Source organism: Ruegeria sp. C2, assembly GCF_056537765.1.
Genome location: NZ_JBQFRZ010000001.1, coordinates 1 through 55,792, shown reverse-complemented (window position 1 = coordinate 55,792; position 55,792 = coordinate 1). Strand labels below are relative to the sequence as shown.

Sequence of the window (55,792 nt, the reverse complement as noted above, 5' to 3'; positions counted from 1 at the left end):
ATTGCCCCTCTCGTTATTCGTCTCGGGGCAAAGCTTTACGCGCGGCCGTAGGCCTCTGCAATGGCGACTTGCATCGCGTCTTCGGGATCGCGATTACCCCATGTCACCAGTTGGATCGCAGGATAATAGCGCTCGGCGCTTAGCACAGCTGCGTTGATCATAGTATCAATCTGCTCGGGGCTGGCCATCTGCCCCCCGGCCAGTACCAGACCATAGCGATAAACCATCAGCTTCTGATTGGCCCAATAGGTAAACGCCCCGGCCCAGCATTGGTCATTCATCTTGTTCAACAGCTCATAAAGCTGAGATTCCCGCTCGGATGGCGGATCCATTTCGAATGAACACACCATGCGCAGTGTTTCGTCGTAATTCGACCAGGCCAATGTGATTGAATATGTGCGCCACTGTCCTTCGACAGCCATTGCAATCTGATCATCCCCGATCCGGTCAAAATCCCAGTCGTGATGTTCTGCAAGATGTTCAACAATGTCGATCGGATGAAGGTCTTCTTCGAGATACTGCTCAGAAAGGGCCATAATGCCACCTCACTAATCTCTAGCAATTTGGGGCTGGCAGCGCCCCAGCGCTAGTTGCCTGCTCTACAAGCCGGGCTTCCCCAGTCTGTCTGTACTAAATATGGTGCGACGCGAGCGAAGTTCTGGCAACCCTATTTATTGGGGATAACAGCAATAAGTTGTGGACAGCCTGCAACGCCGATCAAAATATTGGCGTTCAATGCAGCTTTATCTTGATTAAGCCCCACAAAGCGGCAAAATACACAACACCGCACAATCCAAATCAGGATTGCGCGGCGGATGTCTTTGCCCAAAATTCTAATTTTTTTTAGGACCTTACTTGTCCAACTTCGCCTCAAGCGCGGCGATACGCTGTTCCAGCGCGGCGTTTTCCTCGCGTGCTTTCTGTGCCATGGCACGCACGGCATCGAATTCTTCGCGGGTAACAAAGTCGCGGTCGGCCAGCCACCGATCCATCATCGACTTCATCGCATTTTCCGCCTCTTCCCGCGCGCCCTGCGCCACGCCCATGGCGTTGGTCATCAGTTGAGACATATCGTCCAGAATCTTGTTGCGGGTTTGCATGGGCTTTCTCCGATTTCACGATTGCCCTCTATATGGGTAAAGAATGGCCCGGGCTCAAGGTTGACTTGCCCTGCAATCCCCGGGCAATGAGACGCACATGCAGGCTGTTCTGAATTTCCCCGATCTCTCCCCCGAGCTGTTCTCGATCTCGCTGTTCGGAATGGAGTTCGCGCTGCGCTGGTATGCGTTGGCCTATATCGTCGGCATCCTGATCGCCTGGCGTATGGCTTTGATGGCATTGCGCAGACCAGATCTTTGGCCTGGGCAGACCCCTCCGATGAAACCCGAACAACTTGAGGATCTGGTCACCTGGATCATCGTCGGCGTGATTTTAGGCGGGCGCCTCGGGTTCGTGCTGTTTTATCAACCCACCTATTACCTGTCGCATCCGCTTGAGATTCTGATGGTCTGGCAAGGCGGTATGGCCTTTCACGGCGGGCTGTTAGGTGTGATCATCGCCACATACCTCTATGGCAAACGACACCGGCTGCCTCTCCTGTCGCTCGCTGATCTGGTGGCCTACACAGTGCCCCCCGGCCTTTTGCTTGGACGATTGGCCAACTTTACCAATGCTGAGCTTTGGGGTCGCCCAAGTAGTGTACCCTGGGCCGTGATCTTCCCCGGCCCCGCAGCGCAGAACTGCCCCGACGTGGTCGGGCTCTGCGCCCGCCACCCGTCGCAACTTTACGAAGCAGCGCTTGAGGGCGCGCTGCTGGGTGTCGTTCTGATCTGGCTGGCCTATCGGCGTGGGGCGTTTCAGAGACCTGGCTCTATTATGGGGGTCTTCCTCACCGGCTACGGCGCATCGCGATTCTTAGTCGAGTTCTTTCGCCAGCCTGATGCCCAGTTCGTCTCGCCCGGGAATCCGCTGGGACTGGCATGGCATGTGGCTGGTTATGGCCTAACCATGGGTCAGCTTCTGTGCGTGCCGATGATTGCACTCGGTCTGTGGTTCGCACTTCGCGCACGGCGCGTGTCATGAGCCTGAAAGATCATTTACTGGCACGCATCGAAAACGATGGTCCAATGACCATCGCTGATTACATGACTGAATGCCTGCTGCACCCGGTTCACGGCTACTACAGTACCAAAGACCCGTTTGGTGCACGCGGCGATTTCATCACCGCACCGGAAATCAGCCAGATGTTCGGAGAGATGATCGGCCTCTCGCTGGCACAATGCTGGTTGGATCAGGGCTGCCCTGATCGCTTTGTCCTGGCCGAACTCGGTCCAGGGCGCGGCACGCTGATGGCAGATATTCTGCGTGCAACGAGTCAGGTCTCTGGCTTTCACGATGCAGCGCAGATCACATTGCTTGAGGCCTCGCCCACCCTGCGCAAGATTCAGTCCACAACCCTTGACGCTTTTGCGCCCAAATGGATCGACACCGTCAACGACCTTCCGAATCTACCGATATTTCTGGTCGCCAATGAGTTCTTTGACGCTCTGCCGATCCGTCAGTTCCTACGCGATGGCGATGGCTGGCGCGAGCGGTTGATCGGCAATGCAAATGGCGCGTTGACTTTCGGCCTCGGACCTCAATCGCCTCAATCAGCGCTGAACGACCGGCTGATCGACACGCAGGATGGGGATCTGGTCGAATTCTGCAGTACCTCCGCCCCGATCCTCAGCGTCATCGCCGAACAGATCGCCCGCAATGGGGGGGCTGCTTTGATCATTGACTATGGTGATTGGCATTCGCTGGGCGATACCTTGCAGGCGGTGCAAAATCATAAAACCACTGACGTCCTCAAGGCCCCGGGCCAGGCAGATCTGACAGCACATGTGGATTTCGAACCGCTGGCCCAAACAGCCCGCACCGCCGGATGTGCGCATACGAAGCTGACGCCCCAAGGTGTGTTTCTCGAACGGCTCGGGATCACTGCGCGGGCGCAGGCCCTTGCCGCACCACTCGGCGGGCCTCAGCTTGAGGCGTTGATTGCTGCACATCGACGGTTGACGCATCCCGATGAAATGGGAAACCTGTTCAAGGTGCTGGGCCTCTATCCACCAAATGCCGCACCACCACCGGGACTGGAAAAATGACGCTGGAAATACTGACTTCGGACATTCTGTCCCCTATTCGGCACGGGTTCTTCAGCCGCCGTGGCGGCGCGTCTTCAGGTGTATTTTCAGGTCTGAATTGTGGCACCGGGTCGTCAGATCTGGCTGAGGTGGTCGCCCTGAATCGCAAACGCGTCGCCGATGCAATGGAGGTGGCACCCGAGGCAATGATCGGCGTGCATCAAGTTCACTCTCCCACCGTAGTGACTGTCGACGAACCGTTTGAGGGCAACAGACCCAAAGCGGATGCCGTCGTTACCGCAACGCCAGGTCTTGCCCTGACAATCCTGACGGCCGATTGCCAACCGGTTCTGTTTGCTGATCCCGACGCGCATGTAATTGGCGCAGCGCATGCCGGATGGCGCGGCGCATTGGACGGCGTGCTCGAGGCGACACTGGATGCGATGGAAGCATTGGGGGCGCAACGAAAAAACATTACCGCGGTGATCGGCCCGACCATCTCGCAGCGCGCCTATGAAGTGGGACCAGAGTTCCTCGACGATTTCATGAGCGACTCGCCCGACAACACGCGTTTCTTTGCAAATGGCAAGGGCGACCGGATGCATTTCGACCTTCCCGCATTCGGGCTGCACCGGCTGCGTCAGGCAGGAATCGGACAGGCAGAATGGACCCGTCATTGCACATATTCCGACCCTGACCGGTTTTATTCCTATCGCAGGTCGACCCATGCCAATGAGGCCGACTACGGCCGCCTGATTTCTGCGATCAGATTGTAGTTCCGCACCCAAATAAGGCAGAGCTGCCCAGATTTCGCCACATTTGTTGTGTTTATCTAAGTCAGAATCGTCTCAAATTTTCGCCAATGCTCAGACGGTTACCTAATTTTAGGGCAACCAACGGCTGGCAATACAATAAAAGAGGTAATTGGAACCTTCATTTTGTCCTCAATTCATCCCGGTACAGCCTTATGGGTGCCGCAAATCAGCGTCACATTAGGTTCACAAACGGAAACAGGGGCGGTTTGCTCCATCGAAGCAGGACAAAGATATGAAAACGAAATCACGCTTTCTCAATGCCGTCTTCGCGGCGGTCAGAGACCAGGAACCGGAAATGCCCTGGAAGCGGGTTTCAAGTCACTCTGTCAGAGTCGCGCGCCGTCTGGCCGCACGTCGCTGACACGAGAGCACCCCACGAGGCCAGCTGCCGGCCTCATAGGGCAAAGCGCGTATCGGATGTAGCTCCGGTCCGGTGTGCGCGGTCGCAGATGGGTTTGCGGCCATGTTTCGGAGTGTGTCTGCAGCAGGCAATTGTCGCCTGCGGTTAACGAGTTTGTCTGGGGGGTCATGAACTTGGCCAAAATACTGCTATTTTCTCTCGCGGCGCGGTGCCTTTGCGGCGTCCAACCTGCGTTTGCCCATTTCAAAAAAGACAAAGAACAAGGTCGCCTTGCGGGACTGCACGGGGGTTCATCCCGCCAGGGCGAATTTTAGAGGGGACGGAATATACATGAGTATTCCAAATTCACTGGCCCGTGCGGCCAGAAACGCGGTCGATACATCTGCGCTGCTGCGCGATACGCCGCGCACGACAACAACACCAAAGGCGCAGCTGCGGCGCTATGAAGTAAGCACTCTGCTGAAAAATGGGGATATTTCGCAGACGCGCCACATTGCGCCGGCCCTGCCGATGTTCGAAGACGCATTCTGCGCCTTCACCCGCGGTTCGCTGGTGGAGACATCGCAAGGGCCCATGGCAATCGAAGATCTGCTGCCCGGCGACGAAGTGTTGAATCAGGATGGAGCACCCGAGACCGTTCTTTGGAAAGGATCGGTTACGCTGATCCCTGGGCGTGAGGACTCACGAGGTCGGACGCGCCCGTTGACCCGTATCATGGCTGACACTTTCGGTATGCAGAAACCAATGTCGGGTGTCATCGCCGGACCGGCGGCTCGGCTACTTGGAACACCCGCACATCTGCGTCATCTGAACGGCGGTCAGCAGATGCTGACACCGGTGCACGAGTTTCAGGACGGAATGGGTGTCATCGAAACATTACCGCCCACTCCAGTGGAACTGTTTCACATTTGTGTGGCGCGCCATTCAGTTATTCGCGTGGACGGTTTGCAATTCGAGACCTATCATCCGGGCGTAAATGCCGTGCGAATGATCAGTCACTCTTTGCGTTCGATCTATCTGAATCTATTCTCTCATATCGAATCGCTGAGTGATTTCGGCCCGTTGCTGTTGCCACGTGCCGGAGATGGTGAGATTGACGCTCTCACTGCTTAAAATGTTAACGATTACTGCAAATGTGGGGGCATCATGCAGCTATTACTAAGTTGGGTATTTTACATGACTGTGGCGGCGCTTTTGCCGCCCTGCACTGCGGATCAAAACACAGTCAGAATCAGGCCGTCCGGTTCATCCGGTCTTCCAGCACGTCAAATGGTACGCCTGGCTCGTCTTTTGCGCCTCGGATAACAAGCGAGGTTTTAACGCTGGCCACGTTCGGCGTGGTCAGCAGCTCGCCCGTCAGGAACTGCTGAAAACTGCTGAGATCGGGTGAGACGCATTTCAGGATGAAATCCACCTCGCCATTCAACATGTGGCATTCGCGGACCAGTGGCCAATCCCGGCATCTGTTCTCGAAGGCGCTGAGTTCGGATTCGGCTTGGCTTTCCAGCCCCACCATGGCGAAAACCTGTACCTCAAACCCCAGCTCGCGGGCGTTGACCTCGGCGTGGTAACCACGAATAAAACCGGAATCCTCCAGCGTCCGCACGCGGCGCAAACAGGGTGGAGCCGAAATGCCGACCCGTTTTGCAAGCTCGACATTGGTCATTCGGCCGTCGGCCTGCAGTTCTGCCAGAATCTTGCGATCGATTTCATCCAGCCGAGTCGTGACCATCGAATACTCCTGAAGTTTTCAGTTGTTATAGCAGCAGGCGTGGCAGGCGCAATTATATTTCACAGCCGCGCAATTTTCTTTATTTCACATGTAGGTTTAACCGCGACCAGACTAGTGAAACGCAATTCCGATATGCAGCAGGAAGGGGCTTTAAGCGCGGCCTCACGGTCGCTATATCGATCCGCACCGGACAAAATGTCCGTCGAGGCAAATTGAGTGGGGATACCATGGCCGAAACACGACACACCAGGGTTCTGATCATCGGATCGGGACCGGCCGGATACACTGCGGGCGTTTACGCCAGCCGCGCCATGCTGGAACCGATTCTGGTGCAAGGGATTGAGCCGGGCGGACAGCTGACCACCACGACCGAGGTCGAAAACTGGCCCGGCGACACCGAGGTTCAGGGCCCCGATCTGATGGTTCGAATGCAGGACCACGCCAAGGCAATGGGGTGTGAGGTTATCGGCGACATCATCAATGATCTGGACCTCAGCAAGCGCCCCTTCACCGCCAAAGGTGACAGCGGCACGATCTACACGGCCGATGCGGTGATTCTGGCCACCGGTGCGCGTGCAAAATGGCTGGGCCTGCCGTCGGAAGAGAAGTTCAAGGGCTTTGGTGTCTCGGCCTGCGCCACCTGTGACGGATTCTTCTACCGCGGGCAGGAAATCGTCGTGATCGGCGGCGGCAACACGGCAGTCGAAGAAGCCCTGTTCCTGACCAACTTCGCAAGCAAGGTCACGCTGATCCACCGTCGCGATGAGCTTCGGGCCGAGAAAATTCTGCAGGACCGGCTGTTCAAGAACGAGAAGATCGAGCCGCTCTGGTTCCATGAACTTGACGAAGTTATCGGCACCGATGCGCCACTGGGCGTGGAAGGTGTGCGGGTCAAGAACGTCAAAACCGGCGAGATCACTGAGATCCCGTGTAAAGGCGTCTTCGTCGCCATCGGTCACGCGCCAGCCAATGAGCTAGTCAAGGACACGCTGGAGACCCACATGGGCGGCTATGTGGTTACCAAACCGGGAACGACGCAAACCTCTGTTCCGGGTGTCTTCGCCGCCGGGGACCTGACCGACCACGTATACCGTCAGGCCGTTACCAGCGCCGGCATGGGTTGCATGGCCGCGCTGGATGCCGAGCGGTTTCTGGCAGAGAACGACTGATATGATCGCAGAATTCTCTGGTCCGGTCTGGAGAATTCTGTTCCGTTCTCAATCCGGCGCTTCACTTGCCCCTGCCCGCGCGCCGGAAGGCCGGTTCCATCATTCCGGCCAGTTCGCACTCTACGCCTCACTCAGCGCTGCGGGGGCGGGTATCGCGATTCGGCGCTATGTGTCTTCAGACGAGCCTCCGCGTGTTATTCAACGACTTGAAGTTTCGGGCGCGCGATTGATGGATTTCCGCGGGCGCCCCGAGGTCTCGGTGGTTTGGCAAGATATCAGGGGTCTTGGTCAGCGTTCTCCAACATGGCAATATTCCGATCTGGCGCGGGCCCAAGGGGCCGATGGGCTGTTTTACAGCTCACGCTCGCGCCCGGATCTCAGTCATCTGGTGCTGTTCGACGCACGCCCCGATCTGATCACTGCGCGTGGCGATCCCCAAACTTGGTGCCCGCAGTGATGAGCGGCCTTGTCTTGACCGCTGCGCAACGGCGTATCAGGATCACACGAGGCAAAGCGAAAGACAGGTGAGCTTTTGGAGAATGCTCTTTGGCGCGGCGGGTGGATAAGCCGGCTCAGGATCGCAAGCGGTCTGGTGCTATTTGTCTTTGCGTTTTTCCACTTCCTCAATATCGGCCTTGGTCTGTTCGACACCGACCTGCTGCACGGGATGCAGGATGGTCGAAAGGCCGTATCCCGGCATGATTTTGTCAGCCTGCTTCTATACGTATCACTGTTAATTCACGCAGGTCTGGCACTGAGCTCGATCGCACAGCGTCGCACATTACGGATGCCATTCAGCGTCGCACTTCAGGTGGTTCTGGGTCTACTGATCCCGCTACAGCTGATCGCCCATCTGGTGCATACGCGCTACGCCCACGAGATTTATGGGGTGAATGATGAAATGGGCTATATCATCGCCCTGATGTGGCCCAGCAGCGCAATCTGGATGCAAAGCCTGCTGCTGCTGCTGGTCTGGGTGCATGGCTGTATCGGCTTGCATATGTGGCTGCGCATGACAGCTTGGTGGCGCAAGCTGGTGCCCTATCTAATCGGTGTCGCTGTGTTCGTCCCGGGCTTTGCCCTAGCTGGCGTGCTGACCGAGGGCCGTCGCATCTGGGCCGATTTCGCTGATCCGGACCTGCGCGAGCAATATATCGAGCACTATAACTGGCCCTCGCCCGAGGCGTTTCAGGATATGTTCATCGTCAAGAACAACACCCTGACCGCATTCTGGACGGCGCTCGCCCTGACAGGCTTAATCTATCTGGGGCGTAAGCTTTGGCGGCGGCGGCATTCGGTTCGCATCCGGTATGTGAACGGCCCCGAAGTGGTCTCTGAAAAAGGCATGACTCTGCTTGAGATGTCCCACGCTAACGGTATCCCGCATACCGCGCTTTGCGGCGGCAAAGGTCGTTGCACCACTTGCCGCGTGATCGTGGAACAGGGAGGCGACAGTTTGCCCCCACTCACAGACATCGAGGCACGCAGCCTGAAAGCCGTTGGCGCGTCCGAAGGAACCAGGCTTGCCTGCCAGATGCGCCCGACCGATCCGATGACCGTGTTCCGCGTTTTCCGGCCAGATGGCGCGCGTCACCGGGGGCACGCAAGTCAAGGACAGGAAAGGCAACTGGCTGTGCTTTTTCTGGACATGCGCGGGTTCACGGCGCGCACCACTGGGCAACTCCCCTATGACATCGTTTTCCTGCTGAATCGTTTTTTTGATGCTATCGTTCCGTCGATCACGGCTCAGGGCGGCGTAGTCGATAAATACATGGGCGATGGATTGCTGGCCCTATTCGAAACAACGGACGCCAAAAGCTCAGCCCGTGCAGGGCTGGAAGCGGCCGCTGATATCGGACGCGCGCTGGAACGATTCAACCAGCAACTTGAGGCAGAAGGCAGCCAACCTGTTCGCATCGGCATGGGCCTGCATCTGGGTGACCTTGTGTTGGGAGAAATCGGAGCCGCCAAAGATGCGCCACGCACCATCATTGGCGATGCTGTCAACGTTGCCAGCCGTTTGGAAAGCGAAACCAAAGCCTTGGGTGTCGAACTTCTGGTCTCACACGACGTGCTTCTCGCTGCAGGTATGCAATGCGATCCCCATAATCTTCGCGACTTCCGGTTGCGAGGTGTCAATGCACCAGTCACCGCCCTGCCCATCGATCACGCCTCTGCGCTCGAACGACAGATTACACCACAAGAACAGATCTCCTGAAAATGCTGCCTATATCGTCAGCACGCAGGATATCTGCCGCGATTTATTCTACAAACTGGAACGAGGTTCCATTCGCTGAAAAAACCGCACATATCTTCCTTTGTTTTTGCGCGCCTCTGGACTTCGCCTTCGCTGCGGGGCAAATGCCCGTACAAACACCTCTGAACAACATGCAAAACAAACCGCTGACACGAGTTTTCTGATGACCATGCTAGCCAATTTGGCCCCTATCCCCGAACTGTATGTCTCATACGAGTCCGCGCAGAAACTGAAGGTCGAAGCTGCTGACCTGACCAGCTGGGATCTGAGCCCACGCCAGATCTGCGATCTAGAACTGCTGATGAATGGCGGCTTCAACCCGCTTAAAGGTTTCTTGTCTCAGGCCGATTATGACAACGTCGTCGAGAACATGCGCCTGGCCGATGGCACGCTCTGGCCGATGCCGATCACGCTGGATGTCAGCGAAGACTTTGCTGAAAAGATCGAGTTGGGTCAGGACATCGCCCTTCGCGATCAGGAAGGCGTCATCTTGGGCACCATGACGGTGACCGATCGCTGGACACCTGACAAGTCGCGCGAAGCCGAGAAGGTTTTTGGTGCGGATGACGATACGCACCCTGCCGTGAACTACCTGCACAATGTGGCAGGCAAGGTCTATCTGGGCGGTCCGGTGACCGGTATCCAGCAGCCTGTTCACTATGATTTCCGCGGACGTCGCGACACCCCCAACGAGCTGCGCGCCTATTTCCGCAAACTGGGCTGGCGTCGTATCGTGGCCTTTCAGACCCGCAACCCGTTGCACCGCGCGCATCAGGAACTGACTTTCCGCGCCGCAAAAGAAGCGCAGGCCAACCTGTTGATCCACCCGGTGGTCGGCATGACCAAACCAGGTGACGTCGACCACTTCACCCGCGTGCGTTGTTATGAGGCGGTATTGGACAAATATCCAGCCTCGACGACCTCGATGAGCCTGCTGAACCTCGCCATGCGCATGGCTGGCCCACGCGAGGCCGTCTGGCATGGTCTGATCCGCGCCAACCACGGCTGCACCCACTTCATCGTGGGCCGCGACCACGCGGGACCGGGTAAAAACTCGGCCGGCGAGGATTTCTACGGCCCCTACGATGCGCAGGATCTGTTCCGCCAGTATCAGGATGAAATCGGCGTTGAGATGGTGGATTTCAAGCACATGGTCTATGTGCAGGAACGTGCCCAGTATGAACCGAATGACGAAATCCTGGACAAGGAGAACGTCACGATCCTGAACATCTCTGGCACTGAACTGCGTCGCCGTCTGTCTGAAGGTCTGGAAATCCCGGAATGGTTTAGCTTCCCCGAGGTTGTGACCGAGCTGCGCAAGACTAAGCCGCCGCGCAGTCAGCAGGGCTTTACCGTCTTCTTCACCGGCTTCTCGGGCTCGGGCAAATCCACCATCGCCAACGCGCTGATGGTCAAACTGATGGAGATGGGCGGTCGTCCGGTCACGCTGCTGGACGGGGACATCGTGCGAAAGAACCTGTCGTCAGAGCTTGGCTTCTCGAAAGAGCACCGCGATCTCAACATCCGCCGCATCGGTTATGTGGCGTCTGAGATCACAAAGAATGGCGGCATCGCCATCTGTGCTCCAATCGCACCCTATGGCACCACCCGCCGCGCCGTGCGAGAAGAGGTCGAGCAGTTTGGTGCCTTCTGTGAGGTCCACGTGGCCACCAGTATTGAGGAATGCGAACGCCGCGACCGCAAGGGGCTGTACAAGCTGGCGCGCGAAGGCAAGATCAAAGAGTTCACTGGCATCTCAGACCCCTACGACGTGCCGGAAAACCCCGAACTCAGCGTCGAGACCGAGAATGTTGAAGTCGACAACTGCGCCCATCAGGTTCTGCTGAAACTGGAAAGCATGGGTCTGATCGCGGCCAACTGATTTGAGACAAAGCAAGCAGCCCCCGGTTCCCGGGGGCTGTTTTCGTTTCAGGTGGCCGCACATTGCCGCCGCCATGCGAAACGGATTATAGCTTGGTCAGGACCATTCTCGGGCGCGATCAATCCATGGGGCGAAAACTGCCGACTATTGCCGGTTTCTGGTACGGCTCTGATCTGTGTTGGCTCGAAGCTCTTTGCATTCAGTCATTTCTTGATAACGGGCACCCGTTCGTTCTCTACACCACCGATCCAGTTGAAGGCGTCCCGCTTGGGGTCGATCAGCGCCACGCGTCAGAGATCCTGTGGCCTCCTCCCTTCGATTTGCGCGAAAACTTTCGGCTCAGGGTCGCTGTTTTCTCGGATATATTTCGCCTGCGAATGCTGCAGAAAACCGATTTCATCTGGGTTGATCTGGATGCTTATTGCGTTCGACCATTCGATTTTGACAGCCCTTACGTGTTCGCCCCAACCGGCGATGGGTCATATCCGAACGGCGTGCTGAAGCTGCCGCCTGACTCGTCAACGCTGACGCAGATGCTGGAGTTCACTACTTCGCAAAATCCCACCCAGCCGTGGCGTGGATCGCGTCTGCACCGGATTAATCGGGAACGCATTCAGAACGGTGAAACCTGGGGGATCGAAGCGCTCTCCTGGGGGTGTTCAGGCCCCAAGGCACTGAGCTATTTTCTGAGAGAAACCGGAGAAGATAAGCACGCATTGCCGCTCGAGGCGCTGTACCCGCTTGCGGTCGACGAGTTGTGGAAGCTGCATGACCCCAGAATCCGCATGGAAGAGATTGAACGAGAGGGCGTCCGTTCCGTCCACATCTACGGTCATCAGAAAAAGTGGCTGGCCACACAGCGGTCCGGGTTGCCACTGACCGGCTCTTATCTGGAGAAGCTCTGCCAGCGGCACTCGGTTGATCCGGCCAGCAATCCCATTGCCCGACTTGAGTGGATGAAGCCAAAGACCTGAGCGGGTCAGTCCGGCAGATCGACCTGCCCGCGCATCAGAATATGGCCGCGCCCAGCAACTCTGATCCCGGTCATCGCATCCGGGGGGCCAACGCGTGTAACCCGCGCCTGCCCGGGGCGCCCCATGTCGTGACCTTGTTCGGCCGTGAATTGATCTTTTTTCATCAAACCGTATTTCCAGAGATAGGCCGCCATGGCCCCCGTGGCCGAACCGGTGAATGGGTCCTCTGGCGGGCTGGGCGGTGCCAGCAACAGACGCGAGAACGTATCCCCCTGCGCCGTCGCCCCTTGCAAGGTGACCAAAAACGGCTCGGCCATGTCTGAACCCGAGTAATCAGCTGCGGCAGCCACCTTACGTAAAGGCCCTTCGACCAGCCGCGCGGCGCGCAAGGCATCATGATCCCGCAGCACCGTGATGCAGAACGGCAAACCGGTTGATACCAGTTGCGGCGGGGAAATAATGGCCTCTTCTGGCAGCGAAATCGCGCTTGCAACAAGGTCGACCGGAACACTGGCCCCAAATTCTGGTGCGATCTGGGTCATCTCGATCTCATCACCATTCAGACGAATGGCGACAAGGCCCGCTCCGGTTTCCAATGTCAGAGATTCGCCCTGAACCAAACCTCGCGACCGAAGCGCAGCGACCGTTGCGATAGTCGGGTGGCCTGCAAAGGGGATTTCACGGCTGGCCAGAAAATACCGCACCCTGATATCGGCCACATCGGACGGACCGGTGAAGGTACATTCCACCAAAGAGGTCTCGCGGACATAGGCCATGCAGGTTTCATCCGATAGCCCTGCTCCGCCATGTACGACCGCACAACCATTGCCACCAAACGCGCGGTCGGTGAAGGCATCCACCCAGTCAAAGTCATACCATGCCATGACGCACACTCCTGTTTCACGTTCTGCGGCACGATCACCGCAGAACGGGCAAATGTCACGTCATTTCAGCAGAGTGTGTGGTGGCTTAGTGAACAGCCACCGGGGACAGGTCATGCTCACGCGCGAGCACAAAGGCCAGCTTGCGGTCGGCGACCAGCGCCAGTTGCTGCCCATCAGAGTCGTGGACGGCATAAAGCTGATCCAGATCGCCTGCCTGTTCGCGCAAATCACGCGGCAAGTCAGCCACTTCGACCGTTTTTACATAGACGATCCGATCGCCTTCGGCGTTGATTTCGATCGGTGTATTCATAGCTCTTACCCCTTCCTTATGTTGATTGTCTGAACCACGGTTTCAGGCACGGCGCGGGTCAGATCCACATGCAACAGACCATTCTCCATGATCGCCTCGCCCACCTCGACCCCGTCAGCCAGCACGAACATGCGCTGGAACTGGCGTGCCGCGATGCCGCGGTGCAGGAATATGCGCCCCTCGCTGTCGTCGCGTTGACGGCCCCGGATCACCAGCTGGCGATCCTCGATGGTAATCGACAGGTCCTCTTCCGCGAACCCAGCCACAGCCAGGGTGATGCGATAGGAAAAATCCGAGGTCTGCTCGATATTGTAGGGCGGGTAACCTTCATTGCCGGCCTTTGCAGACCGTTCCAGAAGGCGTTCCAGCTGCTCGAACCCCAAAAGATGCGGGTATGAGCCTAAGGTAAGTTTCGACACGTATTTTCGTCCTTCATTGTCAAAGCGACGTATTCTGCGGCCCCGTTCTGGCAACCGCGTGCTATAGAATATGGGAAGATACAGGGATGTCCACAAGGTCTGGCCGGATAAACCCTGACACACTATCTTGTGTCGAAAGCACCACTTGAAACACTGAGTCGTCCATGAACGCGCCTACCGATCTTTCGATGAAAACCGATGAAGTCCTGCGGGTGGAATTGGAGGTCTTTCGACGCCAGCACCGCGATCTGGACGAGGCGATCGAGGCTTTGCAGGCCAAGGGCACCTCGGATCAGTTGACGATCAAACGGCTAAAAAAGCAGAAACTGCGCCTGAAAGACATCATCCGCCTGATCGAAGACCGTTTGACCCCCGATATCATCGCCTGAGGCGCGTGTACCGCATTGCCACATAAGCGGATTTGGCTATAGTGCGCGCTCTTTCCGAAGGCAGGGGCGTAAGCGGATGAGCGATGTGAAAGTAGGGATCATCATGGGCAGCCAATCGGACTGGCCCACGATGAAAGAGGCAGCCGATATTCTGGATGAATTGGGCATCGCCTATGAGGCTCGCATTGTTTCAGCCCACCGCACCCCGGATCGTTTATGGGACTACGGTAAAACCGCCGTATCGCGTGGCCTGCAGGTCATCATCGCTGGTGCGGGTGGTGCGGCGCATTTGCCGGGTATGATGGCGTCGAAAACCCGCGTCCCGGTGATTGGTGTGCCGGTGCAGACCCGCGCGCTTTCGGGTGTGGATTCGCTCTATTCCATCGTCCAGATGCCCAAAGGATTTCCGGTTGCGACAATGGCGATTGGCTCGGCCGGAGGGGCGAATGCGGGTTTGATGGCGGCGGGCATCCTGGCGCTGCAGGATACGGCGCTGGCAGAACGACTGGATGCCTGGCGCGAAGCTCTGTCCGCCTCAATTCCTGAAGAACCACAGGGATGAGCCGCATAGGCATCATTGGCACGGGTCACATCGCAGCTCCGATCGCGCGCCTGGTGGCCTCAAAAGGCCATGACCTTCACGTTACCGAGCGCAATGCACAAGTGTCCTCGGCCCTTCAGGCCGAGCTTGGGGCCAGTGTTGGCACCCCGCAGGAGGTGATCGACGCCTCCGACATCGTGTTCCTCTGCTTGCGCCCGCAGGTTGCGGCAGACGTTCTGGCTCCACTGACCTTTCGCGCGGATCAGCAGATCGTTTCGGTGATGGCAGCCGTGCCTGTCGACCAACTCGCAAAGCTGTGCGCGCCAGCGTCGGATTTCGTGCAGACCATCCCACTGGGTTTCCTGCAGACCGGAGGCTGCCCCCTCGCCGCCTTCGGCAACGACCGCCTGCTTGCAGACCTGTTCGAGCCCGAAAACCCTGTGGTGAAAGTCTCGGACGAGGCCGCACTGAACGCACATTTCGCCATTTGCGCCATGGTGCCAGGTATTCTGGACCTGATGACGACCGGGGCAGGATGGCTGGCCGATCAGACCGGTAATAAGGATGGGGCGGAGTTCTATACCACGCAGCTCATGTCTGGCTTCCTAGCCACGATGCAAAAAGGACAGGCCGGTCAATTGGCCTCTGAGCGTGACGCACTTGCGACAGAAGGCACCTTGAGCCTTCAGATGACCGAGACCTTGCAGTCCGAGGGTGCGCATGATGCGTTGCGCGCCGCCCTGACCGCGATTGGCAAACGATTGGAGACGTGACGATGGCAGATATGCTCACCCCCGGAGCAACAATCGGGATTTTGGGCGGGGGTCAGCTGGGCCGTATGCTCTCCGTTGCGGCGGCTCGACTTGGGTTCAAGACCCACATTTTTGAACCCGGTGCCAACCCTCCTGCCGGGCAGGTGGCAGATCGCGTCACCACAGCAGCTTATGACGATGCAGTTGCGTTGAAAGCCTTCGCGGATTCGGTGGAAGTCATCACCTATGAGTTCGAAAATATCCCGACCGAGGCGCTGGATCTGCTGGAAGCACATCGCCCCATCCGTCCGGGCCGTGAGGCGCTGCGAGTCAGTCAGGACCGATTGACCGAGAAGGTTTTTCTGCAAGGGCTTGGACTGAAAACGGCACCTTTCGCCGACATCACCGATCTGGAAAGTTTGCAGAACGCTGTTGATGAGATCGGCACTCCGGCCATCCTGAAAACGCGTCGCTTCGGCTATGATGGCAAGGGGCAGGCGCGACTGCGCATCCCTGAAGACGCCGAGGCTGCATTGGCCGACATGGCTGGAGCGCCGTCCATACTGGAAGGGTTTGTGGATTTCAGCCATGAAGTCTCGGTCATCGCAGCGCGAGGTCTGGATGGTCAGGTTGCCTGTTTCGATCCGGGTGAGAACGTGCACCGCGATGGCATCCTGCACACGACCACAGTTCCGGCGCGCTTGTCTCCGGCCCAGCGGACCGATGCGGTATTGCTGGCGGCCAATATCCTGAACGCGCTGGATTATGTGGGTGTCATGGGAGTTGAACTGTTCGTGACGCCGCAAGGTCTGATCGTAAACGAAATCGCGCCGCGCGTGCACAACTCGGGCCACTGGACCCAGAATGGCTGCGCCGTCGATCAGTTCGAGCAGCACATCCGCGCCGTTGCCGGATGGCCTTTGGGCGATGGTCAGCGACATTCCGACGTGGTGATGGAGAATCTGATCGGCAATGACATGGATCGGGTGCCGGAACTGGCCCGCGAACGGGACGTTGCGCTGCATCTATACGGCAAGTCCGATGTGAAAGCCGGTCGCAAGATGGCGCATTTTAACCGGATTGTACGCTGACAGGTTAATGCGAGGCGTCGGATCGCTCAGCCGATGAACCGCGTGGCGATGTCGCCCGACATATAGCTGACACGCCCGCCCGCCAGAGTAGCAGCGACACGTTGCGTTTGGGCATCAAGGATCAGCAGGTCAGCGCGTTTTCCCGGCGACAGCTCACCTCGATCCAACAGCCCCAGCACTTTTGCCGGGCCGGATGACACCAGCGCCCAGGCGTCTGCGAAGTCCAGCAAGCCAGATTTGGCCAGCATCAGCGCGGCGCGACGAGGGCTTGGATAATGATAGTCCGAAGCCAGCGCATCGCACAGCCCCATGGCAATCAGATCCAGCGCGCTGGCATTGCCTTTGTGGGACCCTCCGCGCACGACATTGGGCGACCCCAGAATAATGTGATCCCCGCCCGCGCGGGCAGTTTCTGCAGCCTCAAGCGTTTCGGGGAATTCAGCTATGCTGACCCCGCGCGTACGCCAATCAAGCCGATCCTGCCTTCCGTCATCATCATGGCTGCCCATACGAACACCACGACTGGCCAACGTGGCACACAAAGCGTTCAGAGCCTCAGGTACCTCAGATCCCCGTTTGTGCATCGTTTGCAGCATTTCCAGATGAACTTCCGGGTTACGTCCCGCTTTCAACGCCTGCCCGGTCAGGCGTGGTGGCGTTCGTCCCTGCGCCAGGCGCTCATGCGGAAGGTGATCATTGAAGACCACATATGGAACCTGCCACTCTGCTATCCGTTCGGGCAGATCGCCGTAATCATCCAGCATATGGGTTTCAAACCGAAGCTGGGGCATCAGATCGGTAACGGCGTCCGTTTTCACCGACGCGATCGCCGCAAAGACTTGGGCTGCAAACTCAGGTCCGCGCACGCCGCCTTCCCAGCTGTAGAACTGCGCCATCACTGCGGTTGTAATACCGTTTGCAGCAAGCTCGGCTTCTGCTGCAAGGATGCCTTCATTCATCTGCTTCATCGCCCCCCGCCGCGGTGCGATGTGTCGTTCAAACCCATCCCCATGCAGGTCGATGATACCCGGCAGCACGAGATATCCTGAAAGGTCGATCTGCCGCCCTGCCCTGTCACTTTGCACCAAACCGTCGGCTATCGACAATTCCGTGGCACACAGCCCCTGGCCCGGCAACAGAACCTCTGCCCCGGTAAACGTCAAATCGAGTTTAGTCATTGAGAGGGCTCCGATTCAGGCTCCGAGCAATCCTGTCCGATGCAAATCTGATCGATGATGTCCTCGACCCCATCGAGCCACGTGATCTCGGGATCGAACTGTCCAAATTCGATGAAATGCAGGGTCTGTGCCATGACCTGCGGATTGTTCATCATGAACGTGTGAGTCACCGGCAAAACGATGTGATCCGCCATGCCCTCGACCTTTGTCGTCTCGACCGAAACCTTGCCATCATCCGGCCCGTCAATCAGGGACGAGAATACAGGGTTCAGCGAGTTTTCTCCGGCGATCACCCCCAGATCGAAATCAACCGGGGGCAACTTGCGCGGAATGCCTTCGGGACCTGTGCCAAGGGCCAGTCCCGCGGGACCATGCAGCAGGCCAAAGACCTCCCAGGCCCCCAGTTCATCCACCAATTGGCTGCCCTGGTTCGGGGGGCCAAGCATGACGACCCGCCCAAGGCTATCAAGGGTATGATCTTGCAGCCAATAGCGCAGCAGGATCCCACCCATCGAATGCGCGACCACATTTACTGTGTCATCGCCACAGGCGGCAAAGGCATCCGGCAGAGTTTGTTCAGCAAGTTCAGGAATGGGCAGGTCTGTCGAAGAGTATCCGGGGCGAACAACCGTGTAATCATGCGCGCGGAAAAGTTGCTCCATCACCGTGAATGATGCTTCGGTCCGTGCCAAACCATGCAGCAACACAACGCATTTCGCCTGCGCGACAGCAGGCACGAGACAACACAGGAAGGCGATCAGAAGCTTCATGACCCGCCAGATAAGCCCTATCGGGGGGCGAGAAAACCCCTAGCCACGGTTCAGGCGCAACACTGCCAGCGCGATGCCTCCCAAAACCAGTCCTGCGCCTATCAGCAGGCGCAGGCTTGCCACTTCGCCCAACAGCACCACACCGGCCGCGATGGCAACAACCGGAACGCTCAGCTGTACGATCGCGGCCACAGCAGGGGCCAGTTGGGGCAGAACTCGGTACCAGAGCGCATATCCCATCCCCGACGTGACTCCGCCGGATAAGCCGGCAAGACCGTATCCCACCAAGGTCATCTGCCATGCGCCCCCCAATGCGTGCAGAGCCAATCCTGTGACCGGAAGCGCCACGACGAAATTGGCCGCCGTTCCGGATAGTGCATCAGGTTCGGATCGCCCGACTATTGAATACACCGCCCATCCGACCCCGGCAGCCACCATAAGGCTGGCCCCCAACAGATCGACGCGCAACGCGCCAGTGGGCCAAAGCACATATGCCAACCCGCCCAGCGCTATGACCGCCCCAAAAACCTGCCGCTTCGTCGGGGCCGCGCCGGAAACTGCCCCTATCGTGAACATTGTGATCTGAACCACGCCGAACAGGATCAGCGCCCCAAGCCCCGCATCAAGCGTCAGATACGCAATCGAAAAACCGATCACATAGAGCGACAACGATCCGGCCCCGGTAAAACGTCGACGACTTAGAACGGGAAGCGACCCCTTCCGCAGAGCCACCAGCGCCACCAACACAATTGCGCCTGACAACACCCGAACAATGGCAAATCCCGCCGGATCACTTGCACCAATATCAATGGCAAGCCGATTCAGGATCGAATTCGCCGCAAAGGCACACATGGTCAGAGCAGTAAGCAAAAACAGTCGCATCTCGACCGCATAGCGGTTTCAGCGTGGTTTGCACACTCACTTTCCCGCAGGCAGAAGCAGCCCTGCTGTTCTTCTGATCAGAAATGCATCCACCCGAGTCATGCCCGAGCAGAAGGCATTCCAAATGAAACGGGGCCGCCCGAAGGCGACCCCGTCGATAAGCACAAAGGCTTAAGCAGCTTACATCATGCCGCCCATGCCGCCCATGTCGGGCATGCCGCCTGCAGCAGGTGCGTCTTTCTGCGGCTTGTCGGCAACCATTGCTTCGGTAGTGACCAGCAGACCAGCAACCGATGCCGCATCTTCCAGAGCGGTACGGACAACTTTGGCCGGGTCAATCACGCCGAACGAGAACATGTCGCCATATTCTTCGGTCTGTGCGTTGAAGCCGAACGATACATCACCGGATTCACGGACTTTGCCCGCAACAACCGCACCGTCAACACCCGCGTTCTCGGCGATCTGGCGCAGCGGCGCTTCGATTGCCTTGCGAACGATGTTGATACCGGCGTTCTGGTCAGCGTTTGCACCTTCCAAAGTTTCCAGTGCTTTACCGGCCTGAACAAGAGCAACACCACCGCCAACAACAACGCCTTCCTGCACAGCAGCGCGTGTTGCGTTCAGAGCATCGTCCACACGGTCCTTACGCTCTTTCACTTCGACTTCGGTCATGCCGCCGACGCGGATAACGGCAACACCGCCTGCCAGTTTGGCAACGCGCTCTTGCAGCTTCTCACGGTCGTAGTCCGACGAGGTTTCTTCGATCTGAGTGCGGATCTGAGCAACACGTGCTTCGATCTCGGCTTTCTCGCCAGCACCGTCGACGATGGTGGTTTCGTCTTTGGTGATTTCGATTTTCTTGGCGGTGCCCAGCATGTCCATGGTGACGGACTCGAGCTTCATGCCCAGATCTTCGCTGATGACCTGACCACCGGTCAGGATTGCGATGTCCTGCAGCATGGCTTTACGGCGATCGCCGAAGCCCGGTGCTTTGACAGCAGCAATTTTCAGGCCGCCGCGCAGTTTGTTGACAACCAGAGTTGCCAGCGCTTCGCCTTCAACATCCTCAGCAATGATCAGCAGCGGCTTTTGCGACTGGATCACCTGCTCGAGCAGCGGAACCATCGGCTGCAGCGAGGACAGTTTCTTTTCGTGCAGCAGGATCATGCAGTCGTCGAGTTCTGCGATCATCTTGTCTGCGTTGGTGACGAAGTAAGGCGACAGGTAGCCACGGTCGAACTGCATACCTTCAACAACGTCGGTCTCGGTTTCCAGACCTTTGTTTTCTTCGACGGTGATAACGCCTTCGTTGCCAACCTTCTGCATCGCGTCTGCGATCTGCTGGCCGATTTCGGCTTCGCCGTTGGCTGAGATGGTGCCAACCTGAGCAACTTCGGCCGAGTCTTTGACTTCACGCGAAGCCGACTTGATGCCTTCAACAACCTTGGCAGTTGCCAGGTCGATGCCGCGCTTCAGGTCCATCGGGTTCAGGCCAGCAGCAACCTGCTTCAGACCTTCGCGAACGATGGCTTGGGCTAGAACGGTTGCGGTGGTGGTGCCGTCGCCGGCTTCGTCATTGGTGCGGCTGGCGACTTCTTTCACCATCTGCGCGCCCATGTTTTCGAACTTGTCTTCCAGTTCGATTTCCTTGGCAACCGAAACACCGTCTTTGGTGATACGCGGCGCGCCAAAGGATTTGTCCAGAACCACGTTGCGGCCTTTCGGGCCCAGGGTCACTTTAACAGCATCGGCCAGAACATTTACACCGGCCAGCATGCGGTTACGGGCATCGGTGTCAAACTTGACGTCCTTTGCAGACATGTTGTCTCTCCTTGAGAATATCTGTTGAAATGAAGATCAGAGAAAGCGGGTGCGCTTACTCGATGATCCCCATGATGTCGCTTTCTTTCATCATCAGCAGCTCTTCGCCGTTGACCTGAACCTCGGTGCCCGACCATTTGCCGAACAGGATCTTGTCGCCAGCTTTTACAGCCATCGCGATCAGTTCGCCGCTGTCCTTGCGCGCGCCTTCGCCGGTTGCAACGACTTCGCCTTCGCTGGGCTTTTCTTTTGCGCTGTCGGGAATGATCAGTCCGCCTGCGGTTTTCTCTTCGCTTTCTACGCGACGAACCAGCACACGGTCATGAAGCGGTTTCAATGCCATCTTTGCAGCTCCTTGGGCTCAAAGTTTGTTATCCTCCCCTCGCCGACTGACGAGGCGTTAGCACTCGGGTCTCATGAGTGATAACGACGCATAGCTAGGGTGTCCAAATCCGTGAGTCAACAAGCTGTGAAGGATTTTTCTGACCTAATGGCTCAATCAGTTTGTTCCCAGCTATAGGCCCAGTGCTTCAGGCCCTCCTGCCCGGCCTCAGACAGGCAGTAGACGCCCTTTTCGACCTTATCAAACCAGCCATAGTGGTTTTCGCGCATTAACCGGGTGGCCGAGGGCACTCCGGTCGCCACCGCAACCTCAGCGCCCTTTGTCGCGCCACATTCTGCCAGATGGGCCGCACATTTCAGCGCGTCCTGACGGTAAGCCGTGACAATCCCGTGTCGCGTCGCTCCGCCCGCATTCGGGTCGCCTTCCAACCGGTCGAACTCACGCAGCAGGCGCGCAACCTTGGACTTGTTTTTGCGCGGGGCGTAGGGGCCGGGGTCACATTGAACCTCAACCGCGCCATCCACGCGCACAGTGATCAACCCCAACCCAAGGCGTCGGCAAAGCGCAAGATTGTCTTTCAATGCTCGTCGCGCACTGCGTCCGGTCGGCTTGCACACCCCCAGATACACCTGATCCGTCAACTTCAGGCGTGCAATCGCCTGATGGTACAGGGCAAGACTGAACCGCAGCTTGAGCTCAACGACCACGGGCTCTTCACCCTCGCGAATGGCGACGACATCGGCCGCACCCACCTCACCCTTCACGGCATAGCCTTGCCGCTCCAGCAATGCTTTGATCGGGGGATAGAGGTCCTGCTCGCGCTTCATGCCGCCATGCTATGCGGTTTCGCGCGGATTGCCAGCCGTCAGACACAAAGATAAGTCTTGAACGAAGTGCCCGCCCCAGGAAAGAGACCCAATGCGCCTGCTCAGCCTCTGCTTTAGTCTTCTGTTGCCCCTTACGGCCCACGCCGCCTGCGAAGGGCGTGATCTACGGCTCGACCTTGCGCCCGATACCAAAGCCGAACTGGAACAAACCCTCGGCACAATCCCTTTCCCGGAAGGCAACCATTGGATTGCCCGGAAAGGCGACACCGTTCTGCATCTGATCGGCACCTTGCACACAAACGATCCTCGCATGGAGGCAATTGTTGAACGCCTCACACCAACCCTCAACGCCGCAGATGCCTTCTATTTCGAAGTCACAAAATCAGAAATGGATGCGTTCGAACGTGATCTGGCCGAGGACTTCAGCCCGGTGCTGATTACCTCCGGCCCCACGCTGGTCGATCTTATGACCGCGGAAGACTGGGCCACCCTGTCAGCCACCCTGGCCGAACGCGGCATTCCAAGCTGGATGGCGGCCAAGATGCGCCCTTGGTTTCTGAGCATGATGTTGGGAGTTCCGCCCTGCCTGATGGCCACACCCGACTTTGACCGTGGCATGGATACGCGCCTGACCGAGCTGGCCGAGACACAAGGCATCCCACAATTCTCGCTGGAGCGGATCGAGGATCTGATCGCAATGTTCGACAGCCATCCGTTGGAAGAGCAGGTGGCCTCGCTGACCCGACTCGCCGGAGCGATGCAAACCGAAGATGAACAGATGATCACAATGGCCAACGCTTATTTCGACGAACAGCATGCCATAATCATCGAGCTTGCCAAGCTTCAGGGGTTCGAAGCCTCGGGGCTGACAATAGAAGAATTCAATACCGAATGGGAAAGCTTCGAAGATCAACTCTTGGTGCAGCGCAACGCCAACTGGATGCAGAAGATTCTGGACCTGAAGGATCAGACGGTCGTGATCGCCGTCGGTGCTGGGCACCTGAGCAACAAGTTCGGCTTGCTGAACCAACTGCAAGAGGCCGGCTACACATTGGAACGCGCTGCTTTCTGAGATTTCAGACCAAGGGTCGCAGCCAGCCCCGTTCCGGGTGACAAGTGGAATTCTCCACCCTATAAGGCGCGCAATTCCACATTCCTCAGGACACTGTCATGACAATCCAAGTTCTTGGTCACAAATCCCCCGATACCGATTCGACCGGATCGCCCATCCTCTGGGCCTGGTATCTGAGCGAAGTCAAAGGCGAAGCGGCCACTCCGGTTTTGCTGGGTGAGCCCAATACCGAAGCCAACTTCATGCTCCAGCGCTGGGATCTGCCCAAGCCGCAGATCATTGAAGACGTGGCCGAAGATGCCCCGGTCGTGATCGTAGACACCAACAACCCCGCTGAGCTGCCCGCCAGCATCAACAGCGCCGACATCCGCGCCATCATCGATCACCACAAGCTGGTCGGTGGGCTGGAAACCAAAGGCCCGATCGATATCACCGTGCGCCCGCTGGCTTGCACCGCGACCATCATGATCGATCTGATCGGCGACGATGCAGCGAAAATGCCCGACGCCATCAAAGGCGCCGCGCTGACCTGCATCCTGTCGGACACGCTGGAGTTCCGCTCGCCCACCACCACCGCACATGACCGCGCCGTGGCCGAGAAACTGGCCGCCGATCTGGGCCTGGACGTATCGGCCTATGCCGCTGATATGTTCGCTGCCAAATCGGATGTGTCCTCGTTCTCGGACGCCGAACTGATCCGTATGGACAGCAAGGAATACGAAGTCGACGGCACGAAGTTCCGCGTCTCGGTTCTGGAAACCACCGCACCGGGCGTTGTTCTGGACCGCAAAGACAGCCTTGCGGCGTCCATGATCGACGTCGCCAAGGAAGACAATGTCGATCAGGTCTTGCTGTTCGTTGTCGACATCCTGAACGAAGAGGCCACCCTGCTGGTTCCCAATGATCTGGTTAAAGCTGTCGCGGAAAAAAGCTTCGGCGCATCGGTCGATGGCGATGCCGTCGTGTTGCCCGGCATCATGAGCCGGAAAAAGCAAATTATCCCGAACCTCAAGGTCTGAGCCCGATCCCAAAGGCGCCCAATCGGGCGCCTTTTTCTTTTGCGAAGCTCTGCCTCGCCCGGGGGCAGAGCCCCCTCTGGCCAAACATGGCAAGCTCTGCCATAGGCTTAGGTAAATCGCCTTCCCTGCCAGATGAGGGGCCAATGACCCAGATTATCTCTTCCCTTGCCGAATTCTCTGACCGTTACAAAGCGCTGTTTGTCGATCTTTGGGGGTGCGTGCACAATGGTATCACCGCCTACCCCGAGGCGGTTGCGGCCTTGCAGGCTTATCGGCAAAAGGGCGGTGTTGTGGTATTGGTCACAAACTCACCCAAGCCACGTGCGGGGGTGGCCGATCAGTTGGCGCAATTCGCTGTGCCGATTGACGCCTATGACACGATTGCCACCAGTGGTGACTCGGCACGATCTGCGATGTTCCGGGGCGCAGTCGGCGAAAAGGTCTATTTCATGGGAGAATGGCAACGGGATGCCGGTTTCTTTGAGCCGCTGAAAATTCTGGACCATCCCATCCATATCGAACGAGTCCCGCTGGATGAAGCGGAAGGCATCGTATGCTGTGGCCCGTTTGACCCTATGGCCGATCCGGCGGTAAACCGGCCTGACTTTTTATATGCGAAGCAGAAGGGCATGAAACTGCTCTGCGCCAATCCTGATATTGTCGTTGATCGCGGTGAAACCCGAGAGTGGTGTGCAGGCGCCTTGGCGCGGCTTTATACCGAGATGGGCGGTGAGAGCCTTTATTTCGGCAAACCTCACCCTCCGATCTACGATCTCGCACGGCGTAGGCTTACGGAACTTGGCGTTGATATTGGCGATTCCGAGATTCTGGCAATTGGCGATGGCCCACAGACCGACATCGCTGGCGGGATGGGCGAAGGTATCGATACTCTGTTCATCACTGGCGGGCTGGCGGCAGCAGAGACCAAAACGTCGCACCACCCGGACGAAGATGCCTTAAGATCCCATAACGAAAAAGAAAACATCAATCCGACCTTCTCAATCGGGCGTTTGCGCTGATCAAAAAAGACTTGATTTTCTGCAGTTGCGAAGTAATAAAGTTGCCGAAGGGCGGCTTCTGATGGTCTTTTGTTGCCCGCACGATCTCGAATGAGGGTAGCATGTTGGACAATCTTCCGCGCGGAACGATATGTATCGAAGACATCGAAATGGGCATGACCCGGCACCTGCGCAAAGTGGTGACGGACGAAGATATCGAGATGTTCGCCCAGGTGTCGACGGATCGTAACCCGGTGCATCTGGATGATGACTATGCCCGCGACACGATCTTTGAAGGCCGGATCGCGCATGGCATGCTGACCGCAGGACTGATCTCGGCCGTGATCGGAGAGCAGCTGCCCGGCCATGGCACCGTCTATATGGGACAGTCGCTGAAATTCCTTGCACCTGTCCGCCCTGGCGACATGGTCTATGCCGAAGTGAAAGTGATCGATATCGACTTTTCCAAGCGCCGCGTGAAGCTGGATTGCCATTGCGCCGTTGATGGCAAGAAAGTGTTAGTTGGCGAGGCGATGGTGCTGGCCCCAAGTCGGAAGTTCGACTGATTATCAAACCCATCTGATCTGCGACTTGAACCTGCCCGACACTCTCGTTAGGCAATCCTCATGCAGATCATACGTGACTTTCAATTTGTTGAGCCGGAAGACCGCGGCGCAAGTGTCGCTATCGGGAACTTTGACGGGGTCCATCTAGGGCACCAATCCGTCATCCAGCTGGCGCGCGAGGCTGAACCGACCGCGCCATTGGGTGTGATGACATTCGAGCCTCATCCACGCGAATATTTCGCTCCCGACGCCCCGCCCTTTCGCCTGATGCGGGGAAATGCACGGGCGCACCGGCTGCAGAAGCTGGGGGTGCAGAAGCTTTATGAGTTGCCGTTCAACGCAGCCTTGGCGGGGCTGACACCGGAGGAATTTGCGCGAAATGTGATTTGTGACGGATTGGGCCTGGCGCATGTGGTCGTAGGCGCCGATTTCTGCTTTGGCAAAGGGCGCAGCGGCACACCGCAAGATCTGCAGCGGTTCGGCGATGAGATGGGCTTTGGCGTCACGATCGCTCCGTTGATGGAGCGGTCGGAGAATGTGGTCTCGTCCACCGCAATCCGGACGGCACTGTCTGAAGGTCGCCCGCGCGACGCTGCCGCGATGCTGGGGCATTGGCATCGTATCGAAGGCGAAGTCGTCGGGGGCGAACAGCGCGGGCGTGAGTTGGGATTCCCGACCGCAAACATGTCGATCGAGGGGCTGCATCCGCCGAAATTCGGGGTCTACGCGGTTTTGGTAGATGTTCTCGATGGCCCACATCAGGGCAGCTATCGTGGGGCAGCGTCAGTTGGGACACGTCCCATGTTCCATGGGCAAGTCCCCAATATCGAAACCTTCCTGTTCGATTTCTCAGGCGACCTCTATGGCGCGACCCTTTCGGTGGGGTTGGTCGATTACCTACGGCCCGAAATGACCTTCGACGGCCTTGATGGGCTGATCGCCCAAATGAATGACGATTGCGCCCGCGCCCGTGCTCTTCTGGCCGCTCAATGACCAAGGACCCCATCGACCGAGACGGGCTGGCCCCGCGCTTCTGGGAGCGCAAGCCACTGCAGAAGATGAACCCACGCGAGTGGGAAGCACTATGCGACGGCTGCGGCAAATGTTGCCTCAACAAGCTGGAAGATGAAGACACCGGCGAGGTCGCCCTAACCTGCGTCGCCTGCCGTCTGTTGGATGATGAAAGCTGCCGCTGCACGCAATATGACATCCGGCATCAATTCGTGCCCGAATGCATCGTGATGCGCCCCGACAACATCGACAGCCATGCCTATTGGCTGCCGCAGACCTGCGCCTATCGTTTGTTGTGGGAGGGGAAACCTCTTTACGATTGGCACCCGTTGCTGTCAGGTACGCCGGACAGCGTTCATGCCGCAGGCATTTCCGTGCAGGGACGTACCGTGTCTGAATTCGAAACCCCCTTGGAAGAGTGGGAAGATTATATCATCGAGGAGCCGAGCTGATGCATTTTGCCTCTGACAATTCCGGGCCCGTCCATCCCGAGGTTTTGGCCGCATTGGCGGAAGCCAATCAGGGCTATCAAATGGCTTATGGCGCGGACGTTCTGATGAACGAAGTGCGCGACCAAATCCGAGGAATCTTTGAAGCCCCCGGCGCGGCGGTATATCTGGTGGCTACGGGAACGGCGGCGAATTCGCTGGCTCTGGCCACATTGTCTCAGCCGTGGGAAACCGTCTTTTGCTCGCCCGTGGCACATATCCATGAGGACGAATGCAACGCGCCGGAGTTCTATAGCGGGGCCAAGCTGACCATCGTGCCCGGTGAGGACAAGATGGCCCCCGAGGCTTTGCGCCGATCTATCGAAGGCGAGGAAACCCGCGGCGTGCACGGGCCGCAACGCGGGCCGGTTTCGATCACGCAGGTAACTGAACGTGGATCGGTGTATTCGCTGGGAGAGCTGCAAGCGCTTTGCGGGGTGGCCAAGGAGTATAACCTGCCGGTCCATATGGATGGCGCGCGGCTCACCAACGCTTTGGTTGCGTTGAACTGCTCTCCGGCTGAGATGACTTGGAAATCCGGTGTGGATGCAGTCAGTTTCGGTGGCACCAAGAACGGGTTGATGGGTGTCGAAGCAGTGGTGTTTTTCGACGAAAGCAAAGCCTGGGAATTTGAGCTGCGACGCAAACGCGGGGCGCATCTGTTTTCCAAGCACCGCTATCTGTCGGCGCAGATGGCGGCCTATCTGCAGGACGATCTGTGGCTACGCTCGGCGCGGCAGGCGAATGCCAATTGCGCACGTTTGGCTGACGGGCTGCGCGCCGCCGGGGCTGCGTTCTTGCATGAGCCTCAGGCCAACATGATTTTTGCACGTTTCCCTCGCAGTCTGCATCGCAAGTTGCATGACGCTGGCGCGGTATATCACTTGTGGGGTGATACACTGGAGGGCGCAGATGAGGATGAAATGTTGGCGTGCCGTCTGGTTTGTGACTGGTCCACACCGGCGGACCAGATCGATCAGTTTCTGGCCTTGCTATAGGGGGCGGGGGCCCTGCCCCCATCGCAGCAAGCTGCGATTCCCCCGAGATATTTTTAGCCAGATGAAGCAAGCGGGGTTGGACTAACCCGTCAGCGTTGCGAGATGGCGGTCGAGGTCGTCGAGGCGGTCCTGACCCCAGAACCTTTGATCATCAGGTGTAATATAGAACGGCGCGCCGAATACACCGCGGTCCACTGCTTCTTCGAGATTGGCTGCGTAGGTTTCAGCCCCCGCCAGCAGACCGGTATCGGCCAGTTTCGGGTCGAAGCCCGCCTGTGTCAGGCAGTCTCGGATCACGCTATCTTCGGCGATATCTTTTTCCTCGGCCCAGCAGGCACGCAGGAAAGAGTGGCACAGCTGTCCTACATCACCCGAGCCATCCTGAACGGCAGCGATCACTGCATAAGAGGACGGCGCCATATTGGTCGGCCAATGGGCTGGTTGCAGGTTGAAATCCATACCCAGCGTCTTTGACTGGCGCAGCAGTTCCTGCGCGCGGTATTCGATGCGTGAAATATGACGGTCTTTGGGTGGGGTGCCACCGGTCCTGCCGAACAATGCGATGATATCAAGTGGTTTGTAGTTGATCGTTGCGCCATGTTTGGCGGCGACCTCTTCCAGCCGTGTACCTGCCAGATAGGAATAGGGCGAAATTGTCGCAAAATAGTAGTCAATCTGGGTCATGTGTACTTTCTCCGCTGCGTTATCTTTGCGGGACGGTAAGGCCATGCTAAGCGGTGTCAACATCACGAATCTGTCACATTGCCATTGCTGCCCGGGGATAATCAGCCGATGCCGACACTGCACGAACCCAAGCTCATTGCTGGGAACGCCAATCTTCCGCTTGCCGAAACCATTGCCCGACGCATGAGCCTGCATCGCGGCGTCGATCAAGGTCTGGTCGAGGCGCGCGTCGAACGGTTCAATGACGGCGAGATCTTCGTCGAGGTGTTCGAGAATGTGCGCGGCGAGGATATGTTCATTATCCAGCCGACTTCGAACCCGGCCAATGACAATCTGATGGAACTGTTGATCATCGCCGACGCTCTGCGCCGCTCTTCGGCGGCCCGCATTACTGCTGTCATCCCTTATTTCGGCTATGCCCGTCAGGACCGCCGCACCAAAGCGCGTACGCCGATCAGCGCCAAGCTGGTTGCCAATATGCTGACTGGCGCCGGGATCGAGCGTATCCTGACCATGGATCTGCACGCCGCGCAGATTCAGGGCTTTTTCGATATGCCGGTCGACAACCTCTATGCCTCGCCGATCTTTGCGCTGGATGTGAAAAAGCAGTTCAAGGATCAAATGGATGACCTGATGGTGGTGTCGCCCGATGTCGGCGGTGTGGCCCGCGCCCGCGAACTGGCCAAACGCATCAACGCGCCGCTGTCAATTGTGGACAAGCGCCGCGAAAAAGCGGGTGAGGTCGCTGAAATGACTGTGATTGGGGACGTGAAGGGCAAGATCTGTCTGATCGTCGACGATATGTGTGACACTGCTGGTACGCTTTGCAAGGCGGCTCAGGTGCTGATCGACAATGGGGCCAAAGAGGTGCACTCGTATATCACCCATGGTGTCATGAGTGGCCCGGCGGTTGAACGTGTTACGAATTCAGTGATGAAATCACTGGTTCTGACAGACTCGATTCAGCCGAAGCCAGAGGTCGCGAATGCTCCCAACATTCGCATCGTACCCACGGCTCCGATCTTCACGCAGGCCATCCTGAATATCTGGAACGGGACAAGCGTCTCCTCGTTGTTTGAGGATAAGACACTGACGCCGATCTACGAGTCGCTTTACCACATGGACTGAGCAGGAGACTAATACGTGACCGGGAAAAACCGAATTGTTCTGTCCAGTGACCACGCTGCGATTGAATTGCGCCAGGCCATCGCCAACCATCTGACGCCGCAAGGCTGGGAGGTTGTCGATATCGGTCCGACGACACCTGAAAGCACGCATTACCCCCTGCACGGCAAAGCCGCAGCCGAGGCGGTCGCCTCGGGCGATTGCCAGTTGGGCATCATTCTTTGCGGTACCGGACAGGGTATCATGATGGCCGCCAACAAAGTGCCGGGCATCCGTTGTGGCGTATGTTCAGACACGTTCTCGGCACAAATGATCCGTCAGCACAACGATGCCAATATGCTGTCGATCGGCGCACGCGTCATCGGCGAGGGACTGGCGCTGGATATCGTAGATGCGTTTCTGTCGGCCGAATTCGAAGGCGGTCGTCATGCAACCCGAGTGGACATGATCGAGGCGCGGGGCGATTAACGCCCTGCCCTTCAGGAAATGTCCCAGTCGTCCGGGTGCTTTACCTCGCCCATAGCAGTCCAAGTGACGCGGATACGTGCGATGCGCGTGTCTGACCAGGTCCGGAAAACGGCATTGAACCCTTCGGGCGTGATGTCTTTGGCCTGAACTTCTGCCCGCAGCGCTGAGGACGTGTCGACATCCCACAGCGACACACCAATCTGAACAATGGGGATCGAGCGAAAGGGTTCGCTGAACCGGATCGCCATGCACCGCTCACGCGCGCCTTCTCCGGTCCACATATATCCTCCATCGGCGAAGTCCGAAAACAGGACTTCTTCGCCCTGATCAATGCCGATGGGGTGTGTCAGAAATTTCTTCATTCTGTCGTCTTTTCTTTCAATTCCCGCACCTTAACCTGCGGCTATGACGAAAGCACGACAAAAAACGGCCCCGCAACCGCGAGGCCGTTTCAATGCATAGATTGTCATGAACCTTTACAGGCTCATATGCGTTCCAAGGGCTTCCATGTCGGCCAGCAGCTTGGCGGCGTCGTCGACGATGGTCTGATCATCGCCTTCCTTTGCCGCCTCATGCGAAGCGCGGGCCTCAGCGATCAGGTCGTCCAGATGCGACCGGGTCACCTCGGCAACCGGAATGGCCTTTTCTGCCAGAACCGACAGGCCATCGCCGTTGATCTGGGCAAACCCGCCGGTGACCAGGTATTCGCTGGCTCCTTCGGGTGCCTCAACCTTCAGCAGACCGGGGCGCAGCGTTGTGATGGTAGGGGCATGGTCGGGCATCGCCGTCATGTCCCCGTCCGCGCCGGGAATCTGGACCGCGGTAACCGCGAGCGAAGCTAGGCTCCGCTCGGGGCTGACGAGGTCGAATTGCATCGTGTTTGCCATCAGGGATACTCCTTAGGCGGCTTCTGCTGCCATCTTCTCGGCTTTGGCGATCACTTCTTCGATGCCACCAACCATCAGGAAGGCCGCTTCGGGCAGGTGATCGTATTCGCCAGCCACAACGGCTTTGAACGACGAGATGGTGACTTCCAGAGGAACCTGAACGCCCGGCGAGCCGGTGAAGACCTCGGCCACGTCGAACGGCTGCGACAGGAAGCGCTCGATCTTACGGGCACGGGCCACGGTCAGTTTATCCTCTTCCGACAGTTCGTCCATGCCGAGGATGGCGATGATGTCCTGCAGCGACTTGTAGCGCTGAAGGATCTGCTGAACGTCGGTCGCGACCTTGTAGTGCTCTTCACCCACGATGGCCGGGTCGAGCAGACGCGAGGTCGAGTCGAGCGGGTCAACCGCCGGGTAAATACCCTTTTCCGAGATCGCACGGTTCAGAACGGTGGTCGCGTCCAAGTGGGCAAACGAGGTTGCCGGCGCAGGGTCGGTCAAGTCATCCGCAGGCACGTAGATCGCCTGCACGGACGTGATCGAGCCCGACTTGGTCGAGGTGATGCGTTCCTGCAGGGCGCCCATGTCGGTGGCCAGGGTCGGCTGGTAGCCCACCGCCGAAGGAATACGACCCAGCAGAGCCGAAACCTCGGAACCCGCCTGCGTGAAGCGGAAGATGTTGTCGACGAAGAACAGAACGTCGGTACCGGACTGGTCGCGGAACTGCTCGGCCAGTGTCAGACCTGTCAGAGCAACACGTGCACGCGCTCCGGGAGGTTCGTTCATCTGACCGTAAACCAGGGCAACCTGCGATTCCGACAGGTTGTCCGGCTTAATAACGTTCGATTCGATCATCTCGTGGTACAGGTCGTTCCCCTCACGGGTCCGTTCACCAACACCCGCGAACACCGAGAAGCCTGAGTGCACTTTTGCGATGTTGTTGATCAGTTCCATGATCAGAACGGTTTTACCAACGCCGGCACCGCCGAACAGGCCGATTTTACCGCCTTTGGCGTAGGGGGCCAGCAGGTCAACGACCTTGATTCCGGTAACCAGAACTTCCGACTCGGTCGACTGTTCATCAAAGGTCGGCGCGGGCTGGTGGATCGCGCGGGCTTCGGTCGCTTCAACCGGGCCTTTTTCGTCGATCGGCTCACCAACCACGTTCAGGATGCGGCCCAGGGTGGCGTTACCAACGGGAACCGAGATCGGTGCGCCAGTGTCGGTCACGGCCTCGCCACGAACCAGACCTTCGGTCGCGTCCATCGCGATGGTGCGGACGGTGTTTTCACCCAGGTGCTGAGCAACTTCCAACACTAGGCGCTTGCCGTTGTTGGTGGTTTCCAGCGCGTTCAGAATTTCAGGCAGCTGATCTTCGAAGTGCACGTCGACGACGGCCCCGATGATCTGTGTGACTTTGCCTTTTGCATTCGCCATGTTTCGTCTCCGGTTTTCTTACAGCGCTTCGGCGCCGGAAATAATTTCAATCAGCTCGTTGGTGATCACGGCCTGACGCGAGCGGTTGAACTGGATCGTCAGCTTGTCGATCATCTCACCCGCGTTGCGTGTCGCGTTGTCCATCGCGGACATCCGTGCACCCTGTTCAGACGCTCCGTTTTCGAGCAGAGCCGAGAAGATTGCGGTCGCAACCCCCTTGGGCAGCAAGTCGGCCAGGATGGCCTCTTCGCTGGGCTCGTAGTCGAAAATGGCACCGCTGTCGTCACCCGTCGCTTCGTCTTCGAACGAGGCGGGGATGACCTGCTGTGCCGTCGGGATCTGGGTCACAACGTTGACGAACTTCGAGTAGAAGATCGTGGCAACGTCGAACTCACCCCCGTCAAAGCGGGACAGGACGTCCTTGGCGATGTCCTGCGCGTTGGAATACCCCAGACGCTTGACCTCGCTCAGGTCGATATGTCCAACGAACAGATCGCCAAAATCACGCTTGAGCGCGTCGCGGCCTTTCTTGCCGACGGTCAGAACCTTGACCGTCTTGCCTTTGCCGCGCAGCTCGTCCGCTTTGGCGCGGGCAAGCTTGGCGATGTTCGCGTTGAAGCCGCCACACAGGCCGCGTTCAGCTGTCATCACAACCAGCAGATGGACATCATCACTGCCCGTACCACGGAGCAGCTTGGGGGCGCTGTCGCTGCCCCCGACCGAAGCCGCCAGCCCCGCCATCACGGCATTGAACCGCTCGGCATAGGGACGCGAGGCTTCGGCAGATTCCTGGGCGCGACGCAGTTTTGCTGCCGCGACCATCTGCATGGCCTTGGTGATCTTGCGGGTCGATTTGACCGACTCGATCCTGTTTTTAAGGTCCTTCAGACTAGGCATCGGAACCTCCTATCAAGCGAAGGTTGCGGCGTATTCGTCGATCGCTGCCTTGATCTTGTCGGACGCATCACCTTTGATCTTCGGATCTTCGTCAGTGAGCCACTGAAGCAGGTCGGCATGCTTGCCGCGCAGGTGCGCCAGCAAACCGGCCTCATAGCGGCCAACATCCGATACGTCGATCTTGTCGAGGTAACCGTTGGTACCTGCGAAGATGACGCAGACGATTTCCGCGTTGGTCAGCGGCGAGTACTGCGGCTGTTTCATCAGCTCGGTCAGACGCGCACCACGGTTCAGCAGCTGCTGAGTTGCGGCATCGAGGTCCGAACCAAACTGCGCAAACGCAGCCATTTCGCGATACTGAGCCAGTTCCAGTTTAACCGGACCAGCAACTGACTTCATCGCGTTGGTCTGAGCCGAAGAGCCCACACGCGAAACCGACAGACCGGTGTTCACAGCAGGACGGATGCCTTGGTAGAACAGTTCGGTTTCCAGGAAGATCTGGCCGTCGGTGATCGAGATCACGTTGGTCGGAATAAAGGCTGATACGTCACCACCCTGAGTTTCGATAACCGGCAGAGCGGTCAGCGAACCCGCACCGAAGTCCTCGTTCAGCTTCGCCGAACGTTCCAGCAGACGGGAGTGAAGATAGAAAACGTCACCAGGATAGGCTTCACGTCCGGGCGGACGGCGCAGCAGCAGCGACATCTGACGATACGAAACAGCCTGTTTCGACAGGTCATCATAGATGATCAGCGCGTGGCGACCGTTGTCACGGAAGTATTCTGCCATCGCAGTCGCGGCGTAAGGCGCCAGGAACTGCATCGGAGCCGGGTCGGACGCGGTCGCGGCCACAACGATCGAGTATTCAATCGCGCCGGACTCTTCCAGTTTCTTCACCAGCTGCGCAACGGTCGAACGCTTCTGACCAACCGCAACGTAGACGCAGTACAGTTTCTTCGACTCGTCGTCGCCTGCGGCTTCGTTGTAAACTTTCTGGTTCAGGATGGTGTCCAAAGCGACAGCGGTTTTACCGGTCTGACGGTCACCAATGATCAGTTCCCGCTGGCCACGGCCAATCGGGATCATCGCGTCAACCGATTTCAGGCCAGTTGCCATCGGCTCATGCACCGATTTACGCGGGATGATGCCGGGCGCTTTGACGTCTGCAACGCCACGCTTGGAGGCGTTGATCGGGCCTTTGCCGTCCAGCGGGTTACCCAGACCGTCAACAACGCGGCCCAGCAGCTCGTCACCAATCGGAACGTCCACGATCGAGTTGGTGCGCTTGACGGTGTCACCTTCTTTAATGTCACGGTCAGAACCGAAGATAACGACACCAACGTTGTCGCTTTCCAGGTTCAGGGCCATGCCCATGATGCCACCGGGGAATTCGACCATCTCACCCGCTTGCACGTTGTCCAGGCCGTATACACGGGCAATCCCGTCACCGACGCTCAGCACGCGGCCGATCTCGGCCACTTCCGCTTCCTGACCAAAATTCTTGATCTGGTCCTTCAGGATTGCAGAAATCTCTGCAGCTTGGATTCCCATTTATCCGACCTCTTTCATTGCATTCTGTAGGGAGTTCAGCTTCGAACGGATCGAGCTATCGATCATTTTCGAGCCCACTTTAACGACAAGACCGCCGATGAGGCTTTCATCCACGGTCGCATTGATAGTCACGGTCTTGCCCACACGCTCGGACAGCGTCTTGGACAGTTTATCCAGTTGTGTCTTGGTCAGCGCCTTGGCCGAGGCGACATCGGCGGTCACTTCGCCACGCTCTTCAGCAAGCATGTCGCGCAGGACCTGCACCAGCTGAGGTACAACAAACAGGCGGCGTTTCTGCGCCATCAAACCCAGCGTGTTGCGCAGGATTGCATGCAACCCCATCTTGTCCGCAACTGCTGTAATCGCGCCTTCCTGTTCGGCGCGGGAAACCAGAGGCGAGGCGATCAGGTCGCGCAATTCGGCGCTTTCGCCCAGAGCTGCTGACAGATCATTGATGCCGGTTTCCAGACCTGCAAGGTCATTATTCTCTTTCGCGATCTCGAAGATCGCAGTGGCATAGCGCTCGGCGATGCCTGTGGAAATCGAAGCTGGTTCGGACACGTCCACCCTTCCGATACTTTAGGCCCCGAAAACCGCGCGCGCGGCCACCCCGGGGGCGTGAAGAAACCCCGTCCATAAAGGGCGGGGATCAAAATCACCGGGGATGTAGCAGAGGTGTTCCAACCAAGCAATACGCTATAGCGGTAACAGAATTATCCACAAACCTTTAACTTTCAAATACTTACACCAAGTGCGACCCTTTGGACCGGTTACGGCAGTTGAAAAATGTTACGAATATGCAGGTTTTTGCGATTCCTGTGACTTTTTTTCCGCAATTTTTCCCTGTCGAACGGGTGGGATTGTCATGCAGGCTTCAACAAACCATCCAGCGCCTTGATCGGTCGTTTGGCGGTGTCCTTGGTCACACTTCCACTGGGCGGACGAATGAGTTTGCTGACCTCGACCATCAGCACCCCACCGGCCATGACCGTTGGAATACGCTGCCCGGTTTTTTCGATCAGGCTGCCGGACTTGAGCCAGAACCGACGGAAGGAAGGCGGCAGATATAGTGCCGAGCAATGGTTTTCCGGCACAAAGTGATGTGCCCGCAACTGGTTCTCAAGCTGTGTCGCGGAATATGGTCGCCCGAAACCAAAGGGCGTCTTGTCGGTTCGCGACCAGAGCCCGGCCCGGTTCGGTACCACAAACAATGCGCGGCCACCGGGACCCAGCACGCGCCAACATTCCTCAAGTAACTGACTTGGGCGACTCGACGTTTCCAAGCCATGCATGACGACCAGTTTATCGACATGCCCGGTTTCGATCGGCCACTTCGTCTCCTCCGTCAGAACTGAAACATTGGGCATTCCCGCGGGCCAAGGCATCACACCTTGTGGTCCTGGCATCAGACCGATCACGCGGCGGGCATCTGCCAGATACGGGCGCAACAAGGGGACAGCAAAGCCAAAGCCAACCACGGTCTGTCCCTTGGCTTCCGGCCACAGATCAACCAGCCGACCACGGATCGCCGCCTGCGCCGCGCGGCCCAGGGTGCTGCGATAGTAAAAGTTTCTTAGATCCTGCACATCAAGATGCATTGCGGACACCCGGTCAATCGGCTTAGCTGGGCGCAGTCTAGCAATGAAAGGGCAAAAGGCCATGCCTCTTGAGATCGTTACCGTCCCCTGCCTGAGCGACAACTATGCCTTTCTCGCCCATGATCCGGCCAGCGGCGAGACCGCACTGATCGATGCGCCAGAGGCTGCTCCAATTCTGGCCGAACTGAATGCGCGTGGTTGGCGGCTGAGTCACGTGTTGCTCACCCACCATCACTGGGATCACGTGGACGGACTGACGGGTATACTCGAGACACAGCCCGCGCGGGTGATCGGTGCCAAAGCCGATGAACACAGGCTGCCGCCGCTTGATCAAGCAGTGGTTGAGGGGAATACGTTCTATATCGGGGGTGAACCGGTCGAAGTACTGGATGTCCCGGGCCATACATTAGGGCACATTGCATTCTACATGCCGAAAAGCGACGCCGTATTTACCGCAGACAGCCTGATGGCGCTGGGATGCGGGCGCTTGTTCGAAGGGGAACCAGCGCAAATGTGGGCCTCTCTCAGCAAGCTGGCCGCATTGCCCGATGAAACAATCGTGTGTTCGGGTCACGAATATACGCAATCAAACGCCAAATTCGCCCTGACAATCGATCCTGACAATCCCGCCCTGCAAGATCGCGTTGCCGATATCAATCGTGCCCGCGCCGCCGGGGAACCCACTGTGCCCTCGCTTCTGTCGCTGGAAAAGGCCACAAATCCGTTTCTGCGCGCTGCTGATCCGGCGATTCAGGCGCATCTGGGCATGGAAAATGCTGACCCTGCGTCAGTTTTTGCTGAGATTCGTGCCCGAAAAGACCGCTTTTGAGCCGTTTAGGGCCCTCTTCACGGCCACGGTCACAGGAAATGTGACTGTCAAGTGCAAGAAAACCCTTGAAGCCGGGCCACGATCAACCAAACTCTAATAGTATGAGGACATGGTTGGGATGGGGATCCTGCCGATACTCGACCCCCTTCCGGCCCAATATAGAGGAGCACCCGCGTGCCTTCATTCTCGAGCACATTGGAACAAGCCATCCACGCGGCCCTTGCGGCGGCGAATGAACGGCGACATGAATTCGCGACGTTGGAGCACCTGCTGCTGGCGTTGCTGGAAGAACCCGATGCGGTGCGCGTCATGAAAGCGTGCAGCGTCGATCTGGATGAGTTGCGCAGCACGCTGGTCGAATTCATCGACGAAGACCTGTCAAACCTCGTGACCGATATCGACGGGTCCGAAGCGGTACCCACCGCAGCCTTCCAGCGTGTTATTCAACGCGCCGCGATCCATGTACAGAGTTCCGGCCGTACCGAGGTGACCGGGGCCAATGTACTGGTCGCCATCTTCGCCGAGCGTGAAAGCAACGCAGCATACTTCCTGCAGGAACAGGATATGACCCGCTATGACGCGGTGAACTTCATCGCCCACGGTGTGGCAAAAGATCCCGCCTATGGAGAGAACCGTCCGGTGACCGGCGCGGATGAAGCTGAGGATGAAGCTCTGACCACCTCGGGTGAGGCGGATCAGAAGGAAAGCGCGCTGGGTAAATACTGCGTCGACCTGAACGCCAAATCGCGCGCCGGGGATGTTGACCCGCTGATCGGTCGCTCGGACGAAGTAGAACGTTGCATTCAGGTGCTGTGCCGCCGTCGTAAGAACAACCCGCTGCTGGTGGGTGATCCGGGCGTAGGAAAAACCGCCATCGCGGAAGGTCTGGCACATAAGATCGTCGCCGGGGAAGCACCTGACGTGCTGTCCGAAACCACAATCTACTCGTTGGACATGGGCGCGCTGCTGGCGGGCACTCGCTATCGCGGCGATTTCGAGGAACGGCTGAAGGCGGTCGTGACCGAGTTGGAAGATCACCCTGATGCAGTGCTGTTCATCGACGAAATCCACACGGTAATCGGTGCCGGTGCGACTTCGGGCGGCGCCATGGATGCGTCGAACCTGCTGAAACCTGCCCTGCAGGGTGGAAAACTGCGCACCATGGGCTCAACCACCTACAAGGAATTCCGTCAACACTTCGAAAAGGATCGTGCGCTGAGCCGCCGGTTCCAGAAGATTGACGTAAATGAACCCTCGGTCGAAGACAGCGTGAAAATCCTGCGCGGCCTGAAGCCGTATTTTGAAGAGCATCATGCGATCAAATACACCGCAGATGCGATCAAAACTGCGGTGGAATTGTCGGCCCGTTACATCAACGACCGTAAGCTGCCGGACAAAGCCATCGACGTGATCGATGAAGCCGGGGCGGCACAGCATCTGCTGGCCGAAAGTAAACGTCGCAAGACCATTGGCGTGAAAGAGATCGAGGCCGTTGTCGCCAAGATCGCTCGTATCCCGCCCAAGAACGTCACCAAGGATGATGCGGAGGTTCTGAAAGATCTCGAAACCTCGCTGAAACGGGTGGTGTTCGGTCAGGATGAAGCCATTGAGGCGCTGTCCAGTGCGATCAAACTGGCTCGTGCTGGTCTGCGCGAACCCGAGAAGCCCATCGGCAATTACCTGTTCGCTGGCCCAACCGGTGTGGGTAAGACCGAGGTTGCGAAACAACTGGCGGATACGCTGGGTGTGGAGCTGCTGCGGTTTGATATGTCCGAGTACATGGAAAAGCATGCCGTCAGCCGCCTGATTGGTGCCCCTCCGGGCTATGTCGGGTTTGATCAGGGCGGTCTGCTGACGGATGGCGTCGACCAGCACCCGCATTGTGTGCTGCTGCTGGATGAGATCGAAAAGGCGCATCCGGATGTGTTCAACATCCTGCTGCAGGTGATGGATCACGGTGAACTGACCGACCACAATGGCCGTACAGTGAATTTCCGCAATGTGGTTCTGATCATGACCTCGAACGCAGGTGCTCAGGAGCAAGCGAAGGCAGCTATCGGATTTGCCCGTGATCGCCGTGAAGGTGAGGATACCGCTGCAATTGAGCGCATGTTCACCCCGGAATTCCGCAACCGTCTGGACGCGGTGATTTCCTTCGCACCGCTTCCAAAGTCGGTCATCCTGCAGGTGGTCGAGAAGTTCGTCCTGCAGCTTGAGGCACAATTGCTCGATCGCAATGTGACCATCGATCTGACGCCGAAAGCCGCCGAATGGCTGGCGGACAAGGGCTATGACGACAAGATGGGCGCGCGTCCACTGGGCCGCGTGATCCAAGAGCATATCAAGAAGCCTCTGGCCGAAGAGCTTCTGTTCGGCAAACTGGCCAAAGGTGGCGTCGTCCGAGTCTCGGTCAAGAAAGGCGAGCTGAACCTTGAAACACTCGGCCCCGACCAGCCGCGCATTCCGGGTGATAAGCCGCCGCTGCTGACCGCGGACTGATTCAGAGACCTTAGAAACAAATAGCGCCCGCCCTTTCGGCGGGCGTTTTTTGTTTACCGCTCTGTCAGTTTCAACTCGATCCGGCGGTTCTGCGCGCGCGCTTCGGGCGTGTCGGCGGGGTTGACCGGTTGGAACTCTCCAAACCCGTTGGCCGCAAGACGGTTGGGTGGAATTCCCAGCGCTTCGACCATGAACCGAACCACAGACAATGCGCGGCCCTGGCTGAGCTCCCAGTTGTCGCGATACCGACCGCTACCCCCCAGCGGCACGTTATCGGTGTGCCCATCGACGCGGATGACCCAGTTCAACCCCTCGGGGATTTCAGCGGCGACCGTCCGAAGAATCTCAGCCACCTTGGCAACTTCCTGACGGCCCTCTGCCGACAAAACGGCCGAGCCCGTATCAAACAGCACCTCGGACGAGAACACAAAACGGTCGCCTTCGATGCGCACGCCTTCTTGATCGCCCAGCACATCCCGCAACCGTCCGAAGAACTCGGACCGATAGCGTTGCAGATCTTCTGCCTGCGCAGTCAGCTCCTGATTTTGCCCGGCCAGCCTTTCCGCCTCGGCCTCAAGCCTGATGCGCTCTGCCTCCTCCAGCAGCCGGCGACGACGCTCCTCCGAGGCAGCGCGGGCGAGGGCTGCGTTCAGGTCCTGACCCAGCGTCTGGATCTGGATCTCTGCGGCGGCGTTACGCTCTTCGTAATCATCCAACAGCGCCTGCAACGAGCCCAGCTGGCTGCGCAAAGCCGACATCTGCTGGTTTAATAGTGCAGTCTGGCGCTGCGCCTCGGTCGAGATTTCTTTCTCTGACGCAAGCGCCCCCTGAGCCACAGCCAGCAGAGCCGCGCGCTCTTCAGCAAGTGACCTTTGCTCCTCCGCCTGCGCCTGAGCCTGCGTTTGCGCGTCCAATGCTGCCTGCAACTGGGCCTTCAGCTCGTCCGGGTTTAGCTCACCAAATTGCTGCTCAAGCTGGGCACGTGCCGCCTGTGCAGCAGCCAGCAGGGTCAAGGTTTCTTCGGCTTCCTGCCTCTGCGCCTCAAGCGCCAGCGTCATCGCGGTCAGCTCGGCATCCGCATCCTGAAGGCCGTTGCGCAGGGTCTCGGCCGCGGCAGCCTCGGCCAGACGCGCAGCCTCTTCATCTGTCAATTGCTGCGCAAGGTCCGCAATCTGGCCTGCCTGCGCCGCTTCGCTGGCCTCCAGCTCGGCCACCAACGCCTCAAGCGCCTCGCGGCGTGCAGCAGCCAGACGCGCAGCTTCGGTTTGGGCATCAATCTCGCTGCGGCTCTGGGCAAGGGCAAGGTTCAGGGAATCCTGCTCATTCAGCAGTTCATCGCGCTCCTGCAGCAAAGCATCCTGTTGGTCCACCAAGGCAGCAATATCATCCCGCGCCCGTTCCTGATCCGCCAGCAAAGCCGCGACCTGAGCTTCGAAGCTTGTGATCTGCGATTGTGCCTCTGACAGCTCATCCTCGACCTGCCCAAGCGTGGTGTTCAATGTGCCCAGGCGCGCCTGCAGGCGGCTGTTTTCGCGCTCTTCCAATCCCAGCGCACCGGCCAGCGCCGCGACCTCATCCGACAGCGCGGTCAGTTCGTCTTCTTGCCCCGAGATGGTCTCGCGCAGCACGAACTGAACGATCATGAAGATGGTCAACACAAATGTCAGAACCATCAAAAGCCCCGTCATCGCATCGACGAAGCCGGGCCAGACAGAGCCCGAGAATCGATGACCGGTGCGGCGCGACAGGGCCATCCTTTATTCCCCGTCCGAGGGCGTGCGCACGGCGCCGCGTGGCAGCGTCAGAGCTTTGACAAGCAGTTCGAAATCCTTGCGCAGTTCATTCATGCTGTCCTGTCGACCGGCTGAAATCTCTTCCAGAATCCGCAGCAGTTGCACGTCCATCGAGCGCAGACGCATACGGCTTTCTGCATCGATCCCCTCACCCGCGCCATGTTCGCGAATATGATCCAGCAGTGCATCCTGCCCCAGCGCCACACGTTCCAGCGCAGCGGTCACACCTTCGGTCTGGGCCTGACGCTGGTTCATGTCGGTGATCGCATCGACCAAGTGTCCGAGCTTGGTGGAAACCTGGGTCCGGTCTTCTTCCTGCGCTGCGAACAGATCTTGCAGCGCATCCATCTGTTCTGACATGGCGTCGAGTACCGGCGTCAGCACCGCCAGCTCGGCACCACCTTCATCGCCCGCAGCAAATCCGACACGGGTGATCGAGGATAACCATTCCTCCAATTCGCGATAGAACCGGTTCTGACCATGACCCGCGAACAGTTCCAGCAGGCCAACGATCAATGATCCGGCAAGACCCAGCAAAGACGACCCGAAGGCAACGCCCATCCCTTGCAGCTGCGATTCCAAACCGGTCATAAGACGGTTAAACACCGCCAGACCTTCTTCGCCTTCTTGTGGGTTCAGACTGCGGATCGTGTCGACGATGGCCGGGACGGTGGTTGCCAGGCCAAAGAACGTGCCCAGCAGACCAAGATAGATCAGAACATTAGTTATGTAGCGCGTGATCTCACGCTCTTCCTCGACCCGCTCGGCGACAGAATCGAGGATCGACCGGGTAGAGCTGGAGCTGATTTGCGACCGCGCCCCGCGTGCGCGCAGCAGCGAAGCCAGTGGCGCCAGCAGTTGTGGGGGACGCACGTCATCACGCTCGACCCCACCGGCAAAAGCCTCAATCCATCGCACCGAACCGATCAGCTGCGTCACCTGCAGGAAACAGGCGGCCACACCGATGACAAAGACCAGAAGGATGAAGCCGTTCAGGTACAGATTGGCCTGAATCACGGGCAACACGTAGGGCAGCGCCATGAACACGCCAAGGCCCGACAGCCCGATTGCAATCAGCATCATTAGGATTTGGCGGATCGGCTGTGAGAAATGTGGTCTCACGCCCTGTTGTGCCTGCGCCATGCGCGTGGCTCCCGGTATTGTCTGCTCTGGGCTGAACCTATCGAAGTTCCGGGCGCGACGCCAAGGGTTTATGCGCGGATTGTGCGCACGCGTTGCGACAACCACTCAAGGTCGGGGTCATGCAAACCGATCTCGGTCAGATGTGCGGCTGTATTGTAGAGGTATTCGTCGTTCGGACCGCGCCCGCCCACAGCATGCGCGATGATCTGGGCTTGCTCCTCCAGCGGCAGCCCACCGCAATACTGCACATGATGCGCATCGATGACATAGGTCACGGCGTTGACGACCTCACCCGAGTGCAGGTGCACGTCCAGCATCCGTTCAAGATAAGCTGATGAGATCAGCTCGCGCTCGCGCAATTCCGCCAGCGTCCGCTCTTCGTGTCCTGCCTCAACGGCAAGTGCCAGCCCTTTGCAATGCGCATCTGGTTGTTCGTCAAGCGCAAGCACCAGACCAGGCTCTTCTTCGGTGCCGCGATGATGGATCGAGCGCATGCAGAAGGATCGGGCATAGCCATGCAGCGTGGCGCTTTCGCTGCGGGCTACCGGAAAGCCGGGGTTCCACAGAAGAGATCCATATCCGAAAACCCACATCGTCATTGCTCTGGTCCTTGCCCGTTTCGCTCTATAAACATCAAATTCGAGGCAGGAAAAAGGGCCATTCATCATGCGTCGTCTGATACGCGTTTTTGTATTCGTGGCCGTTGTGTGGAGCGCCTACTGGTATGTCGCAGGTTACGGGCTGCGAAACGCCATTACCGGCTGGTTCGATCGTCAGCAGGAACTGGGTTGGCAGGCCGACTACTCGGATGTCGCGACAGCGGGGTATCCGTTCCAGCACATAACTCGGCTGGCCAATCCCGCGCTCGCCGATCCGGTGAACGGTACGGCCTGGAGTGCGGACTGGATCGAGTTTGAAAGCCCCGCGATCTGGCCCGGTCGACAAATGCTGCGTTTTGCCAGCACACCACAGCGCCTGTCCTATTTCGATCAGACCACAACCGTTCAGGCCGAAGGTCTTCAGGCGGAACTACATTTGCAGCCAGGTGTCGCATTGGTGCTGGAAAGGATGGCCCTGACCGCCGGGCGCTGGCTGCTATCGGATGAGCAGGCCCCCCAGGCCGGTGGGCAAAGCCTGAGCCTGATCATGGCGCAATCTGGCACTCCGGAAAGCTACAACATATCGGCCAAGGTCGACGGTTTTACGCCGGGCGAAGAACTGCGGCGCCTGATGCGCTCTGCATCATCCCTGCCGCAGTCGTTTGAAACGCTGGAATTCGACACATTCATCACCTTCGACAAACCCTGGGACCGCAGCGCGCTTGAACAAGGCCGCCCCCAACCCGTCGCGATTGACCTGCGATTGGCCGAGGTCAAATGGGGTGAACTGCGCCTCTTCGCGACCGGAGAGTTGGATGTCGACCAACAAGGCATCCCAACCGGAGAAATCGCGGTCAAGGCCGAGAACTGGCGTGACATGGTCGCCATGGCAAACGCTGCAGGCGCCCTGCCCGATCAGGCGGTTGATCCCGTGACCCGGGCCCTGGGCTTCATGGCCGGGCTCGGCGGCAATCCCAACGCCTTGGATCTGCAGCTGAATTTCCGCGACGGTTTTGTCGCCTTGGGGCCGCTCCCATTGGGCCCTGCCCCGCGACTAATCCTGCGTTAACGACAGTAAGAGCCGCTGCGATAGCGCGCCGTGTCCAGATGGAAATGGTCGCGATGATATCGATCCGAATTCGGCCCCAACACCGTCCCAAACGGCCCACAAGCCCCACGCCAGACTTTGATCAATTGCTTCTGAGAGGGGTTCTTGCGCCATCCGTCCAACACGGTAACAAGTTCGCCATCTGCCATCCGGAACCCGGAAATATCAATCGCGCGACCCTTGCCATGCTCGGAAATCCGCGCGCCTTTTTGGTTGTTCCGGGTCCGGCAGGCATAATGCGCCGCCACCCGCAGCTCGACCACCGGGCCGCGCCGTTTGAACGTGGGCTTCACAGTCTTGTCGACCCATTTATTCAACGCCTTTGCGGTGCCACAATCCATGGTCGCCGGACGGCTGAGCTTCACCCCTGAAACCGAGGTGATCTGCACCGCGTCCTTGATCCCGCAAGCCTTGATCTTGCCGTTTACACGGCCCACCGCCTTGCCCTGAATGTCTATATCTCCACAAACCGAAGATTTGCGCAGCTTGCGTTTTTTGAACAGGATTTGCTGCTCTAGTTCCTTCGGGCGCAGGTAGGGTCGGATCGAGCTATCAGGCCCCAACAACGGCAATTCGGTTGGTCGGGCGGCAGCCGCAGTCACCTGCGGAGAGGCGGGCCGCAGCACGGGGCGAATTCTGGACGTGGTGAGCGCGGGGTTAGCATCGATCAGGGCGGGGCGTTTTAGTGGTACAAGAGAGGTTTCCGGTGCTGCCGCATGTGCAGATGTGGCCAGAATGGCAAGAACTATCCACAAACAGCCCCGGAGCCCTCTCATGTCGATGTTTTCCCCCGTCCAAAATCTGGTGCGTCCGTGTCCTGCCCGGCATCGATAATTCCGCGCCGGATCGCACGGGTGCGCGTAAAATAGTCGAACAAATGCTCTCCGTCACCAGTTCGGATAGCCCGTTGAAGCGCAAAGAGTTCTTCTGTGAAGCGTCCAAGAATCTCCAGCGTCGCGTCTTTGTTGGTCAGGAATACGTCGCGCCACATTGTCGGGTCGGACGCGGCAATCCGCGTGAAATCCCGAAAGCCAGCAGCCGAGTATTTGATGACCTCGGTATCCGTGACCCGCCGCAAATCATCCGCCACGCCAACCATGGTGTACGCGATCAAGTGCGGGGCATGCGAGGTCACAGCCAACACCAGGTCATGATGATCGGCATCCATTTCGTCGACATTCGATCCCATCCCCTCCCACAGCGCGCGCAAGCGGGCGATGGCATCAGGGTCCGATCCTTCGGCTGGGACCAGCAGAGACCAGCGGTTGTCAAAAAGCTCGGCAAAACCGGATTCCGGCCCGGAATGCTCCGTCCCAGCCAGCGGGTGGGCGGGAATGAAATGCACATCTTCCGGGATATGGGGTGAGACAGCCTCAATCACATGGCGCTTCACCGATCCGACATCCGAGACAGTCGCGCCGGGCTTCAGGACCGGTGCCATCTGCTGAGCCACGGGACCCATCGCGCCAACGGGAACGCACAGCACAACCAGATCAGCCCCTTCGACGGCCTCTTCAACCGAGTCACAGACGCGGTCGCACAGACCGATCCGCCGAGCCATCTCGCGGGTCGCGTCAGTTCTGGCATAACCGGTCACCTCTCCTGCCAGCCCCGCGCGTTTCATCGCCCAGAACATGGAGGAGGCGATCAGGCCCAGCCCGATCAGCGCCACGCGGTCGTAAATCTGGCTCATGCAGCGCCCCCTTTGAACGCGGTAATGGCTGCAACCACACGGTGGCAGGCTTGTTCATCGCCCACGGTGATCCGCAGCGCATTTGGCAGGTTGTAGCCCGCAACACGCCGCACGATCAAACCCTGAGTTTTTAGGAACGCGTCACAAGCCTCAGCCTCGGCCTGATCCGCGAAACGCGCGAGGATAAAGTTTGTGCAAGATGCATCCGAGGGTACGCCAATCTTGGCCAGTTCCTCGGACAGCCAGACTCGCAGCCGGGCATTCTCGGACTGGCAGAACCGCAAGTAATCCTCATCCTGCACCGCTGCCTCGGCGGCGGCCAACGCAGTCAGTGACAAGTTAAAGGGCTGACGCACCCGGTTCAGCACATCAATGATGTCTTTCGCGGCATAACCCCAGCCCACGCGCATCCCGCCCAGCCCGTAGACCTTGGAGAACGTCCGGGTCATGATCACATTCTCGAACCGATCCACCAAAGCAGCCCCACCGTCGAACCCGTCGACAAATTCGGCATAAGCGCCATCCAGCACCATTAGACAGTTGCTGGGTAGTTCCTGCGCCAGACGCTCCAGCTCGGCCTCAGAGATCATGGTCGAGGTCGGATTGCCTGGATTGGTCACAAACACGATCCGTGTCTTGCCGGTTACGGCAGCCAGGATATTGTCGACATCCACCTGCCGCTCGCGCTCCGGCACCATAACGGGCGTCGCACCTGCCATCCGCGCGATGATAGGGTACATCGAAAACCCGTGCTCGGTATAGATGACCTCATCCCCCGGCCCGGTATAGGCCTGCGCCACGAACTGCAGCACTTCGTCGCTGCCAACACCGCAGATGATGCGATCCGCGTTCAGCCCATGTCGTTCTGAAATCGCGGCACGCAGGGTGGCATGATCGGTACTGGGATAACGATGCAGCGTCGTGGCACTGTCACGCACAGCCTCTATCGCCTTGGGGCTGGGTCCAAACGGGTTCTCGTTCGAGCTCAGCTTGATGACATCAGCCACCCCAGCGACATGGGACTGACCACCCTGATACAGCGCGATGTCCATAATGCCGGGTTGTGGTATGGGCTTGGTCATGAGGGGCTCCGTTGGTTGCGCCCCTCTTACCTGTCTCAACGGTTTGAGAAAAGTGGCAATTCCCTCAGGCAGCTTTGAAGCGCGCCGTCGCCGGATCGGCACTGTAGAACGCAGTATATTCCTCGGTCCGACGCGACAGGTCATTGACGCTGTCGATGATGAATTGAACCGTCTCTTCGCTCATCAGATACGAGAAGTTCAGGCGCACCCAACCGGGCTTCAACATCTCTTCACCCGCAGACAGGGCCGCGTGCAAATGCTCCGAAGTATCGCGGTCGATCCCCAGCAAACGGTGCGCATATGGCCCTGCACAAGCACAGCCACCACGCGCCTGTATCCCATGGATATCGCTGAGCATTCGCGTGAACAACTGCTGATGTACCGGCTGCCCAGAGCGATCCCGAACAAGGAACGAGAAGATCGGAAGGCAATGCGCATTCTTCGTGCCCAGCAAGGTCAGGTGCGGATTATCCGACCAGCCTTCGATGGCCATCCGGTTGTAAAGCGCCTCACGCCGCGCAATCTCATCGGTTCCCACCGCATCCTTGACCATAAACGCCAGTGCCGCGCGAATGTCACCGATCACGTTGGGCGTACCCGCCTCCTCCCGCGTCGCAAGATCCGCGCTGTAATCATGCCGCCAGGGCGAGACAAAACTGACAGTTCCCCCACCCGGCCAGCTTGGGCACGTACGCTGAACCGCATTCTGATTGACGACCAGCACGCCGGAAGCTCCGGGCCCACCGGGAAACTTGTGCGGAGAGACTACGATCGCATCTTTGCGTGCATCTTCTGGCCCCATCTCCATCGGCAGATACGGGCCACCACCCGCATAGTCCCAAACCGCCAGCGCTCCATGTGCCTTCAACAGCCGGGTCACCGGGTCGGGATCGGTGATGATACCCGTGACGTTGGACGCTGCCGAGAATGATCCGATCAGCACATCCGAGTCGGCATGCTCCAGCAACGCGGCTTCCAGCGCCTGCATATCCGGCCCACCCTCTGCTGCTTCGGGAATCTCAACCACCTCAGCCTTGCTTTCACGCCAGGGCAGGATGTTCGAATGGTGTTCATATGGACCGATCAGCACAACCGGTTGGTCAGCCTCTTGCACTCCCATCAGGCTGACCAACCGGTTGAGGCCCGCTGTGGCGCCGGACCCGGTGAAGATCACCGCATCCTCTTCCCTGGCACCAACGATGCGGGCGATCTCTGCCCGCGCCTCGCTGCGAAGGCGGGTCATATAAGAACCGCAATAGGAGGCTTCGGTGTGGCTGTTGGCATAATACGGCAACACATGCGCAGCCACAAAGTTCTCGACCTGACGCAACGCGCGACCCGAGGCGACGTAATCCGCATACACAAGCGGCACGTCCTGATGCAGACCCGGGATGAGTACCCCCTCACCAATCAGCCCGTCGCGCAGAGCATTTCCGTGAGTGGCAGATTGAATCTCCGCGCGAAAAATGGACAGGGTCATTGCATAAGCTCCGTATTGCTGTACCCAATGTGATTGATCCGCAGAGCAAATTCTTCACCATTCTTTGCCTTCTATTACCTAAATTTGTGTCATATGATTTCATATGAGTGAAAAAATAGATCAAATTGACCACAGCATTCTGAAAGAGCTCCAGAAGGACGCCACTCTGTCCCAACGTGAGTTGGCAGATCGCATCGGCTTATCTCAGAACGCCTGCTGGCGACGCCTGAAGGCGCTGAACGACAATGGGGTGATACAGGGTTCCTCCGCTCGGATCGCACGAGAGAAGCTAGGCCTGAACCTCGTGGTCTTCGTCATGCTGCGTACCCGCCATCACTCGGCCGAGTGGCTGCAAGCCTTTAGGCGCCACGTGCTGACCATACCCGAGGTGGTGGATTTCCACCGGATCGGTGGAGACTACGACTATCAGCTGAAAGTCGTCACACAGGACATGGCCTCATATGACAAGGTCTACCAGCGCCTGATCGAGAAAGTCGAGCTGGACAGTGTCACATCCTATTTTGCGATGGAAGCCATCGCCGAAGGTCGGCCATTGCCGATCTGATCCGGAACTTCATCTGGTAAAACCTCGGGGGAGTTGCACCGTGACGGGGACAGCACCTTCCCCCAACAAACAAAAAAGACCGCGCTGAAAGCGCGGCCTTTAAACTCAAACGGTCGGCGAAGATTAGTTCTTCGCGTAGAATTCGACGACCAGGTTCGGTTCCATCATGACCGGGTAAGGCACATCGCTCAGGCCCGGTGCACGAACGAAAGTCGCGGTCATTTTCGAGTGGTCGGCGTCGATGTAGTCAGGCACATCACGTTCGGCCAGCGCAACAGCTTCCAGAACAACAGCCAGCTGCTTGGATTTGTCACGTACTTCGATCACGTCGCCTTCTTTGACGCGGTAGCTGGGAATGTTGACCCGCTTGCCGTTCACTTTGACGTGGCCGTGGTTCACGAATTGACGTGCGGCAAAGACGGTCGGCACGAACTTGGCGCGGTAGACGACGGCGTCCAGACGGCGCTCCAGCAGACCGATCAGGTTTTCACCAGTGTCACCTTTGACACGCTCGGCTTCGGCATAGATGCGACGGAACTGCTTCTCAGTCAGGTCGCCGTAGTAGCCTTTCAGCTTCTGCTTTGCGCGCAGCTGCAGACCAAAGTCCGACAGTTTGCCCTTGCGGCGCTGGCCGTGCTGGCCGGGGCCATATTCGCGACGGTTGATCGGGGATTTCGGACGACCCCAGATGTTTTCGCCCATCCGGCGGTCGATTTTGTACTTGGCAGACGTGCGTTTGGTCACGGCTGATCTCCTTCGTTTAGGTCGAGGCCCGTGCAGGCCACTATGAAGGGCGTTGTCCTCTTGAGGTTTCCCCCATGACAGGCATCCCCTTGCGGGGGCCACCAACACCAATGAAGCCGCGCTTATATCTGTCGATTAACCAGAGTCAACACGTCTCGGCATTGCAAGGTACGAATTTTATCTGAGGATATCAGCAGAGATCACTCTGCCGCAAAGACCGCTACATCAGGAATTTCATCCCGGATGACCCGCGCTGGCCCGGGAAAAGCGACAACCGTGCGGTCCTCGGTCCGGGTGATCGATACGGGCTCAATCTGCTCCGCTGCGGCGCTGACCCAGAATTCCTGACCTGGTTCCGGGCAACCGCCTTCAAACACCAGAACAGGGGCCTCTTCGCCGACCACCATAGCCAATTTGGCGACAAATTTCTGCGCCCCGTTGGACAGTTCAATTCTGGCATGCTCCGGGAGCATCTCATCAACTGCGGTCTGACACCAGTCCGCCAATTCGGCAACGATACCGGATGCAAGTGATCGGTCTACGTTTTCGACAAGCTCGGTCGAAAGCTTAAGCGACCGGCCACGCCAAGACCATGTTGACCCAACACCTAGTTGATCGATAGGAGCTTCTTCCAGACCATCAACTTCGGTTTGGGTCCAAGATATAGCTACATGACCGCTTTTATCGGTTCTCATCTGCCCGCCCGCACTATTACTCATCCCACCTGTAACGATTTCTGTCTATCAACGATAAAATGGGCAGAAAAGAGACTGAATTGCAGCATTCACGAAATTGTTGCCCAACCGCAAACTCACTCTGAGACTTGAAGTGATGTAGGTGCTCTTTACGTAATGGCACAGTTGGACGTCAGCCGGTTATCAGCCATTGTGCCGAAAGTCGATTCATGCACGCCATCTCATAAGGGGTAAATAAACCTTCGTATACAAATGTACGCTCATTCCCTAGTGAAAAATTGACGACATTCGTAGATTGCAAAAAGAACTTCAGCATCTTCTGCTGAGCTCGATCCGAACGACGTGGATCTTTTTCATCGTCCTCATTACCCCCCCAATTGCCAAGCATAGCCTTAAGACCAGATCTTTTGCTAACCTGCAGATCAGAGTGATACACTTTCTCATAGTCTGACAAAAATGCCTGGACAGTTGGCAATCGTGAAATTTCGTCACCAAATGCACTTTTGATCAATTCGACATAAGGAGAGGGACTTACCTGAGACCGCCACCGCCACGTCGCGCCAGCCAAAGCGGCAAAAGAGGCCGCTCCCGCTGCAATCAATAAACCGCGCCGCTTCATCATACGATACTCCGCCCAGCCATGAGTGATAGAGCCGACAAAGTCAGCGTCGGATTGGCCGGTGAGCATGACGGGAAGGCACTCGCTCCGAGTATCCACAAGTTCGTATTGCCGTGCTTTCTGAGCGATGAATCTACAACGCTGCTATCCCCGCTTTCGCCCATTCGACAGGTCCCCTGAATGTGAGCTTCGGTTGAGTTGAACCGGTATGATTGATTTATAGAGACATCCCACGGGAAGATCTCAGGTATTCTGTCTACAACGTTTGCAATACCCTTTCCTGCATACTCATGGTGGCCGTGCCAGATCACCTTGGGAGCTCCCGTATCATCCAGTACGACGCGATTTCTCGCTTGGGGGATGTCCTCTGCAATCAACTTTATAGACATCGTATTGGTAACTTTACCTTTTTCGGTTCGTAATCGGCGTGGAATGTTAAAGTTCTCGATCAAAACCGCAGCATGTTTGCTACGATGATCTCCATCGTAAAAACGATAATTGTGCCCCGTGATGGAAGTGCCCCCAAAATAGTTGGGGTTGGGTACATTCAATGCCAAGTTCTTTGAGGCCTGTTCATGGATATATCGACCGGTTAGATCGTTTTGATCTCCGGATCTAAGCAAAATGGCCGCATTAAAAAGGGCGTTCGTTGCCAGCGCAACGCGGTCCGCCTTGATGTCAAAAGATTGGCCATTGTGAAAAACCTCGACACCCGTAACGTTTGCTTTCTGCAAGTCGGTGGCACGTCTCACCTCAGCATTTGCGAGAATTGATAGGTTATCTCGTGCAAACAGATCGCGACTGTTCAAGATCGTGAACTTTGCATCAAGCGGGCACAGATGACAAACGTTGTTCGAGCAGCATTGCGCTCGGCCGCCTCCATTGCTGCGCGCAGTCGCAACAGGCACCCAGTCCACACCGTTCCAAAGTTCCTTGTCCGACAAAGTTCCAATATGGGGTGGAAAAGGATAAGGGCGAGACATTGGTGACAGATGGTTTCTTCCTCCACCCGCGATTTGCATGATGCTTTCCACATCTGAGTAGAATGGCTCTATCTCATCGTAGCTGATAGGCCAATCCATCCCGACGCCATAGCGCGAACGCAAATCAAAATCAGAGGGCAAAAAACGTGGCGTTTGCCCCCACCAACAGTTTGAATTTCCGCCAAAGGTCGAATGTGCGACCCAGTTCTTTCTATGCTCTGCGTGGCTTTCAATCTCAATATCTTCAAGCCCATGCACTTCACGTTGATCAACGAAGTCATAGTGTTCCAGAAACGGCCCCTTCTCTACGATCAACACCCTGAAATCTGTAGGAACTGATTTAAGAAAGAACATCGCCGCGAAACTGCTTCCGGCAATTACAAGATCCCAATCTCGTTGCCGCGCTTCTGCTGCCTCTATTTGGTTGAACATTAGGTGTCTCTTGAGTTTGATCGATATCTCTTGGGATGACTATTTCGGACTCCGCTAAACTTAGTTCTTCGCACCAAGAACAGCGCGCTTGCGGCGATGGTCTGATTCATCAAACACCTTCAGAATCCGGTCCAGCGGTTCAGTCTCGATATCTGCCCCGGTTTCGTTCGCTTCCAGCCAGGCCGAGCGTACAAAAAGGATCCGGTTAAACGAATCGTAGGGGGCATTCGTGATAATTTTGTATTCATTCCTGAATCGATGATCATTCAAGAGCTCAATATTCATCTTGCTTCGCGCACCAAAAATAACACGCGCGGCATTACCTCCAAGCAAATGATCTGCCTTCATATACCCCTCGATTATATCCGGGCTACGATCTAGAACCAGAGACATATCTGTTTTGGAGTCGATAGGACCAAAGGGATCAAAAGTCCCGTCATGAGCAATCAATTCATCGTTGAGCCCAAGGATGTCGATATGATTTGCATCGACATAAAAGGGAATGTGACCAGCCAGGCTAGTTGCAACAACCGTCTCCTGGCTTGTTTTTTTGGCCAGCCACTGAATGAGTTCGGCGGGCCTCTCATAGCTGTGTCGAAACACCTGACCTTCTTTGAAATGTGAAGGCAGAGCCCGCACTTCGGAGCGCAAAAGCTTACTCTGAAAGATTGGCGCGAAAAGAAGAGTGACTAAAATGCTTATTGTCATAATCCCTTGCCCGACCGGCAACTTCTCTACCAAGAGGAAGGTTGCACAACAAAACAACGGCAAGAGTACTATGAAATGTCGATACAACGGGAACGCATATATGGAGTCCCCACCCGAACGCGCAATCAGTATCATGAACGCAATCTGGGACAATAGCATCGCCCAAAACAAGCTTGGTAGCTTTTGTCTTCTTACCAGCGCAACTCCAAGCAGGAGCAGAAAAGGAACGGACAGCATCCAAAAGAATAGATACGCATCACGATAATAGGTTATGCCAGCCAGTAAATGTCGTGCGCCAGCAGTACCAGATTTGGCGTAGTATGTATTTGGTAGAAGATACCCAAAATACTGCCAACGAAATGCTGTAAGCGCGACAGCCGTCAGCAATGCAACCGCGCCAACAATGAACAATCTACGGTCTCTGGTAGCAACGTACCAGTAACCCGCCGCAGCGACTGAAACGAGCACGCCCTCCGGACGTATTAATACAAGGGCCACGGCGACCACGACCAGCGGTATTACATTCCGTGTCAGGAGTGGCAAAAAAACGGAAAGAGAAATCAACAATGTAAACGTTGCAGTTTCCATCCCTGTTAACGCGTACCAAGAAAGCGGCATGCAAAGTGCAAGTGCCATGGCCGTCGCAAGACATGCCCGGGAAAATTGTTCGGGCGTTCCAGTTATTTTTAAATGAGCGGAATCTGCCACATTATGCTTCGAGAACCCAAGCGTCAGAAAGAGCGCGATGAGAGCAAGATAAGAGCTATAACCCAGGAACTTTGATGCCGTCACAATCGAGGCAGCTTGCGGTCCAAAGGCAGAAAGCAAGATCATCCACAATAAAGTAGTGAAACCTTCCACAGGAGCCCCAGTGCGGTTCCACATGCCAAAGTCGTAACCTTCCGACCACCTTTCCGCATAACGGAATGTAATGAGCGCATCTTCTAATGTACTGTAGTAGAAGGCGATCAAGCCAAAGGCGATCGATGTGAACACCAGAAGCATAGACAGACCAACTCGCCAAAGGGTGCCGGTAATCTTTCGTTCGCTCGTGTTCAATATTAATTCTCCGCTCATGCCATATGCCCATCCGAAATCTGTTTAGTATTGTCGACGGCCACAATCTGGATAACCTATTGCAAGCAGCTACTCCAACCCGCCTTAGGCTGAGAACTTTCGCATCCGCGATCGCGCGCTCCCAGGGTCAACCCTCTGTTGCTTTGTTGAGTTAAGGCTACCACTGTGTGTGTCTCTATAATTAGCTGCGCGCGACGATAGTATGCCATGAACCTATATATCTGACACACCAAGGCACATTGTCTTCAAACGTGGTGCCTGCGAGGTCCCGTTTCCGTCAAGTTATCCCCACAATAAGTTCACTGAGTTAATCAAGTCATTTTGCCTCTCTGACCTTCAGGTTATGAGCCTGCCGAGGTTTGATCGTTAAGCAAACAGTCCGGTGGACTGTTTGTAGATCGAACGGGTTGTTTGGATTTTGG

General features: G+C 57.5%; 58 protein-coding genes. 26 read left to right on the top strand and 32 right to left on the bottom strand.

What is annotated here, in order from left to right; translation table 11 throughout:
• Positions 1 to 35: 35 nt before the first annotated feature.
• Together ACR0IV_RS00290 and ACR0IV_RS00285 are read right to left on the bottom strand one after the other, a co-directional pair.
• Complete coding sequence (locus ACR0IV_RS00290; protein ID WP_480658478.1) at positions 36 to 536, bottom strand: type III secretion system chaperone family protein; 501 nt, start codon at positions 534 to 536, stop codon at positions 36 to 38.
• Positions 537 to 851: 315 nt separating this feature from the next.
• A complete protein-coding gene (locus ACR0IV_RS00285; protein ID WP_010441801.1) occupies positions 852 to 1,100 on the bottom strand; it encodes an accessory factor UbiK family protein in 249 nt (82 codons plus the stop codon).
• A gap of 97 nt (positions 1,101 to 1,197) precedes the next feature.
• Here ACR0IV_RS00285 and lgt point away from each other — a divergent pair, with 97 nt between their 5' ends.
• The 4 genes from lgt (at position 1,198) to ACR0IV_RS00265 (ending at position 5,414) form a co-directional block, all read left to right on the top strand.
• Positions 1,198 to 2,082, top strand: a complete 885-nt coding sequence (lgt, locus tag ACR0IV_RS00280) for a prolipoprotein diacylglyceryl transferase (RefSeq protein ID WP_480658479.1) — start codon at positions 1,198 to 1,200, stop codon at positions 2,080 to 2,082.
• Complete coding sequence (locus tag ACR0IV_RS00275; RefSeq protein WP_480658480.1) at positions 2,079 to 3,146, top strand: class I SAM-dependent methyltransferase; 1,068 nt, start codon at positions 2,079 to 2,081, stop codon at positions 3,144 to 3,146. The genes lgt and ACR0IV_RS00275 overlap by 4 nt, the downstream gene beginning before the upstream one ends.
• On the top strand, positions 3,143 to 3,901 hold the full coding sequence (pgeF, locus tag ACR0IV_RS00270; RefSeq protein WP_480470545.1) for a peptidoglycan editing factor PgeF: 759 nt from the start codon (positions 3,143 to 3,145) through the stop codon (positions 3,899 to 3,901). Before ACR0IV_RS00275 ends, pgeF begins: the two co-directional genes overlap by 4 nt.
• A 730-nt stretch (positions 3,902 to 4,631) precedes the next feature.
• Positions 4,632 to 5,414, top strand: a complete 783-nt coding sequence (locus ACR0IV_RS00265; protein WP_480470546.1) for a Hint domain-containing protein — start codon at positions 4,632 to 4,634, stop codon at positions 5,412 to 5,414.
• Positions 5,415 to 5,532: 118 nt separating this feature from the next.
• Here ACR0IV_RS00265 and ACR0IV_RS00260 read toward each other — a convergent pair whose 3' ends face one another.
• Positions 5,533 to 6,033, bottom strand: a complete 501-nt coding sequence (locus ACR0IV_RS00260; RefSeq protein ID WP_480470547.1) for an Lrp/AsnC family transcriptional regulator — start codon at positions 6,031 to 6,033, stop codon at positions 5,533 to 5,535.
• Positions 6,034 to 6,260: 227 nt separating this feature from the next.
• Here ACR0IV_RS00260 and trxB point away from each other — a divergent pair, with 227 nt between their 5' ends.
• The 5 genes from trxB to ACR0IV_RS00235 all read left to right on the top strand — a co-directional run bounded on the left by trxB (position 6,261) and on the right by ACR0IV_RS00235 (position 12,315).
• A complete protein-coding gene (trxB, locus tag ACR0IV_RS00255) occupies positions 6,261 to 7,202 on the top strand; it encodes a thioredoxin-disulfide reductase (protein ID WP_480470548.1) in 942 nt (313 codons plus the stop codon).
• A 1-nt stretch (position 7,203) separates the two neighbouring features.
• Positions 7,204 to 7,659, top strand: a complete 456-nt coding sequence (locus tag ACR0IV_RS00250; protein ID WP_480658482.1) for an RES family NAD+ phosphorylase — start codon at positions 7,204 to 7,206, stop codon at positions 7,657 to 7,659.
• Positions 7,660 to 7,734: 75 nt separating this feature from the next.
• Positions 7,735 to 9,420 carry an adenylate/guanylate cyclase domain-containing protein gene (locus ACR0IV_RS00245; protein ID WP_480658483.1) on the top strand — a complete coding sequence of 562 codons (1,686 nt, stop codon included), beginning with the start codon at positions 7,735 to 7,737 and terminating at the stop codon, positions 9,418 to 9,420.
• Between the two features lie 202 nt (positions 9,421 to 9,622).
• On the top strand, positions 9,623 to 11,341 hold the full coding sequence (locus tag ACR0IV_RS00240; protein ID WP_480658485.1) for a bifunctional sulfate adenylyltransferase/adenylylsulfate kinase: 1,719 nt from the start codon (positions 9,623 to 9,625) through the stop codon (positions 11,339 to 11,341).
• A gap of 92 nt (positions 11,342 to 11,433) precedes the next feature.
• Positions 11,434 to 12,315 (top strand): glycosyltransferase family 32 protein, encoded by an 882-nt coding sequence (locus ACR0IV_RS00235; RefSeq protein WP_480658486.1) that lies wholly within the window; start codon positions 11,434 to 11,436, stop codon positions 12,313 to 12,315.
• A 5-nt stretch (positions 12,316 to 12,320) separates the two neighbouring features.
• On the opposite strand, the gene ACR0IV_RS00230 is transcribed toward ACR0IV_RS00235, so the two are convergent.
• The 3 genes from ACR0IV_RS00230 to ACR0IV_RS00220 form a co-directional block, all read right to left on the bottom strand.
• Complete coding sequence (locus ACR0IV_RS00230) at positions 12,321 to 13,199, bottom strand: PhzF family phenazine biosynthesis protein (protein WP_480470553.1); 879 nt, start codon at positions 13,197 to 13,199, stop codon at positions 12,321 to 12,323.
• 85 nt (positions 13,200 to 13,284) lie between these two features.
• Positions 13,285 to 13,509 (bottom strand): DUF1150 family protein, encoded by a 225-nt coding sequence (locus tag ACR0IV_RS00225; protein WP_480470554.1) that lies wholly within the window; start codon positions 13,507 to 13,509, stop codon positions 13,285 to 13,287.
• Positions 13,510 to 13,514: 5 nt separating this feature from the next.
• Positions 13,515 to 13,928: an Hsp20 family protein gene (locus tag ACR0IV_RS00220; protein WP_058275530.1), complete on the bottom strand. Its 414-nt coding sequence runs from the start codon at positions 13,926 to 13,928 to the stop codon at positions 13,515 to 13,517.
• Positions 13,929 to 14,092: 164 nt separating this feature from the next.
• Here ACR0IV_RS00220 and ACR0IV_RS00215 point away from each other — a divergent pair, with 164 nt between their 5' ends.
• The 4 genes from ACR0IV_RS00215 (at position 14,093) to ACR0IV_RS00200 (ending at position 16,701) form a co-directional block, all read left to right on the top strand.
• The gene (locus ACR0IV_RS00215; RefSeq protein ID WP_010441787.1) at positions 14,093 to 14,317 is read left to right on the top strand and encodes a YdcH family protein; all 225 of its coding nucleotides are present in this window, start codon (positions 14,093 to 14,095) and stop codon (positions 14,315 to 14,317) included.
• Between the two features lie 76 nt (positions 14,318 to 14,393).
• Positions 14,394 to 14,879, top strand: a complete 486-nt coding sequence (gene purE / locus ACR0IV_RS00210) for a 5-(carboxyamino)imidazole ribonucleotide mutase (protein WP_480470555.1) — start codon at positions 14,394 to 14,396, stop codon at positions 14,877 to 14,879.
• Positions 14,876 to 15,631: an NAD(P)-binding domain-containing protein gene (locus tag ACR0IV_RS00205; protein WP_480658487.1), complete on the top strand. Its 756-nt coding sequence runs from the start codon at positions 14,876 to 14,878 to the stop codon at positions 15,629 to 15,631. Before purE ends, ACR0IV_RS00205 begins: the two co-directional genes overlap by 4 nt.
• Positions 15,632 to 15,633: 2 nt before the next feature.
• Positions 15,634 to 16,701 (top strand): 5-(carboxyamino)imidazole ribonucleotide synthase, encoded by a 1,068-nt coding sequence (locus ACR0IV_RS00200; RefSeq protein WP_480658488.1) that lies wholly within the window; start codon positions 15,634 to 15,636, stop codon positions 16,699 to 16,701.
• Positions 16,702 to 16,727: 26 nt separating this feature from the next.
• Here the strand turns inward: ACR0IV_RS00200 and ACR0IV_RS00195 are convergent, their stop codons facing one another.
• The 6 genes from ACR0IV_RS00195 to ACR0IV_RS00170 all read right to left on the bottom strand — a co-directional run bounded on the left by ACR0IV_RS00195 (position 16,728) and on the right by ACR0IV_RS00170 (position 22,522).
• Positions 16,728 to 17,879, bottom strand: coding sequence for an alpha-D-ribose 1-methylphosphonate 5-triphosphate diphosphatase (locus ACR0IV_RS00195; protein WP_480658489.1), 1,152 nt, complete (start codon positions 17,877 to 17,879; stop codon positions 16,728 to 16,730).
• On the bottom strand, positions 17,876 to 18,649 hold the full coding sequence (locus ACR0IV_RS00190; RefSeq protein ID WP_480470559.1) for an alpha/beta fold hydrolase: 774 nt from the start codon (positions 18,647 to 18,649) through the stop codon (positions 17,876 to 17,878). The genes ACR0IV_RS00195 and ACR0IV_RS00190 overlap by 4 nt, the downstream gene beginning before the upstream one ends.
• Positions 18,650 to 18,688: 39 nt before the next feature.
• Positions 18,689 to 19,531, bottom strand: coding sequence for a DMT family transporter (locus tag ACR0IV_RS00185; RefSeq protein WP_480658491.1), 843 nt, complete (start codon positions 19,529 to 19,531; stop codon positions 18,689 to 18,691).
• Between the two features lie 180 nt (positions 19,532 to 19,711).
• On the bottom strand, positions 19,712 to 21,352 hold the full coding sequence (gene groL, locus ACR0IV_RS00180) for a chaperonin GroEL (RefSeq protein ID WP_480658493.1): 1,641 nt from the start codon (positions 21,350 to 21,352) through the stop codon (positions 19,712 to 19,714).
• Positions 21,353 to 21,407: 55 nt separating this feature from the next.
• A complete protein-coding gene (groES, locus tag ACR0IV_RS00175; RefSeq protein ID WP_010441779.1) occupies positions 21,408 to 21,695 on the bottom strand; it encodes a co-chaperone GroES in 288 nt (95 codons plus the stop codon).
• A 152-nt stretch (positions 21,696 to 21,847) separates the two neighbouring features.
• Positions 21,848 to 22,522: a DUF2161 domain-containing phosphodiesterase gene (locus tag ACR0IV_RS00170; protein ID WP_480658494.1), complete on the bottom strand. Its 675-nt coding sequence runs from the start codon at positions 22,520 to 22,522 to the stop codon at positions 21,848 to 21,850.
• 91 nt (positions 22,523 to 22,613) lie between these two features.
• On the opposite strand from ACR0IV_RS00170, the gene ACR0IV_RS00165 reads away from it, so the two are divergent.
• The 7 genes from ACR0IV_RS00165 (at position 22,614) to ACR0IV_RS00135 (ending at position 28,674) form a co-directional block, all read left to right on the top strand.
• Entirely contained in the window at positions 22,614 to 23,594 is a 981-nt protein-coding gene (locus ACR0IV_RS00165; RefSeq protein WP_480658496.1) for a TraB/GumN family protein, read from the top strand.
• A 98-nt stretch (positions 23,595 to 23,692) separates the two neighbouring features.
• Entirely contained in the window at positions 23,693 to 24,613 is a 921-nt protein-coding gene (locus ACR0IV_RS00160; RefSeq protein WP_480470564.1) for a manganese-dependent inorganic pyrophosphatase, read from the top strand.
• Between the two features lie 143 nt (positions 24,614 to 24,756).
• Positions 24,757 to 25,632 carry an HAD family hydrolase gene (locus tag ACR0IV_RS00155; protein ID WP_480658498.1) on the top strand — a complete coding sequence of 292 codons (876 nt, stop codon included), beginning with the start codon at positions 24,757 to 24,759 and terminating at the stop codon, positions 25,630 to 25,632.
• A gap of 101 nt (positions 25,633 to 25,733) precedes the next feature.
• A complete protein-coding gene (locus ACR0IV_RS00150; protein ID WP_480470566.1) occupies positions 25,734 to 26,177 on the top strand; it encodes a MaoC family dehydratase in 444 nt (147 codons plus the stop codon).
• Positions 26,178 to 26,237: 60 nt separating this feature from the next.
• Positions 26,238 to 27,170, top strand: coding sequence for a bifunctional riboflavin kinase/FAD synthetase (locus ACR0IV_RS00145; RefSeq protein ID WP_480658499.1), 933 nt, complete (start codon positions 26,238 to 26,240; stop codon positions 27,168 to 27,170).
• Positions 27,167 to 27,640 (top strand): YcgN family cysteine cluster protein, encoded by a 474-nt coding sequence (locus tag ACR0IV_RS00140; RefSeq protein WP_480470568.1) that lies wholly within the window; start codon positions 27,167 to 27,169, stop codon positions 27,638 to 27,640. The genes ACR0IV_RS00145 and ACR0IV_RS00140 overlap by 4 nt, the downstream gene beginning before the upstream one ends.
• Positions 27,640 to 28,674 (top strand): threonine aldolase family protein, encoded by a 1,035-nt coding sequence (locus ACR0IV_RS00135; RefSeq protein WP_480658502.1) that lies wholly within the window; start codon positions 27,640 to 27,642, stop codon positions 28,672 to 28,674. Before ACR0IV_RS00140 ends, ACR0IV_RS00135 begins: the two co-directional genes overlap by 1 nt.
• Positions 28,675 to 28,755: 81 nt before the next feature.
• Here ACR0IV_RS00135 and ACR0IV_RS00130 read toward each other — a convergent pair whose 3' ends face one another.
• Positions 28,756 to 29,358 carry a DsbA family protein gene (locus ACR0IV_RS00130; RefSeq protein ID WP_480658503.1) on the bottom strand — a complete coding sequence of 201 codons (603 nt, stop codon included), beginning with the start codon at positions 29,356 to 29,358 and terminating at the stop codon, positions 28,756 to 28,758.
• A gap of 108 nt (positions 29,359 to 29,466) precedes the next feature.
• Between ACR0IV_RS00130 and ACR0IV_RS00125 the strand changes: the two genes are divergently transcribed.
• Both ACR0IV_RS00125 and rpiB read left to right on the top strand, forming a co-directional pair.
• Positions 29,467 to 30,486, top strand: coding sequence for a ribose-phosphate pyrophosphokinase (locus ACR0IV_RS00125; protein ID WP_480470571.1), 1,020 nt, complete (start codon positions 29,467 to 29,469; stop codon positions 30,484 to 30,486).
• A gap of 15 nt (positions 30,487 to 30,501) precedes the next feature.
• A complete protein-coding gene (gene rpiB, locus ACR0IV_RS00120; protein WP_480658506.1) occupies positions 30,502 to 30,951 on the top strand; it encodes a ribose 5-phosphate isomerase B in 450 nt (149 codons plus the stop codon).
• Positions 30,952 to 30,962: 11 nt separating this feature from the next.
• Here the strand turns inward: rpiB and ACR0IV_RS00115 are convergent, their stop codons facing one another.
• The 7 genes from ACR0IV_RS00115 to ACR0IV_RS00085 form a co-directional block, all read right to left on the bottom strand.
• Positions 30,963 to 31,313: an H-type lectin domain-containing protein gene (locus ACR0IV_RS00115; RefSeq protein ID WP_480658507.1), complete on the bottom strand. Its 351-nt coding sequence runs from the start codon at positions 31,311 to 31,313 to the stop codon at positions 30,963 to 30,965.
• Positions 31,314 to 31,427: 114 nt separating this feature from the next.
• Positions 31,428 to 31,838, bottom strand: coding sequence for a F0F1 ATP synthase subunit epsilon (locus ACR0IV_RS00110; RefSeq protein ID WP_480470574.1), 411 nt, complete (start codon positions 31,836 to 31,838; stop codon positions 31,428 to 31,430).
• Between the two features lie 12 nt (positions 31,839 to 31,850).
• The gene (gene atpD, locus ACR0IV_RS00105; protein WP_480658509.1) at positions 31,851 to 33,275 is read right to left on the bottom strand and encodes a F0F1 ATP synthase subunit beta; all 1,425 of its coding nucleotides are present in this window, start codon (positions 33,273 to 33,275) and stop codon (positions 31,851 to 31,853) included.
• Between the two features lie 18 nt (positions 33,276 to 33,293).
• Entirely contained in the window at positions 33,294 to 34,172 is an 879-nt protein-coding gene (locus tag ACR0IV_RS00100; protein ID WP_480658510.1) for a F0F1 ATP synthase subunit gamma, read from the bottom strand.
• Between the two features lie 12 nt (positions 34,173 to 34,184).
• On the bottom strand, positions 34,185 to 35,723 hold the full coding sequence (gene atpA / locus ACR0IV_RS00095) for a F0F1 ATP synthase subunit alpha (RefSeq protein WP_480470576.1): 1,539 nt from the start codon (positions 35,721 to 35,723) through the stop codon (positions 34,185 to 34,187).
• Entirely contained in the window at positions 35,724 to 36,284 is a 561-nt protein-coding gene (locus ACR0IV_RS00090) for a F0F1 ATP synthase subunit delta (RefSeq protein ID WP_480658511.1), read from the bottom strand. It lies immediately after the preceding gene.
• 302 nt (positions 36,285 to 36,586) lie between these two features.
• Entirely contained in the window at positions 36,587 to 37,321 is a 735-nt protein-coding gene (locus tag ACR0IV_RS00085; protein ID WP_480658512.1) for a class I SAM-dependent methyltransferase, read from the bottom strand.
• Between the two features lie 61 nt (positions 37,322 to 37,382).
• Here ACR0IV_RS00085 and gloB point away from each other — a divergent pair, with 61 nt between their 5' ends.
• Together gloB and clpA are read left to right on the top strand one after the other, a co-directional pair.
• The gene (gene gloB / locus ACR0IV_RS00080; protein WP_480658514.1) at positions 37,383 to 38,150 is read left to right on the top strand and encodes a hydroxyacylglutathione hydrolase; all 768 of its coding nucleotides are present in this window, start codon (positions 37,383 to 37,385) and stop codon (positions 38,148 to 38,150) included.
• Positions 38,151 to 38,324: 174 nt separating this feature from the next.
• A complete protein-coding gene (gene clpA, locus ACR0IV_RS00075; protein ID WP_480658516.1) occupies positions 38,325 to 40,649 on the top strand; it encodes an ATP-dependent Clp protease ATP-binding subunit ClpA in 2,325 nt (774 codons plus the stop codon).
• Between the two features lie 53 nt (positions 40,650 to 40,702).
• Here clpA and ACR0IV_RS00070 read toward each other — a convergent pair whose 3' ends face one another.
• From ACR0IV_RS00070 to ACR0IV_RS00060, 3 genes are all read right to left on the bottom strand, one after another.
• Positions 40,703 to 42,403 carry a peptidoglycan -binding protein gene (locus tag ACR0IV_RS00070; RefSeq protein ID WP_480658517.1) on the bottom strand — a complete coding sequence of 567 codons (1,701 nt, stop codon included), beginning with the start codon at positions 42,401 to 42,403 and terminating at the stop codon, positions 40,703 to 40,705.
• 3 nt (positions 42,404 to 42,406) lie between these two features.
• Complete coding sequence (locus ACR0IV_RS00065) at positions 42,407 to 43,585, bottom strand: biopolymer transporter ExbB (RefSeq protein WP_480658518.1); 1,179 nt, start codon at positions 43,583 to 43,585, stop codon at positions 42,407 to 42,409.
• Between the two features lie 68 nt (positions 43,586 to 43,653).
• A complete protein-coding gene (locus ACR0IV_RS00060; protein ID WP_480658519.1) occupies positions 43,654 to 44,184 on the bottom strand; it encodes a gamma-glutamylcyclotransferase in 531 nt (176 codons plus the stop codon).
• A 67-nt stretch (positions 44,185 to 44,251) separates the two neighbouring features.
• Here ACR0IV_RS00060 and ACR0IV_RS00055 point away from each other — a divergent pair, with 67 nt between their 5' ends.
• On the top strand, positions 44,252 to 45,253 hold the full coding sequence (locus ACR0IV_RS00055) for a DUF2125 domain-containing protein (protein WP_480658521.1): 1,002 nt from the start codon (positions 44,252 to 44,254) through the stop codon (positions 45,251 to 45,253).
• Here ACR0IV_RS00055 and ACR0IV_RS00050 read toward each other — a convergent pair.
• The 4 genes from ACR0IV_RS00050 to ACR0IV_RS00035 form a co-directional block, all read right to left on the bottom strand.
• Positions 45,250 to 46,068: an extensin-like domain-containing protein gene (locus ACR0IV_RS00050; RefSeq protein ID WP_480658522.1), complete on the bottom strand. Its 819-nt coding sequence runs from the start codon at positions 46,066 to 46,068 to the stop codon at positions 45,250 to 45,252. The two genes, ACR0IV_RS00055 and ACR0IV_RS00050, sit on opposite strands and share 4 nt — an antisense overlap.
• The gene (locus ACR0IV_RS00045) at positions 46,065 to 46,985 is read right to left on the bottom strand and encodes a prephenate/arogenate dehydrogenase family protein (RefSeq protein WP_480658523.1); all 921 of its coding nucleotides are present in this window, start codon (positions 46,983 to 46,985) and stop codon (positions 46,065 to 46,067) included. The genes ACR0IV_RS00050 and ACR0IV_RS00045 overlap by 4 nt, the downstream gene beginning before the upstream one ends.
• On the bottom strand, positions 46,982 to 48,067 hold the full coding sequence (hisC, locus tag ACR0IV_RS00040; RefSeq protein ID WP_480658524.1) for a histidinol-phosphate transaminase: 1,086 nt from the start codon (positions 48,065 to 48,067) through the stop codon (positions 46,982 to 46,984). Before hisC ends, ACR0IV_RS00045 begins: the two co-directional genes overlap by 4 nt.
• A gap of 64 nt (positions 48,068 to 48,131) precedes the next feature.
• Positions 48,132 to 49,547 (bottom strand): aminotransferase class V-fold PLP-dependent enzyme, encoded by a 1,416-nt coding sequence (locus ACR0IV_RS00035; RefSeq protein ID WP_480658526.1) that lies wholly within the window; start codon positions 49,545 to 49,547, stop codon positions 48,132 to 48,134.
• Between the two features lie 103 nt (positions 49,548 to 49,650).
• Here ACR0IV_RS00035 and ACR0IV_RS00030 point away from each other — a divergent pair, with 103 nt between their 5' ends.
• Positions 49,651 to 50,112 carry an Lrp/AsnC family transcriptional regulator gene (locus ACR0IV_RS00030; protein ID WP_480658528.1) on the top strand — a complete coding sequence of 154 codons (462 nt, stop codon included), beginning with the start codon at positions 49,651 to 49,653 and terminating at the stop codon, positions 50,110 to 50,112.
• Positions 50,113 to 50,235: 123 nt separating this feature from the next.
• Here ACR0IV_RS00030 and rpsD read toward each other — a convergent pair whose 3' ends face one another.
• The 5 genes from rpsD to ACR0IV_RS00005 all read right to left on the bottom strand — a co-directional run bounded on the left by rpsD (position 50,236) and on the right by ACR0IV_RS00005 (position 55,370).
• The gene (gene rpsD, locus ACR0IV_RS00025; RefSeq protein WP_170325974.1) at positions 50,236 to 50,856 is read right to left on the bottom strand and encodes a 30S ribosomal protein S4; all 621 of its coding nucleotides are present in this window, start codon (positions 50,854 to 50,856) and stop codon (positions 50,236 to 50,238) included.
• Positions 50,857 to 51,056: 200 nt separating this feature from the next.
• The gene (locus ACR0IV_RS00020) at positions 51,057 to 51,551 is read right to left on the bottom strand and encodes a hypothetical protein (protein WP_480658529.1); all 495 of its coding nucleotides are present in this window, start codon (positions 51,549 to 51,551) and stop codon (positions 51,057 to 51,059) included.
• Between the two features lie 172 nt (positions 51,552 to 51,723).
• Entirely contained in the window at positions 51,724 to 52,173 is a 450-nt protein-coding gene (locus ACR0IV_RS00015) for a hypothetical protein (protein ID WP_480658530.1), read from the bottom strand.
• A complete protein-coding gene (locus ACR0IV_RS00010) occupies positions 52,170 to 53,585 on the bottom strand; it encodes a GMC oxidoreductase (RefSeq protein WP_480658531.1) in 1,416 nt (471 codons plus the stop codon). Before ACR0IV_RS00010 ends, ACR0IV_RS00015 begins: the two co-directional genes overlap by 4 nt.
• Before the next feature lie 60 nt (positions 53,586 to 53,645).
• Positions 53,646 to 55,370, bottom strand: coding sequence for a hypothetical protein (locus ACR0IV_RS00005; protein WP_480658532.1), 1,725 nt, complete (start codon positions 55,368 to 55,370; stop codon positions 53,646 to 53,648).
• Positions 55,371 to 55,792 lie beyond the last annotated feature (422 nt).

Bases quoted from the DNA above. Each gene is read 5' to 3' on its own strand.
- ACR0IV_RS00290 (WP_480658478.1), bottom strand. From the start codon at position 536: ATGGCCCTTTCTGAGCAGTATCTCGAAGAAGACCTTCATCCGATCGAC.
- ACR0IV_RS00285 (WP_010441801.1), bottom strand. From the start codon at position 1,100: ATGCAAACCCGCAACAAGATTCTGGACGATATGTCTCAACTGATGACC.
- lgt (WP_480658479.1), top strand. From the start codon at position 1,198: ATGCAGGCTGTTCTGAATTTCCCCGATCTCTCCCCCGAGCTGTTCTCG.
- ACR0IV_RS00275 (WP_480658480.1), top strand. From the start codon at position 2,079: ATGAGCCTGAAAGATCATTTACTGGCACGCATCGAAAACGATGGTCCA.
- pgeF (WP_480470545.1), top strand. From the start codon at position 3,143: ATGACGCTGGAAATACTGACTTCGGACATTCTGTCCCCTATTCGGCAC.
- ACR0IV_RS00265 (WP_480470546.1), top strand. From the start codon at position 4,632: ATGAGTATTCCAAATTCACTGGCCCGTGCGGCCAGAAACGCGGTCGAT.
- ACR0IV_RS00260 (WP_480470547.1), bottom strand. From the start codon at position 6,033: ATGGTCACGACTCGGCTGGATGAAATCGATCGCAAGATTCTGGCAGAA.
- trxB (WP_480470548.1), top strand. From the start codon at position 6,261: ATGGCCGAAACACGACACACCAGGGTTCTGATCATCGGATCGGGACCG.
- ACR0IV_RS00250 (WP_480658482.1), top strand. From the start codon at position 7,204: ATGATCGCAGAATTCTCTGGTCCGGTCTGGAGAATTCTGTTCCGTTCT.
- ACR0IV_RS00240 (WP_480658485.1), top strand. From the start codon at position 9,623: ATGACCATGCTAGCCAATTTGGCCCCTATCCCCGAACTGTATGTCTCA.
- ACR0IV_RS00230 (WP_480470553.1), bottom strand. From the start codon at position 13,199: ATGGCATGGTATGACTTTGACTGGGTGGATGCCTTCACCGACCGCGCG.
- ACR0IV_RS00225 (WP_480470554.1), bottom strand. From the start codon at position 13,509: ATGAATACACCGATCGAAATCAACGCCGAAGGCGATCGGATCGTCTAT.
- ACR0IV_RS00215 (WP_010441787.1), top strand. From the start codon at position 14,093: ATGAACGCGCCTACCGATCTTTCGATGAAAACCGATGAAGTCCTGCGG.
- purE (WP_480470555.1), top strand. From the start codon at position 14,394: ATGAGCGATGTGAAAGTAGGGATCATCATGGGCAGCCAATCGGACTGG.
- ACR0IV_RS00205 (WP_480658487.1), top strand. From the start codon at position 14,876: ATGAGCCGCATAGGCATCATTGGCACGGGTCACATCGCAGCTCCGATC.
- ACR0IV_RS00200 (WP_480658488.1), top strand. From the start codon at position 15,634: ATGGCAGATATGCTCACCCCCGGAGCAACAATCGGGATTTTGGGCGGG.
- ACR0IV_RS00195 (WP_480658489.1), bottom strand. From the start codon at position 17,879: ATGACTAAACTCGATTTGACGTTTACCGGGGCAGAGGTTCTGTTGCCG.
- ACR0IV_RS00190 (WP_480470559.1), bottom strand. From the start codon at position 18,649: ATGAAGCTTCTGATCGCCTTCCTGTGTTGTCTCGTGCCTGCTGTCGCG.
- ACR0IV_RS00185 (WP_480658491.1), bottom strand. From the start codon at position 19,531: ATGCGACTGTTTTTGCTTACTGCTCTGACCATGTGTGCCTTTGCGGCG.
- groL (WP_480658493.1), bottom strand. From the start codon at position 21,352: ATGTCTGCAAAGGACGTCAAGTTTGACACCGATGCCCGTAACCGCATG.
- groES (WP_010441779.1), bottom strand. From the start codon at position 21,695: ATGGCATTGAAACCGCTTCATGACCGTGTGCTGGTTCGTCGCGTAGAA.
- ACR0IV_RS00170 (WP_480658494.1), bottom strand. From the start codon at position 22,522: ATGAAGCGCGAGCAGGACCTCTATCCCCCGATCAAAGCATTGCTGGAG.
- ACR0IV_RS00165 (WP_480658496.1), top strand. From the start codon at position 22,614: ATGCGCCTGCTCAGCCTCTGCTTTAGTCTTCTGTTGCCCCTTACGGCC.
- ACR0IV_RS00160 (WP_480470564.1), top strand. From the start codon at position 23,693: ATGACAATCCAAGTTCTTGGTCACAAATCCCCCGATACCGATTCGACC.
- ACR0IV_RS00155 (WP_480658498.1), top strand. From the start codon at position 24,757: ATGACCCAGATTATCTCTTCCCTTGCCGAATTCTCTGACCGTTACAAA.
- ACR0IV_RS00150 (WP_480470566.1), top strand. From the start codon at position 25,734: ATGTTGGACAATCTTCCGCGCGGAACGATATGTATCGAAGACATCGAA.
- ACR0IV_RS00145 (WP_480658499.1), top strand. From the start codon at position 26,238: ATGCAGATCATACGTGACTTTCAATTTGTTGAGCCGGAAGACCGCGGC.
- ACR0IV_RS00140 (WP_480470568.1), top strand. From the start codon at position 27,167: ATGACCAAGGACCCCATCGACCGAGACGGGCTGGCCCCGCGCTTCTGG.
- ACR0IV_RS00135 (WP_480658502.1), top strand. From the start codon at position 27,640: ATGCATTTTGCCTCTGACAATTCCGGGCCCGTCCATCCCGAGGTTTTG.
- ACR0IV_RS00130 (WP_480658503.1), bottom strand. From the start codon at position 29,358: ATGACCCAGATTGACTACTATTTTGCGACAATTTCGCCCTATTCCTAT.
- ACR0IV_RS00125 (WP_480470571.1), top strand. From the start codon at position 29,467: ATGCCGACACTGCACGAACCCAAGCTCATTGCTGGGAACGCCAATCTT.
- ACR0IV_RS00115 (WP_480658507.1), bottom strand. From the start codon at position 31,313: ATGAAGAAATTTCTGACACACCCCATCGGCATTGATCAGGGCGAAGAA.
- ACR0IV_RS00110 (WP_480470574.1), bottom strand. From the start codon at position 31,838: ATGGCAAACACGATGCAATTCGACCTCGTCAGCCCCGAGCGGAGCCTA.
- atpD (WP_480658509.1), bottom strand. From the start codon at position 33,275: ATGGCGAATGCAAAAGGCAAAGTCACACAGATCATCGGGGCCGTCGTC.
- ACR0IV_RS00100 (WP_480658510.1), bottom strand. From the start codon at position 34,172: ATGCCTAGTCTGAAGGACCTTAAAAACAGGATCGAGTCGGTCAAATCG.
- atpA (WP_480470576.1), bottom strand. From the start codon at position 35,723: ATGGGAATCCAAGCTGCAGAGATTTCTGCAATCCTGAAGGACCAGATC.
- ACR0IV_RS00085 (WP_480658512.1), bottom strand. From the start codon at position 37,321: ATGCATCTTGATGTGCAGGATCTAAGAAACTTTTACTATCGCAGCACC.
- gloB (WP_480658514.1), top strand. From the start codon at position 37,383: ATGCCTCTTGAGATCGTTACCGTCCCCTGCCTGAGCGACAACTATGCC.
- ACR0IV_RS00070 (WP_480658517.1), bottom strand. From the start codon at position 42,403: ATGGCCCTGTCGCGCCGCACCGGTCATCGATTCTCGGGCTCTGTCTGG.
- ACR0IV_RS00065 (WP_480658518.1), bottom strand. From the start codon at position 43,585: ATGGCGCAGGCACAACAGGGCGTGAGACCACATTTCTCACAGCCGATC.
- ACR0IV_RS00060 (WP_480658519.1), bottom strand. From the start codon at position 44,184: ATGACGATGTGGGTTTTCGGATATGGATCTCTTCTGTGGAACCCCGGC.
- ACR0IV_RS00055 (WP_480658521.1), top strand. From the start codon at position 44,252: ATGCGTCGTCTGATACGCGTTTTTGTATTCGTGGCCGTTGTGTGGAGC.
- ACR0IV_RS00050 (WP_480658522.1), bottom strand. From the start codon at position 46,068: ATGAGAGGGCTCCGGGGCTGTTTGTGGATAGTTCTTGCCATTCTGGCC.
- ACR0IV_RS00045 (WP_480658523.1), bottom strand. From the start codon at position 46,985: ATGAGCCAGATTTACGACCGCGTGGCGCTGATCGGGCTGGGCCTGATC.
- hisC (WP_480658524.1), bottom strand. From the start codon at position 48,067: ATGACCAAGCCCATACCACAACCCGGCATTATGGACATCGCGCTGTAT.
- ACR0IV_RS00035 (WP_480658526.1), bottom strand. From the start codon at position 49,547: ATGACCCTGTCCATTTTTCGCGCGGAGATTCAATCTGCCACTCACGGA.
- ACR0IV_RS00030 (WP_480658528.1), top strand. From the start codon at position 49,651: ATGAGTGAAAAAATAGATCAAATTGACCACAGCATTCTGAAAGAGCTC.
- ACR0IV_RS00020 (WP_480658529.1), bottom strand. From the start codon at position 51,551: ATGAGAACCGATAAAAGCGGTCATGTAGCTATATCTTGGACCCAAACC.
- ACR0IV_RS00015 (WP_480658530.1), bottom strand. From the start codon at position 52,173: ATGATGAAGCGGCGCGGTTTATTGATTGCAGCGGGAGCGGCCTCTTTT.
- ACR0IV_RS00010 (WP_480658531.1), bottom strand. From the start codon at position 53,585: ATGTTCAACCAAATAGAGGCAGCAGAAGCGCGGCAACGAGATTGGGAT.
- ACR0IV_RS00005 (WP_480658532.1), bottom strand. From the start codon at position 55,370: ATGAGCGGAGAATTAATATTGAACACGAGCGAACGAAAGATTACCGGC.